Raw genomic sequence first — 50976 nt, forward strand, 5'->3', positions numbered from 1 at the left:
GCTAGGTGCTAGGTGCTAGGAAAGTATAACGGGTTAAGCTGTTTTTAATCAAGCTGTTAAATAACGTAAACCGATTAATTCAAGCGTGCGCTGCGTAAGTTAACCTGAATTCTGGATAATAAATCTATCTCCAGCGGCTACTTTCAACGCTAACTGCGTTGAATTTACTTGCAATAGACTAGCTATTGACGCGTAAATTCGCCTTGTTATCGCTAAAAGTCTCCGGCTGGAGACTAATAAATATATTTATGATTTAATATCAATACTTTAGTACATCTCTTAACCAGAGTTCAGGTTAAGTTAATATCGTCGTTTTTTAATACGTAATAAGGTAATAGCTTTTGGCTACTTGCCACTACCCGCTTACTTTGCACATCAATAATCCGCGTATTAACTTCTACGCCACTGCTGCGGTAGATTAAAGTGCCAGATAGCACATGGCTTGCAACACGCTTGTTTGCTAAGTTATCTACTTCCCGTGAGAACACAAAGTCTCCGCGTTGGTTCACTAAAATTTGATCGGTTGTTTTAAAATCAACAATGCCATAACCAAATTGTTGTAGCTGGTGAATAAAGCTTTCTGAGAGCTGGTTACCAAGCTGGCTGCTTTTAGTCAGACTGTTATCTAAATCAACAAAAGAAGTCACTGCAATCGAGATATCTTGCTCTAATTGCATGGTATCGACTAAGTCTAACGCCATTTGTTCAACATAATTAACCAGCGTTTTATTATGTTTACTCGGTGCGAACTGCGTTGAGCTTTGATAGCGTTGCTCTTGTTGCATGTGTGCTTGATGTATCAATTGACTTAAATCATAACTCGGGGTGGGCTCTGGCGCACTATCGACCGATTGCGTTTCTACCATGCTGCACCCTGCAACAAACGAGACAGCTAAGCTAACACTTAATATGGCTGCACACTTAGTTATATAAGTCATAGTTACTCTCACTCATTCGCTTGTTTTAGCATAATACCGTCAGTGCGATAACTGCTATCTAATGCATCCACCACAGATTGAGGTATAAACCCCTGCGCAGAGCCAACAACAGCTTTGCTGGTTAACCCAACTATACGTGCATTTATTAATACGCCGCCTTGGTGATTCACCATGGTGCCTGCTAATACATAGTTAAAGTTTTGATCTGGGCTGAGTTCTAAATAATCTCGGCTGAATACAAAATCGCCGTTTGGTGTAACGCGCATGAAATCGGTGGTTTTAAAATCGATAACGGGTACGCCAAAACTGTGCAGTTCGTGCATAAAGCTTTCGGCTATTTGATTGCCAAGTAACGTTCCATCATTGTATTCATCGTCTAAATAAATAAAGCTCGATACAGCTAATGGCGTTCGTGTATTCACATATTGCAGGTTTTCAGCCATGTCTTGCATGATACCGCGAACATAATGGTTAATATTTTTGCGTGTAGCGACGCCCAGTTGACTGCTGTCATTCATTACAGCTTTATTTTGGAACACGCCACTATTCTGACCAGGCTCAGCAACACTTCGCTCCATAGCAAGCTGTGGTGTGGTGTTATTTTCTGCGCTGCTGGTGTCATTCATCATTTGCGAACAACCGAAGCCCAGCGGTAAACATAGGGTTAGTAATAAGCGTTTCATAAGGGCTCCTAATTAATATTCACTGCGGTAAATAAAACCACCGCGTTGCTGAATTTTTTCATCGCTCCACATCACATTTATGGGGATTTCAGTACTTGCTGCTGAGGTGATGACATTGCTTTGTGCGTTCACCATGCGTGCATTGATGATGTAGGCATGTTGTTGCCGCGTTAATGTACCAGTGATGACATAGTCAATATTCTGGCGTTGATTTAATTTTGCAATGTCTCTGCTGAGCATGCTATCTGCCGATGCTGACAAATTTAAATTATTTTCTAAACGGTACTCAATTATATTATAGCCAAGCTGCGTTAGTTGCGTGATTAGGCTTTCTTGAATTTGCTGGCTCAGACCATGACCTTGTCCTTGCGCAAGGCCTGTTTCTAGGGCGTCAGCTAAAAAAAAGCTTGTTATAGCAATACGTGACGAGCTTTTAAATGAACCATTTTTATGACTAAGCTGCGTGCTTAAATCGCGAACGTATTGATCCACAGTAAAAGACGCCATAGTCGCTTTTTCAACTTGAGTATTCGTCTTTTTTACGGGCTCACTGGTCAAACTACAAGCGGTTAGACTCAGTGACAATAAAAGTATTAACAGGCGCATATTTGCCATCCTCTATGAGCATAGCAGTATCAAAGCAATAATTATGCCTACTTAAAAGGCTGCGCTGTATAATGGCTTACTAAACAGTTTATTTTATGTTGTTTAAGTTTTTCACACTCTAAACTGGCGTTTTTTTGATACTGATATGCACCAAGTTTCAATCGGTAATAGGTCGTGCCGTTTACCTTAACCGGTTCTACATTTGCGATAAGTTCCCCGGCAAATAACTCAGGGGCTTTTAATTTTAGTTCTTCGACCGTTTTACTCAGCCTCATTCGCTCAGTAACTGATGCCACTTGAAGTGCAAATAATGGCTGTGGTGTTGGCTGATACTCAACAGCTGGTTTTGGCTTTTTAACAGGTGTAGCCTGTATATTTGGCTGAGTCGTTTTTTGTTCCACCACCGCGTTAAGCTGTGAGATTAAAAGTTTTAAATCTTGCTCAATTAGCAGTAACCGTTCTATTCCTGGTTTTGCTTGTTGCCATTGTGATGCTGAAGCCTTTAATTGCGCTAACTCTGCTGCGGAAATAGAGACCTGTTCGTCATTTGTAGCTTGGCTGTTGTTACTAGAATGTGTAGTACTGCAACCAAAAGCGGTTAAACATACCAGCAATATAATAAGTGTGTTTTTTACTGTGCCATGTGGCGCCATTGATAAATCCTTTTTTACTAATAGGTTATATTTTTTGAGCTTGAACAGTGCATTTTAAACCTTTACTTTTTAATGCTACACACGTGTTTTGCAAATCATTATTTTCAATTATTGAGAAACCAAAGGCTAAAATATAGCGCTCATTGTCTTTTAGATAAAATGCCTCTCTGAGCGCTTTTGGCTCTAAGTGCTGCTTAATTAATTGAAAATACGTTTTCAACATCGCCAAAGATGAAAAACTGCCAGCATGCGAAATATACCCTGAATGCTTCACTTTTTCGGTCAAAACAAAATCAACACCCATAACGACATCACCTTGCGGTGATAAATTTACAGCAATGTTTTGCGTTTCTTTCAGCGACTTTTTATTTTTATAATTTTGACTTATCACTGCTTTATACTCACCGGGCCTTAAATCTGTAAATAAATAATACCCATCGTAGGCCGCTTGTGTTTGTGCTACTTGCTTGCCTTGTTTGTCCAATAACACTATATCTGCATAGGGTTTAACCTCACTGTGCTGGCCTTTTTGCTGATAAACCACTCCCTCAATTTCACTCGCATTATTTAATGGGTAATCCATATATTCAATAAAGCCTGCTCGTGGAGTGATTGAAAAGCCATCGTGGGCTGGTACTAAAAATGGATCTGGGAAGCTGTCTTTATCAAGCACAATATCTGTTGTACGGTTTGCCGGCATTGAGGTAAGTAAGGCTATTCCCTGCTCATCTGTAATCGCTTGGCGATAGTTTTGTAGCCCTTTTACTTTTACACCAACAACCCCTTGTTCGTTCTCATCCATTACACCGTTGTTATTATCGTCAATAAAAACGCGTAACATTAATGTACCTGTAGTCGTTAGGCTCTGTTTTGAAACAAAATAGTTATTGTTTTGCGCATCCATCCCTAAACTAAAGCGACTATAAACACCAAACTGCCAATTTTCTTCACTGTCGTAATTAAAGTTACTCGTCACACTAAACTTATCGCTTTGCCATGTTAAGCCTAAATCTGCTGATTGCAGGTCATTGATTCGCGAATCTCGTAGTGTTAATTCGGCTTGTAACTGACTGCTAATGCTACGGTTAAACTCGGCTTCATAGCTGGTAATTTCGCTTACAGGCGATAAGGTGTAATCAATGCCAAAACGGCTATAAATACGGCCAAAGCGACCTTGTAAGCGCGATGTGCCATCAACAAATTCATGGTTATTAGTGTCTTGCCATTGCAGCTGATTGCTTAGTGAAAGGCCTGAGAAGGCATAATTTAAACGGTTTTGTACTTGTTTATATATTCCCTGACTATCCGATTGCTGATAAAGAAGATTGTTCTGATAATTTAATCGGCCAAAATCGCTCTGCATTAATTCGCCAGCCATATTTATTTGGTAGCTATCATATTCCTGATTTGTTTCGTCAGTTCGGTTAGTAGCGCTAAAAAGTAAAGATTGTTCTGCAACTTGGCTTCGTGCTGTTAACTCAAGATCTTTTTCATTTTGGTTGTTTTGCTCGTAATCTAGGTTCAATAAGAGCCGATTAAACACGCTTAGGTTTGTACCAATGGCAACGTGTTGCAAGTCGTCATCTGCTCTTTTTTGCCCCAATGCAGCTGTATAAATAGAGACGTTATCAGTAATTCCTTGCTCAAACCGCCCAGCAACTTGCCAACCTGTATTATTAAAGTTGCTGTTACCGAGTAACTGTTTTCCTTGCTCTGACACAGACAGCTCGTAAAACCCTTCACCTTTATCTAGTTGATTACCATCAACAAAATAGTATTCAGTTTTACGCTCAACTTGTCCTTGAGGGCCATAAAATATCAACTCAAAATTATTTTCGCCATAATATAAATCTACATTTTCAAAAACATAACGCCCATCGGCTAAACTTAGTTGCTGCGCAATTAATACTCCGTTGCGATAAAGCTCAGCATCCCACCCTAACTGAATGGCGCCACTTAAATTAATACGATTGTTATCAAATTGCTGGTTAAGATCACGATTAGAAAACTTAACCCCACGTCCATACTGGCTGTTATAACGACTCCCTACTTGAGTTGCGATAACGTCGCCAAATTCAACTTCACTAGCGCCTAAAACACCGAGTAAGTTACTTTGTGAATCTTGCCTAGTAAAAGTTAAACGTGAGTCTGTTAATAAATCACCTTCGCGACCAGATAAAAAGTACTCTGCTGATAAATAGGCAAAATCTTGTGCGCCTAATAATGAATATCGGGTTCTATTTTGGTTTTTATCGGCACTGTAATTTAATTGCAAGTCAGCCACGGGCGCTGAAATAGCTTGATAAGGACTGGCTTTCCAAGGCAGTGTCGGTTGTGACTTTTGCTTTGTTGGATTAAGAGTTCTCCCCTTGCGCTGACGCTGAAGCTCGATCGGGAGTGGTTCATCTGTGCTTAGGTATACTTCCAAATCAGCATAATCGACATTAAAGGCAATACCAAATGCATAGTTTAAAACGTCAATTTCAATGTAAATATCATCATCAATACTGATATCGGTATCAGCTAGCTGCAAAACACCATGATCTGTAATTAATGTGTTATCAGACAATTCAAATGTTCGTTGATTGGCGTACCAGCCTTTTGCTGAGCTTGTTGGTAAATCTATTTCTATTGCAAATTGAAGGATATCTGCAAACCCTGATAAACCCAACTGCACGTTTTTTTCACTTTTGAGCGCAAAAACCTCACCCAAGTAATGGCCATTTAAATAAAGTGAAAACAGTAAAAACTCACCGGTTGCAATTCGCTGCTGCGGCTCAACTAAAACCGGTGTTTGAGGTGTGACTTGAAGGTTAGCTGTTGCAAGTTTGCTTTGAATTAGTTGCAGCGTATCGAGCGCATCATTCGCTGTTGACGCCGTTTTACTCGATACGCTAATACTTAGGCATAGAGATAGCCAAAGTAATGATCTACTTACCTTATTATGTGCTTTCATTCACGCTTATAATAGCAACATGTTAGTTGTTATAGGCAATGTATGCTCAGCAAAGGTCACATCTGCGTATTCATCTGCCCCTGTGTATTTAAATTCTACAACACCTGGTTGTGTAATGGCTTTATCGCTAAACAAACTTAGGGTGACATCGGCACTGTCTACATCTGAATAAATACTTAAATTACCAATCTCAGCTACTTTCTCTGCAGAACTATTTGTATCGCTTTTAAAGTATGCGCTTAACTTTCCATAACTACTAAACCCAGTATTGCGGTTAACTTTTAATTTAAACTGCATGCGCTGATTATCTGGGTTTTTAATAACTTTTGCATGCTCAATAGTTACCTCGGGTACTTCTGCACTTTCACGCAGAACCACAGGAATACTGTAACTCATGATCATATTAATTTTTATCGAGCTATTAATTTTGGTGTTTTCGTTAGGTAACGCTTGAAACAGTAAGTGAGAACGGTACTCGCCAGGAGCCAAACCTTTAGGCTTTCTAAGTGCAACTTTAACAGTTTGCTTTTCACCGGGGGCTAACCTCATTTGCTTTGGCGATAGCCTTGTCATTGGGCTTAAACTTGTGTCAGTCGCTTCAGGCAGAGTTACATAGCCGCCAGTTGGTGTAGATTGCTTTTCACTCCAAATTACTCGGTATGTTTTATATTCTTTACTTGTATTAATTACGCTTACTTTAGCGGTACGCTGGCGTTCATCAAAACTAATACGGGTTGGAGAAATTAGCAGGTCTGCAATTGCGCTTTGACTTAAAAATAAAAAACTGAAAACCAACATAAACGTTAACTTGTTGAACATTTTAATCCTTAGTAGTCCACGGAAATTTCAAGATTTGTAGAAGATGAATAGTTACCATCTGAAAATTGTTTAGTGCTTGTGTTTATTTCAAGCTTGCCACCAATCAGTACACGAACTTCGCCGAATTCATCGCCAAATCCGTACTTTGGAAAGCCATTTAAACTCACTTTAAAATCGGCGCTACTGCTGCCTTGCGTATCGTGTTGAAGGGTAACAGGCGCGACTAAATTCATTGTTACACGGGTGCCTGTTGGAATACCCGTTAATATAAGCTCTGCTGGATGACCCTCTCTAATAATATAAATATCACCGGAGGTATTTATAGTGCCGTCATCTTTAATTATTACAGAGCCGAACTGTTCACTTTGTAAAACAACTAAAGTGCCAAAATCAAGCGCTTGCTGCTCTATACTGGCCGATTTAACTAATAGCGGGCATAACGCTAAATACAAGCTCAATATAGTGCAAAAGCGCATAATAAACTCAGCGGCCTAAATTAATAAGCAACTTCAATCTGGAAGTTACCAGTGTAATCAGTATCGCGGTATGCTTCACTAGAAGCAATCCCAGCGGTAGAGAGAGTTGCACCAATATTAAACTCAACACTCCCATCTGCATCAGCTGTTAAGTTTGGGTTTCCTGATGTATAAGGTGTGTTAGCATTTGGACCACTGGTAATAAAATATGTCCAACTGCCAACAGTGAAGTTTGGCTCATTTAAACCCTGACCATCAGAATCGAGTACTGTCGCTGTTGGATCTGTGATTGTTAGGCGAGCATTAGGTACGACATCTGATACAGTAAAAGAAGCGGGTGAACCTTGCCCTATGATAGAAATAATAGCGGGTGAGTTATCAGTTCTTGACGATACAGGACTTGCATCTGGATCTGGATCAATAACTAAGGTTGCTTGGTTAGCGCCTGTTGGATCTGCAACCGCACGAATAATACCAAAATCTAAATCATTACCTTTGGTCAAAACAACTGTATTTTGTACTTTAACCGTTGCACTAAAACTCTCGCTTGTAGCATAAACACCAAAAGAACTTGCAGCGACGGCTACTGCTAGTAAAGTAGAAGATAATTTCATACTAAATCCTTATAAAAGACGGGACATTACCCTATGTTGTCCCTATCATAATTATTATCGACAGTTAGGACAAATACTTTACGCTTAATTACTGAAACAAAAGATAAAGCGTACTTTATTCATATAGGTTGGCCGACAAATGGCGCACTTAAACACTTTTGTCCCATATTTTTTGCAATTAAGCAAAAAGTATTAGCTTCTGTATAATCTTGAAAAGGGCCTACGCGTAAGCCATAAAGCGTAACGCCTTTGTTCTCTCGCTGAGTCATTAAAAAGTCGAGCTGCTTAAACGCATGAGGGTATTCTCGGTGTAATCTCACTATTTGCAACTTAACCAGCTCTGGTCTCAAATAAAGTCCTAGCTGTGCACCTGCAAGGGAATCCGACTTTGTTTGGTATATAGATTCACCAACCACATTACTTTTATCCGTTTGAGTGGCCTGATTACCATGGAGCACATCCACCCGCTCTGAACGAAGTTCTGACGGACCTTGTGCTAATTGAGAGTTTGACGACAACGCCATAATCAGAAGTTTTAGATCATTTTCCATACTTGCAAGTCGATTAATACTGCCTTGTTGTTGCTGCCACTGTGCAACATATTCTTTAACTTGCTGATCAGAGATAAGTGATGATGAATCATCAACCTCGTGACTTTCATTCATGGCGCAACCAGCCATCATCACTGCTAACATCAAAGTAAGCCAAATTCGAAGTGTAATATGCATTTTTTGCGCTTTAGTTAAAAAGTAATACGGTAATTAAGCAAAGTAAATGCCAGCTTATGTTTAATCGTTATGTTTATAAAATAAAAAAGTGCCATTTAGGCACTTTTTTATAATTCACTGGTTTATTGCCTATTTTACTAAGCCTTTAATAAACTGTGATAAATCAGTTTTAAACTCATCTCTGCGTAGGGCAAATTCGATAGTTGCTTTTAAGTAGCCTAATTTACTGCCACAATCATGACTGCGCCCTTTGATGGCGTAAGCTGCCACAGGCTCTTTTTCCATTAACATGGCAATGGCGTCGGTTAATTGGATTTCATCACCTGCACCAGCAGGCGTTTTTGCGAGTAATGGCCAAATATTTTTACTTAAAACATAGCGTCCAACCACCGCAAGGTTTGATGGTGCAGTTTCAACCGGTGGCTTTTCAACCATGTTAGCAATAGCAGCGCTTTGGCCTTGTGTTATATTTTCGTCACCAATATCAACAACACCAAACTTATCAACATCTTGCATAGGCACTGGCTCAACCATAATTTGGCTTTCACCCGTTTGCTCAAAATGAGTGATCATTTCAGCTAAATTGTCTTTTTTGAGATTGCTTTCATGATCGTCAATAATCACATCTGGCAAAATAACCACAAATGGCTCGTCACCAATAATCGGTGCTGCGCAGTTAATCGCATGGCCTAAGCCTTTTGCTTCACCTTGGCGAACATGAATGATGGTTACGTCTTTCGGGCAAATCGATTGCACCTCGGCCAATAATTGCCGCTTTACCCGCTTTTCAAGCGTGGCTTCTAATTCAAAACTGGTATCAAAGTGGTTTTCTATTGAGTTCTTACTAGAGTGAGTAACTAATACGATTTCTTTGATACCTGCAGCAATGGCTTCGCTAACCACATACTGAATTAATGGTCGATCTACAACTGGCAGCATTTCTTTCGGTATTGCTTTGGTTGCGGGTAACATTCTCGTTCCTAGGCCCGCAACTGGTATAACAGCTTTCATTTGATTCTCCTTAAATGGGTATTATTTGTCCTACACTGAAAAAGGGTATTTAATCGCGTCATGGCATTGGTAGCCTATGACTTCAAAGTCATCTCTTGTGACCCATGTTTCAATGTCTTCTAATGTTTTAATTGCAGGATTGATACGCAACTGAGGTGACTCAAATGGCTCACGCTTTAATTGAACATCACGCATTAATTCTAGTTGGTTTTCATAAATATGCGCATTTACAATTTTATGGTATGCCTTACCCGGTTTGTGGCCGGTAATTTGCGCCACTAAAGCAAGCAATACAAAACACTGTATTTGATTGAAATTCAAACCAAGCGGTACGTCACAACTGCGTTGGTATGATGTTAAAGATAACGTATCGCCTAACAGTGAGAATGTATGAGTGTGCATACATGGGCGTAAGCAACCTAGGTCAAACTCACCAGGGTTGTAAAACGTGATAATTTCACCTCTGTCATCGACCCCATTTGTTAGGTTATCAATTACTTTTTTAAGCTGATCTAACGGTGTACCATCGGGGCGTTGCCAGTGTCGACCTTGAACGCCGTATACCCGCCCCATGTCGTCTTCACCTTGTCGATTAGGGTTATTAAGCCATGCTTGATTTTCATTGGCATTGGCATCCCACGTCATACAACCAATTTCACGAAACTGTGCTGCACTGCTGTAACCGCGAAGGTAACCTAGCAGCTCAGCAATTGCCGCTTTATAGTAGCTTTTGCGGGTTGTGATCATTGGGAACTTATTGTTAGCTACATCGTACTCAAGATCTGCATTTATTACGGTTAAACAACGTGTTCCTGTACGTTTATTTTCAACCCAAACTCCTTCATCAACAATGCGCTGACATAACTCTAAATATTGTTTCATTATTCGCTCTTTTTAAGCTTTACTAGCAGCTGACGGTTGCGGCTTTTTGTACGCCCATATTATCAAACCTAAGCCACCAATAACCATCGGTAACGATAAAATTTGTCCCATTGAGATAAAACCGCCAAACAAGCCTAAATGTGCATCTGGCTCTCTAAAGTATTCGATGGCAAAACGGAATACACCGTAACCTAATAAAAATAAGCCGCCCACACTGCCCGCTGGACGCGGCTTTTTAGTGAATACATATAAAATAATAAACAGCACTAAGCCTTCAAAAAATGCCTCATAAAGTTGCGAGGGGTGACGGGCAAGTGGTCCACCTGACGGGAATACAACAGCCCAAGGTACGTCAGTGGTTCGCCCCCACAGTTCACCGTTTATAAAGTTACCAATACGCCCAGCTAATAAGCCTACCGGTACAAGCGGTGCCACAAAATCACCTACAGCGAGAAGTTGCTTTTTACGAGTCCATGCGAAAATACAAATTGCGGTGATAACACCTAATGTACCGCCATGAAATGACATGCCGCCTTGATCTATTCTAAATAAATAAAATGGGTTTTCTAAAAAGTAGCTAAACTGATAAAACAGCACATACCCTACGCGCCCACCTAATATCACCCCCAGCATGCCATAAAAAAGTAAGTCGCTGACTTCGTCTTTTGACCAACCTGAGTTGGGTTTAGCTGCTTGGCGATTTGCCCACCACATGGCAAAAGCAAACCCTATTAAATACATTAACCCGTACCAACGTACGCTTAGTGGACCGACCGAAAATATAACCGGATCTATTTGTGGAAATTCTAGAGCCATAAAAATTAAACCTTAACTAAACACCATTTGAAGTGCGATGATAACCAATAATACTGCAAACGCTTTCTTTATCGTTGCAACGGGTAAATAATGAGTCGCTTTTGCACCAATAGGCGCCATAAACCAAGAGGTTATAACAATCCCTAACAATGCGGGTAAATATACAAATCCAACAAAGCCATGTGCTAAGTCAGTCACCTTCCAGCCAGCCGATATATAGCCAACCGAACCAAACAAAGCAATAACAATACCACACGCGGCAGCACAGCCGATTGCTTTTTTAATATCAACTGAAAAATAATTCAGCAAGGGTACAATTAACGCGCCACCACCAATACCAATTAAGCCTGACAAACCGCCCATTATCGCGCTAAAAGCACCAATAACGGGACCTTTAGGCATCGCTTTAACACTGGGTGCTTGCTTACGTGTTGATAGCACCATACGAGCAGCAATAAATACGACACTCGTTGCAAATACTGCCCGTAATAATTGTTCTGGAATAAAACTCGCTGCAAAGCCACTTAACAAAGCGCCTACCCCAACACCGCTCATAACCCAAGGTGCTATTTCCCACGGTACATTATTATTTTTATGGTGTGCTAAAGCTGAGGATGTCGACGTAAATAAGATTGAGGCCAAAGAAGTGGCAATTGCAATAACAAGCACGTGATCTGCATCTGCTACATCAAACTTTACCAGTAAACTACTGAGCACGGGCACGATGATCAAGCCACCGCCTATGCCAAGTAAACCTGCTAAAAACCCGACAATACTACCTAGTACTGCACAGCTTGCGATCAATATAACTAAATCATGCATAGCACGCTCTTATAAATAAATTGTTATATGCATATACTAATCCATTATATCTTAGGATCACAGCTTAAATTAACCGTTTTATCAACCATGGCTTGGGGTATAAAAAAGCTTACCTAGTTTGTGTTCAATCATAAAATTGCGTGTTAAACGCAATACTTGTTTTGCAGTAGATTGGGCTAAACACTCGGCCAATAATACTTCCATATCACTCATTTTTAAGCGTCTGAGTACCCACTTTACTTTACTGATAGAAAAGTGATTCATACTAAGTTGTCTATATCCCATCGCAATTAGTAAAATTGCGCCTTCTGGGTCGCCGCCAAGCTCGCCACATAAACTTAAAGATAAGTCGTAGTGTTGGCACTCTTGGGCTACTTTTTGTAGCACACGTAAAACGCCAGGGTGATATGGGTTGAATAAATCTGCGACCCGCGCATTTGAACGATCAACTGCCAGTAAGTATTGCGTTAAGTCGTTACTGCCCACCGAGCAAAAATCAACTTTTTTAGACCATTCAGGTAGCATGAACACACTTGAGGGTACTTCTAGCATTACGCCTACTTCAGGGCGCTCAATTACTTTATCTGGGTGCAGCTCTTCTAACTCAAAATATGCTTGCGATAATAAAGCCAGTGATTCATCCACTTCTTCTGTGCCGCTAATCATTGGTAGCATAATTTTTAGATTGCCCAGGCCCATATTTGCTTTAATCATCGCTTTTAATTGATCTAAAAATAATTCTGGATGATCTAGCGTGACGCGAATCCCTCGCCAACCTAAAAATGGGTTGTCTTCTGTAATATCAAAGTAATCTAAAACCTTATCACCACCAATGTCCAACGTGCGCATTACAACTGGCGAAGGATGATAACTTTCCAATACCTGTCGATACCAGTTTTCTTGATCTACCTGTGAAGGAAATTGACCTTTTTGCATAAACCATGCTTCTGTACGGTATAAACCTACGCCATCGCAAAGCACTGTGCTGACACTTTCGGTATTAAGGTCCAAACCTGCATTAAGTAACAAACTAATTTGCTGCCCATCTAAGGTAACAGCTTCGCAAGCTTGCTCAGCAATAAACTTATCATTGAGGATTGTTTCTTGGTATTTCAGTTGTAGATATTCATCTTGCAAGATTTGCGAAGGGGAAATATATAAACGCCCTGAGTAAGCGTCTAATATCATTTTTTTACCATCGAATTGCAGTAAAGGAACGTCTTCTATACCCCAAATTGCTGGGATCCCCATAGCCCGAGTCAAAATTGAGGCATGGCTGTTTGCTGAGCCATTCACACTAACTACACCCACTAAGTGCCCCTTTGGCACTTCCGCTAACATGGCGGGTGTTACGGTATTTGCAATGAGAACGGTGTCTTTTGGATAAGGCTTGACCGCATGTTCGGTCTTGACCAAGTGGTGAAGCACTCGTAAACCAATATCTTTTACATCAACAGCACGCTCTTTAATGTAGGGGTCTTGCATTGCATTGAACTGTGCAATTAATTTTTCAATTACAATTTTAAGTGAGCTTTTAGCGCACCAACCTTGTTGCAATTGCGTTTCAACATTTTGCCCTAAACTCTTTGCATCAAGCAGCTGCTGGTATACATCAAATACAGCCAAAGCCTCTTTGGGTATCGAGTCACTAAGTGTCATTGATAGAGTATTAAATTCGTGTCGAGTTGCTGAAACGGCTTGGCTAAACAAGCGTTGTTGCAGTGCCTGATTAGCATCCTTTTTCAGCTCAATAGATGTAAAATCAAGTTTGGGGATGACAACAAACGCTTGGCCTATCGCAATCCCAGGGGCGCTCGACACACCTTTTAGTACTGAGGTTTGATGAGATGACTCATCTTGACGCAACACTTCTTTTATTTCTGCATGTGCAAGCTGAGACGCTAGCTGAGCAGATAATGTGATTAAAAATGACTCTTCATCTTGGCTAAATACACGCGCAACTTTTTGCTGAACAACGATTACACCCAACACTTTTTTTTGATGAACAACAGGAACCGATAAAAAAGCATTATAGCTTTCTTCGTTTACTTCTGGGGAGGATTTAAAGCGCGGGTGTGATTTTGCATAGGCAATGTTTATGGGTTCTTCTCGCTGTGCAACTAAACCAACAAGGCCTTCAGTAAAACCAATCCTAAACGTACCAACAGCTGTGGGATTTAATCCCTGTGTTGCCATTAATACAAAATTGTCTTGGCTGTAATCTGCAAAGTAAATTGAGCAACACTCAGTTTGCATGGCGTCTTTGACCATGTTTACAAAACACGCTAATGCACTGTCTAAACACGCCTGTTGCGAAACAGACTCTGCAATAGCCCTAAGTGTTGCCAGCATAGCTTTCCTTATCTACCTTTGTGTCGCCATGAATCTTTTGATTGTTCACGCTTATTAAAAGGCATCGCAAATGGTGCAAACTCTTTCATGACGCGACGATATACATCGCGTTTAAACGATACAACTTGCCTAACCGGATACCAATAACTTACCCAGCGCCAATCGTCGAACTCCGGGTGATGTGTTTTAAGTAAGTCTACTTCTTCATCTTTACAACGAAGTTTCAGTAAAAACCATTTTTGTTTTTGCCCAATACACACCGGACTTGAATCGCGGCGGATTAAACGTTTGGGTAATTTATAGCGTAACCAATGTTTAGAACTTGCAACAATTTCTACATCTTCTGGGCGCAAGCCTACTTCTTCGTGTAATTCACGGTACATTGTTTGTTCTGCGCTTTCGCCACTGTCAACACCACCTTGCGGAAACTGCCACGAATGCTGACCATAGCGTCGAGCCCAAAAAACTTGTCCCTGATTATTGCAAATTACAATTCCGACATTGGCACGAAAACCTTCGGCATCAATCACCTTAGTGCCTCATTTGTAAGTCGATTTTTAATGATTGTTCCACATTAGCTGCAATACGGCAAACACTATTATAACCAAGCACACTACAGGTATAGATTTAAGGGCCAATGAAGTGCAATTATTAACCGAACATCCAAGTGCTACGTTATTTCTAATAAATATGGGTAATACTTCAGCTATTTTGCTCACCTTACTCACAGCTTGTGCATAACTTTAGTTTATACAGGTTGTTTTGCAAACAAATCCACAATAGGCGATCTAATAAAATGCTTTTTCCACAGATTCTGTGGATAACATTGTTCATATATCTGTATTTATCCTCGTTAGCTTTTGATACGCACTGCATTTGAATCTAATAAATTATACAAAAAACATAATAATCATAAACTTAAGAAGAAAACATCTAGCGTCGAAACTGTAAAAAAGTTACCCACCAAGGCTTGGGTAAAAAACACCCAAACACATAGATATCCACTCACAATCAATTTTGCTATCATGTTATGTGAATTGAAACAATAGAATATTTCTCTTATGCGAGCTGTAAAACCTCAATCAATCAATGAATTAATGCAACGTGTAAATAACATCGCAGGCATGACATTAGGCCAATTAGCACAACAGTATCAATTTAAAACTCCAGATGATTTATTACGAGAAAAGGGCTGGACAGGTCAACTGATTGAATATGTTTTGGGTGCAACGGCCGGTTCGAAGCCGACACCTGATTTTGAAGAGTTAGGGGTAGAACTAAAAACACTGCCGATTTCTTTTAAAGGTAAACCCCTTGAAACCACGTTTGTATCCGTCACTCCTTTACTCAATGTTACAGGAATGACTTGGCAACAAAGTCATGTGCGCCAAAAACTAAACCATGTTTTATGGCTGCCTATCTTAGGTGAACGCGATGTTATTCCATTTGATAGAGTAATAGGTAGCGGTTTTCTGTGGCAACCAAGTGCCCAGCAAGATGCACAATTACAACGAGATTGGGAAGAACAGATGGAGCTTATCGCATTAGGTCGCGTCGATGAAATATCAGGGCATTTAGGCGATGTAATGCAAATAAGGCCCAAAGCAGCCAATAGTCGGATCGTGACCGACGCAATTGGCCCTAATGGTAAATTGATAAAAACCCTGCCCCGTGGCTTTTATTTAAAAACCAACTTTACTGGCGAGATACTAAGGCGGCAGTTTCAGCTATAAAAATAAAAAGTGCGATGCACAATCAGAGCTAAAAACAAAAAATCCCCGCATGCGCGAGGATTTTTTAAAAGTTTAAATCAGATGCTAAAGCATTACTGACCTTTAACTTCTTTAAGGCCGTTGTACGGTGCTTTAGCGCCTAATTGCTCTTCAATGCGAAGCAATTGGTTGTACTTAGCAACACGGTCAGAACGGCTCAGTGAACCCGTTTTAATTTGACCCGCTGCGGTACCTACTGCTAAATCAGCGATAGTGGCGTCTTCTGTTTCACCAGAACGATGAGAGATAACCACTGTAAAGCCAGCATCTTTAGCCATTTTGATTGCTGCTAACGTTTCAGTTAGTGAACCAATTTGGTTAAATTTGATTAAGATAGAGTTAGCAATACCGTTATCAATACCACGCTTTAAGATTTTAGTGTTTGTAACGAACAAGTCATCACCAACTAACTGAACTTTGTCACCAATTAATTGTGTTTGGTGTGCAAAGCCGTCCCAATCAGACTCATCTAGACCATCTTCAATTGATACAATTGGGTATTGCTCAGTAAGATCTTTTAAGAAGTGGTTAAATTCTTCTGATGTGAATTTTTTACCTTCGCCTTTCAGGTCATAGATATTTGCTTCTTTGTCGTAGAACTCAGAGGCAGCACAGTCTAAGGCTAATGTAATGTCTTTACCTAGCTCGTAACCTGCGTTTGCTACAGCGACTTTTATCGCAGCAAGGGCGGCTTCATTTGAAGCAAGGTTAGGTGCAAAACCACCTTCGTCACCTACAGAAGTTGAGTGACCTTCTGATTTAAGTACTTTTGCAAGGCTGTGGAATACTTCAGCACCCATGCGTAGTGCTTCACGGAAGTTAGCCGCGCCAACAGGTTGAACCATAAACTCTTGAATATCTACTGAGTTGTCAGCATGCTCACCACCATTGATGATGTTCATCATTGGTAATGGCATAGAGTACACACCAGGCGTGCCGTTTAGATCAGCAATGTGCTCATAAAGCTCTACTTTTTTAGATTGAGCAGCAGCTTTTGCTGTAGCAAGTGATACTGCTAGAATTGCATTAGCACCTAATTTTTCTTTATTCTCAGTGCCGTCTAAATCTAGCATTACTTGGTCAACAGTCTGTTGTTCTAATGCGTTTTGACCTTCTAAAGCAGCAGAGATTTCATTATTGATAAAACCAACCGCTTTTAAAACACCTTTACCTAAGTAACGTGCTTTATCACCATCACGTAATTCAAGTGCTTCGCGAGTACCTGTTGATGCACCTGAAGGTGCTGCAGCGCGTCCCCAAGAACCGTCAGCTAAATGAACATCAGCTTCTACAGTTGGGTTACCACGCGAATCCATAATTTCGCGACCAATCACTTTTACGATATTTGACATCTCGATTCCTCTTTTCCCAAAATGGTGAGTTTGCCGGCTTTATTAATTTTCCTTAATACCGCCGCTTTAAAAACAAATAAGCCGTGCATAGAGCACGGCTTATTCACATTACGATGACGCTTTTTGATGAGTGTGTGCAGCTGCAACAAACCCTTCAAATAGCGGGTGACCATCACGTGGTGTTGACGTGAATTCCGGGTGGAATTGCGCGGCAATAAACCAAGGGTGATCTTTGTTTTCGATAATTTCAACTAACTTCTTATCTTCAGATAAGCCAGTGAAGCTCAAGCCAGCTTGCTCAAGCTTTTCTACAAAGTTGTTATTTACTTCGTAACGGTGACGATGACGTTCAACAATCTCATCACTGCCGTATACTTCACGTACCTTTGAACCCGGCGTTAAGTGGCATTTTTGAGCGCCTAAACGCATTGTGCCACCTAAATCAGATGCTTCATCGCGTACTTCTACGTTACCATCTGCATCTAACCACTCAGTAATTAGGCCTACTACAGGCGCTGAAGACTTCGCATTAAATTCTGTTGAATTAGCATCTAAAAGACCTGCAACATTACGTGCATATTCAATCAATGCTACTTGCATGCCCAAACAGATACCTAAGTAAGGCACTTTATTTTCACGGGCATATTTTGCCGCTAAAATTTTACCTTCAACACCTCGGCCACCAAATCCGCCCGGTACTAAAATCGCGTCTAAGTGAGCAAGTCGTTCTGTACCTTTGCTTTCAAGGTCTTGTGAATCAACGTATTCAATATTAACGGTTAAACGGTTTTTTAGGCCTGCATGTTTAAGTGCTTCGTTAACTGATTTGTATGCATCTGGTAATTCAATGTATTTACCTACCATACCAATTGTTACTTCGCCCGTTGGGTTAGACTCTTGGTATAATACTTGTTCCCATTCAACCAAGTCAGCTTCAGGCGCTTCTAGGTGGAAACGACGACATACAAAGTGATCAAGCTCTTGAGACTTTAATAGTGCTGGAATTTTATAAATGCTGTCTACATCTGGTAACGAGATAACTGCTTTCTCTTCAACATTAGTGAAAAGTGCAATTTTTGCACGCTCATTATTTGGTAACTTACGATCAGAACGACAGATAAGGATATCTGGCTGAATACCAATTGAGCGTAGCTCTTTAACAGAGTGTTGCGTTGGTTTGGTTTTCACTTCACCTGCAGGGCCTAAGAATGGCACTAGCGTTAAGTGAATAAACAATGCGCGCTCACGGCCAATTTCTGTGCCTAACTGACGAATTGCTTCTAAAAATGGTTGTGACTCAATATCACCTACCGTGCCACCAATTTCAACGATTGCCACATCGTGGCCTTCAGCACCGTCATAAACACGTTGCTTAATATCGTTAGTAATGTGTGGAATTACCTGAATAGTTGCACCAAGGTATTCACCACGACGCTCACGACGCAGTACATCTTCATATACACGGCCTTGTGTGAAGTTGTTACGGCTTGTCATTTTGGTGCGGATAAAACGCTCATAGTGACCTAAATCAAGGTCTGTTTCTGCACCGTCTTCGGTGACAAATACTTCACCGTGTTGAATTGGGCTCATTGTGCCTGGGTCAACGTTGATGTAAGGATCCAGCTTTAGAATGGTAACATTAAGACCACGGGCCTCTAAAATAGCTGCCAATGATGCTGCTGCAATACCTTTACCCAACGAAGAAACAACCCCGCCGGTAACGAAGATAAATTTTGTACTCATGCGAACCCTAGAATATCAGGAATTAAAAGGAATATAATACCCAAACAAGTGATTTTGGAATATGTTCAAGACGGGGCGAAATTATAGCAAAAGCCTCTCTATCAATCCAGTGAAAGTTAGCAATTCTCTGCACAAAAAACACACTCCAAAGCGCTCACTATCTAAGGCTGCTTTTTAATCGCCTCCCACGCAGCATCCATTTCTTCAAGGCTTGCGGTGTCAAGCGACTGTCCTTTAGCCTGTAAATAAGCCTGCACCTTTTGAAATCTTGATGAAAATTTATCATTTGCGCTGCGTAATAACTGTTCAGGATCACGTTTTATATGACGTGCAACATTAACGGTCGCAAATAACAAATCGCCCACCTCTTCAGCAGTATGCTCTGAGTAAGGGTCAACCGCGAGTGCTTCTTTTACTTCATCAACTTCTTCAGCCACTTTATCAAGCGCACCATGATACGTGGGCCAGTCAAAACCTAGCCCTGCGACACGTTGCTGAATCTTTTTTGCTTTACTTAATGCTGGTAAGTTAACTGGTATATCTTGCCACAGCGAAGTGGCTTCACTGGTGTTTTTATCTTTGCGTTCTTGCGCTTTAATTTGCTGCCACTGCTGCGCAACTTGGGTGTCAGTTAAGGCATGCTGATCTGCAAATACATGAGGGTGGCGTCTGATAAGTTTGTTATTTAAAACACTAACAACATCATCAAAATCAAACAGGGCTTGTTCCTTTGCCAATTGCGCATAGAAAACAACCTGAAAAAGTAAATCGCCTAGCTCTGCTTTTAGCTCAGTGTAATCACCACGCTCAATACAATCGGCCACTTCATACGCTTCTTCTAACGTATGCGGCACGATCGAGTTAAAATCTTGCTTTAAGTCCCAAGGACATCCGCTTTGTGGATCGCGCAGCTTTGCCATAATTGCTAATAATTCAGATAATGAGTTTTGCTTTTCCATAAACCCCTCTAGTGGCTTCGCTTGGCTTGGTGAACGCCTTCAATCTGATCAAGCTTTGAAAGCAAACGATTGGTACTAGACAAGTCGTGTACCTCAACTTGCATTGTAAATTTAGCCAGTTGCCTGTCTTCGAGCGTTTCCATATTCATGTTCAACACGTTTACTTTTTCATTAGCAAGCACTGAACTAATATCACGAATTAACCCTGCGCGATCTGTAGCTTCAATTTTAATACTTAACGCGTATGAACCATTAATTTCATCTGACCAGCTAACTGCTATTACGCGTTCTGGGTGCTTATTTTTTAAATTAGTAAATGAGTCACAATCGTCTCGATGTACGGCAATACCCCGGCCTTGTGTGATATAGCCAATAATTTGCTCACCAGGAACTGGGCGGCAACATTTAGCTACATGGCTCATTAAGCTGCCCACACCATCAACCACAATACCGTTTTTATCCCCACTCATTTTTGTTGGGTTTTTAAAACGGATAACAGGTTCATCATCTGTTCGGTCAGTAATAGAATTAAGCAGTTGATTTAAACGTACATCACCTGCTCCTATAGCAACTAACAGATCATCAAGCTCTTTAAAGTTATAACGAGAAATTGCAGGTTCAAGCTCCTTATAGGTAAGCTCTAACTTTTGCAGTGCTGTGTCTATGATCTCTTTACCTGCGCTTAGATTTTTATCGCGGTCGAGTTGCTTAAACCAATGATGAATCTTTGCGCGCGCGCGTGATGACTTTATATAACCCAATGAGGGGTTTAACCAATCGCGACTCGGGTTGGGTTGCTTTTGGGTGAGAATTTCAACCTGATCGCCGGTACTTAGTTGATGAGTAAACGGCACTATTTTGCCAAATACTTTAGCACCAATGCAGCGGTGACCTACATTTGAATGAATGTAGTAAGCAAAATCCAGTGGTGTTGCTCCCAGTGGTAAGTCAAAAATATCACCGCGCGGGGTAAAGATATAAACGCGGTCTTCTACCACTTGGTTTTTCAGTTCATCCGCTAAATCACTGCCATCAACCACTTCTTCTTGCCATTGCAGTAGTTTACGCAACCAACTAATTTTTTGCTCATAACCTGAACCACGGCTAGGGAGCGCACCTTCTTTATACATCCAGTGAGCGGCAACACCCAGCTCTGCATCTTGATGCATTGCATGAGTACGAATTTGGATTTCAACGGTTTTCCCCTCAGGGCCAAACACCACCGTATGAATAGACTGATAGCCATTTTGTTTTGGTGTGGCTACGTAATCGTCAAACTCTTTGTTTAGATGCCGCCAATTAGTATGAACAATCCCGAGTGCGCCATAGCAATCTTGTAGCTCATCAACTACAATCCGCATGGCACGAATATCAAAAAGTTGATCGAATTCGTAATTTTTTTGCGCCATTTTTTTGTAGATACTAAAAATGTGTTTTGGTCGACCATAAACTTCAGCTTTAATACCAACTTCGGCAAGCTTTGTTTTTACTTGCTCAACCATATCAGCCATATAAGCCTCACGGCCAAGGCGCTTATCGTCTAATTGCTTAGCAATACTTTTATACAAGTCGGGGTGCAGGTAACGAAAAGAAAGGTCTTCTAGCTCCCACTTTAATTGACCTATCCCTAAACGATTCGCTAGAGGGGCAAAGATATCGGCAGTTTCTTTAGCTGCTATTACACGCTCTTCTTCATTGGCATTTTTCAGCTCGCGTAGATGACATACCTGTTCAGCAAGCTTAATCACTACTGCACGCACATCCTCAACCATGGCTAATAACATGCGGCGAATATTATCGACTTGCACGGTGCCATTGCCTTGGTGAGCTAAGGTACTAATCGTCGCCATTTGCGAAACACCCGTAAGCAACACGCCAACATGACTACCCATTACCTCTGTTACTTTTTCAATGCATACTAAATCGTCTAGAAAATAGGGAGTAATGTAAGCCGTTGCTAACGTTTCAGAGTCCAGATTCATTTCCACCAATATTTCAACCATTTCCATGGCCATCATCTGTTGGTGTTGATCAGGAAGAGCCGCGCATAAAGAGTTGGCTTTGATCAGTAACTCGCGCTTATCTTTGGTTAACGCGAGTAATTCAAGTCGCGTTTTAAAATCTGCTGACTTATCCTGCTGATGTGATTGCCGTGTAGCTACCATGTTGCGCTCTATCTCCTTTGAAATAATGCCATTGTTTCAATATGCCCTGTGTGGGGAAACATATTCATTAGCCCTATTTTTTCAAGTGAAAACCCCGCTTGCGAGATAATTGCACTGTCACGGGCTAAAGTAACAGGGTCGCAAGAGACGTATAAAATCGTTTTAAATTGCTTGAGCGGCAGTTGTTCCAAAATAGCCATAGCACCAGTTCGAGAAGGATCTAACAATAAAACATCTAATGCTTTACTAAACCACGGTGCTTGCTCTATTGATTTAGTTAAATCAAAGCAATGAAATTGCGCATTCGCTATTTGGTTAGTTTGCGCATTTTGACGAGCCATTGCAACCGCCGATGACACTCCTTCAACACCAATTACATTTTTTGCACATTTAGCCACCACTAAGGAGAAGTTACCAATCCCGCAGAACAGGTCAAGTATTTGTTCGTCCCCATTTAAATCAAGCCAGTCAACAGCTTGAGTTAACATAGCTTGGTTAACTTTAGCATTAACTTGAATAAAATTACCTAAGCCAAATTCAAATTTTAAATGCTGTTCAGGTAGTTGATAAAATGGCATTGCTAGATGGTCATGCTCAATTACATCACTTTGGTCTTGAAAAATAATTTGCCACTGCAAGGTCGCACCAAGTTCAATAATTGTCTGTTTAAGAGCTTCACTAACCGCTTTAGTATGGCGCAAAATAACAAAGTTTTGCTCATCTGCTTGGCATAATTGAATGTGACTAACGCTACGAAGCTCATTATATTTATTTAGCAAGGAGTCAAAATGGTTGAAGACATCATCATAAACGTGGCTTAGAACGGGGCATTTATTGACACTAATAATTTGTTTAGAGCCCTTTGCTCTATAACCTACACGCATTTTTTTTGCGTTTTTGTCGTACATTACGGCTAAGCGCGCACTACGGCGGTAATGCTTTGGCTCACTTAATAATGGCGGCTGCCATGCCATATTTTCTAGTTTTGCAAACTTAGCGAACAGCTGACTTACTGCAACCTGTTTCTCAACCAGTTGCTGATCCAACCGTAAATGTTGTAATTGACACCCTCCACATTGCTCGTAATGCTCACAAAAAGGGGCAACTCTGGCATCACTTTGATGCTCTACTTTGATTGTTTTTGCTGCGCAGTGGCGAGATTTATCCTCTGTCAATTTTGCCTTTACGACTTCGTTGCTCAAAGCGCCACTAACAAAGCATACTTTATTATTATACTTAGCAATGCCTCGCCCTTGATGGTCCATGCCAGTGATGGTTAATGAAACAGGCTGCCCTGAGAGGGTCTTTTTTTTTACTTGGAAAAACTGTGCCATCGGGCAACACCTTAAATATTGATTGTATCGGCAAGATTGATTACTCGCCTATAAGTATATACTCTTAGTTAACTAATAATGATAACTACATTAACTTATGACTAAACTTGGTTTGCGCGACTCAGTTTTAGCGCTGACATTAATTCCCACAGTTCTAATTGGACTACTACTTGGTGGCTATTTTACAATAAATCGTTACTTTGAGCTTGATAAAATATTATATCAGCAAGGCTCAATGATTTCGGAGCCATTATCGATTGCAATAGAGCAGCCTTTATTAGCAAAAAATAAACAGCAACTTAATCGGCTAATTAGTCATGCTCACAATAAACACTCGCCAGCGATAAAAACCATTGCAATTTTTGACGCAAACAAACAACTCATTCTGACCAGCAATTACCACAGCGACTTTGATGAGCAAATAGATGAGTCTCAATTACGAGCTGATAATAAAACGAAACAGCAAGAAAGCGATGGATTCATCCTATTTTACACGCCCATTGTCAACCTCTCAACGCCCGAGGCTCGCTGGAGTGATTCAGCGTTTCAAACTACTTTAGGCACAATTGTTGTTCAACTTAATAAAGACCCGGCAATTATCGGACAACAAAGAGCACTGTTAATCAGCGGGATTGTAATTATATTTGCACTCTTGCTTGCCGCTATTTTGGCGATTCGTTTAAGTAGGATGTTCATAACACCACTTAATAAGCTAGTTATTGCCAGTGACAGGTTGATCGAAGGAAAACGAGATACTGGCCTAAACACACCAATGATGGGTGAATTTGAGCAACTTCGCCTAGGCTTAAACACAATTTCTGATACCATGGTGGTGCAAAGAGACGAAATGCAAAAGCACATTGACCAAGCCACCAGTGATTTGCGCGAATCGTTAGAAATGTATGAAACACAAAATATTCAACTTAATATTGCGAAAACAGATGCTCAGGACGCTAACCGTGTAAAGTCAGACTTTTTAGCAAAAATGAGCCATGAATTACGCACTCCACTCAATGGTGTTATTGGATTTACAAGGCAACTACATAAAACGCCTTTAAATAAACACCAAAAAGACTACCTCGATACTATTGAACTCTCCGCCAATAGTTTGATGACAATCATTAGTGATATTTTAGACTTTTCTAAGCTTGAAGCGGGTGCTATGGAGCTGGAGTCAATCCAATTTCAGTTACGCGACAACATCAATGAAGTACTTACATTACTTGCACCAAGTGCCGACGAGAAACAACTAGAACTTTCCATTTATATAAATTCACAAGTCCCTGACAATATTACCGGCGATCCAACTCGCTTTAAGCAAGTACTTATTAACCTCATAAGCAACGCAATTAAGTTTACTGAAAAAGGTGCCATCAAAATTGATGTTGGCCATCGCCTTTTAGACGAAGAGCGCACGTCAATTCTCGTGTCGGTGACTGATACTGGTGTTGGTATCCCAATGGACAAACAAGATGCACTGTTCACACCATTTGGGCAGGCAGATTCAAGTATTACCCGTAAATTTGGAGGGACAGGACTTGGCCTGATTATTACAAAACACATCGTTGAAGCCATGGGTGGACGTATTACTCTTAACTCAGCACCCGGGCACGGTACGTGTTTCACGTTTAATGGTGTATTTAGCCTTCCTAGCCATAATGTTACAAATGACTTACCAAGTAAATCGCTTGCCAATAAGCGCATATTGTATCTAGAGCCACATGAACACACCCATTATGCAGTCTCATCTTTATTAAAAGATTGGCAAACTCAAGTAACCGGCTGCTTTGATGAAGAAAGCTTTTTCGACGAAATCAAAAAAGATTTTAATTACGATATTTGTATCATTGGCCATGTTGCCACAGTCGATGAAATGCAGCGTTTAAAAAGCTATATAAAAGCAGCGCGTGAATCCACCGATTACTTATACCTGATGTTAAATACTGTATCGCATAGCATGCGTGAATCTTACATAGGTAGCGGTGCAGATGCGTGTTTAAGTAAACCTCTTAACCATCGCAAACTATGTGAAGTGCTAGCGGCTCCTTATCGCCTTGATCACCCCGTACACAATATTGAACAAAGTGACGACAAGCTTTTACCATTAAAGGTGCTGGTTGTAGATGATAACGACGCCAACTTAAAGTTAATTTACACGTTACTAGAAGAAAAAATAGAGCTCATCGATACTGCTCACAATGGCTCACAGGCATACAGCCTGAGCAAAAGTCATAAATACGATATTATATTTATGGATATTCAAATGCCGATTATGGATGGCATTACGGCCTGTAAACTTATTCGCGAATCATCTCTTAATGAAGATACGCCAATCATTGCCGTAACGGCACATGCCCTTGCTGGCGAGAAAGAGCAACTAATAAAGGATGGCTTTAAAGGGTATTTAACCAAACCTATCGATGAAGATATGCTAAAACAAAGCATTAGTGAATATAGCCCTAAATCACCAATTATGCGGGATAAAAACCGCCAAGAGCATATTGTGTCAGAGCCTCCTTTCACCAGCAATTCACTTGATTGGACTCTCGCGCTGCAACGAGCCGGAGGAAAGCACGAGCTCGCATTAGAAATGTTAAACATGCTCTTACTTAGTGTTCCAGAGACATTACGCTTACTCGATGAAGCTATTCATAATCAAGACTGTGAGCACGTACTCAGTATCATTCACAAATTCCACGGCGCATGTTGCTATACTGGTGTTCCAAAGCTTAAGAAGCTTGCAGAAGGACTTGAAACAGCTTTAAAAGGTGATTGTGATTTAAGTTATATTAAACCCGAACTCTTTGAGCTAAATGATGAGCTTGAAAACTTAATGACTGATGCAGGTATGGCTCAACATTAGAGCCATACCAAACACGCTTAATGACATACCTGCGTTAATGCTTTTGCTAATTTTAGACTGCTTATTTTCCAAGGCTGTTTTTGTGCGGTTAAATCAATTGAAACCCTTGCGATATCATTAAACAAGTAGTCTCCTGGCGCATTCAATCTCGTTAAGTGTTCACTTAACTGCTGCTGGCAAAAGGGCCCTGTGTCACCATGTATTACCAAAACAGGCTTGGCAACAGACTGTGCAAACTCAGCAAGTGCTTCTCGGTATACTTTAAATCCATCACACTGTTTCACCACCGTTTTGCTGCAGGCCGGCTGTATTGTACCGTGAGTATATATATCGGCTTGGAACCCTATAACGTAAGCTTTCGCTAATGGGTCTGCACGTGACAACCACTCGAGGTTTAACTTATCACGTTGCTGCGCAGCCTGATTCGCCAACGCTTTATCTGTTTTTAATACTTGCCGACGGCCGTTATGAGTCCCTGCAATATGTAAGGTCATAAATTCAACCCCCGCAAGTTGCCAACGTGCATTCTCGACCATGGTGTGCTGTGTTTTATATTTCGCTAACCGACTTGCTTGATTTAGGTAGCCTGGCGTGTACATCAAGCGCTTCACAAATGCTAAACGTTCAAGTTCATCAAAACGAGGTTTTAAACTATTACGGTCACAGTCAGTCCACTCATTATCGCCTGGGGTATATATAAATGGCCTACTTGTCAGCCCTCTTAATAGCTTTTTATTACTCATTAGAAGCTCATTTGTACAGGGCTCTGAACCGGCTTTTATATCGCCTAGATGCATCAGAAATGAATGGGGTGTCTGCTGTATTTTTTTGGCTAAAATACCATTTTTATTCAGGCTCACCTTATCCACAGAAGTGTATGGCATATCAGCAATAACTAAAAAGTCAGTATCGGTTGCAGAGTTTAGCGGCTCGCTCACCAAGGCTGGGCTGTTAGATAAAACCTGCAATACAGTTAACATTAGAAGCATATTCATTCCAAAAGGCTAAAACTATGTTTCAGTTAACCACTTTATAAACATAATTAAAAGAAACGGCTTTTTCAATTATACCCAAACCACCTCAAGATGCAGAATTCAGCGTTTCACAGGGGCTTAATATCAAGGCGTTACTTTGCAATAATGGCCATCCCTTTTCAGAAGGAACAACGATGAGAGTAAGTGCCTGTGAAGCGCCCAGCGGGTTGGTTTAAAAGCGATTTATACTGCGTTATCGATTTTAACAATAGAACCACTATTACTTGCAATCAATGCCTTGCCTAAATCGCTTTTAATTCCAACTGAAAACTCGCATCTTGAGGTGGCTTGGGTATATGAAAACACTTTTTCTTTTCGATATCCCGCGCAAAACTACCCCCTTAGCATATAATTGAGGTAAGATAAAAATTATTAGCTTTGAAACCAGAGACCTGAACCATGATCGTTTCTATTATTATTGTGTTGATAGTTGCACTAATCGTCATTGCCCTATGGGTGAGTGCCGTACAACAACATAAAGAGAAACAAGAAACAGAGCGTCGCAAAGAGCTCACAAAACAAAAAAAGATCATAGAAGAATCTGAAGACGTACTTCTCAACAGTGCTAACATTCCTATGTCTGAAGGGGTGCTGCGTGTAATTCAACGTCGTATTTATGATGCGCTTACTGAGATGGTTCAGTTATCCCCCTCTTCAAAAGAACTTAAAAACCGTTTGAATGAATCCAAAACGCGATTATCCAATCAAGTGGATTCAAATGAATCTGAAAATCTGGCATTACCTGATAACGACAAACAACTCATTGCACTTATTCAAGGTATAAAGAAGTTAAGAGCCCTTTTACGCTCTGAGCACGGGAAAGGTAAAGTGGATAGCCAAACATTTGTTGCTGAAGACAAACGAATGGAGAAGCTACAATTAAAAATAAACATAGAGAGTCAGATTAAACGCGGTTTATCTGCTCGTTCAGCTAATATGGTTGGTTCAGCTCGGCAATATTTTGAAAAAGCATACGCAACTATCTCCGCAGTTCCTTACACTGATGATTATGTTAATAACAAAAGGCAAGAACTTGAGGGGTATTTAGAAGCCATAAGTACGGAACTAAAAGCTTCTAATGCAACAGCACTGAAAAAGAAAACTGAGGAAGAGCAAGACGATTTAGATGTCTTATTTGCACCAAAGAAAAAGTGGTAACCCACTTTTTCTTTGTTTACAGGCTACGATAAAAACGCAAACTTAATTACAAACATCACCGTTAAAATCCACACACTGACACTAACTTCATCACGTTTACCGCAAAGCACTTTCACCGCAGTATAAGAAATAAAGCCCAAAGCAATACCATGAGCAATTGAAAAAGTAAGCGGCGTCATCAGTAAAACAACACTGACAGGTATAGCATCTGTCATATCATCCCAGTTCACAAGCTTAAGGTTTTGTAACATCAACACTGCTACATATAAAATAGCGCCTGCAGTAGCATATGCGGGGACCATTTGTGCAAGTGGTGCAAAAAACATCATCAATAAAAAACAGATACCAACTACAACTGCCGTAAGACCTGTGCGCCCTCCTACAGACACACCTGCCACAGATTCAATATAAGACGTTGTTGTTGATGTGCCTAACATAGAGCCAGCTATCGTTGCCGTACTATCAGCACTCAATGCACGACCAAGGCGGGGCATATTACCTTTCTCATCTGCAAGCCCTGCTTTTTGAGTCACCGCAACTAACGTGCCCGAGGTATCGAATAAATCAACAAACAAAAATGCAAATATCACGCTCAACATCGATAGCTCAAGTGCAGCTGCGAAGTCTAATTGCATAAAGGTAGGAACAATCGAAGGCGGCATTGACACAACACCTTGATACTCAACTAAGCCAAAGCCAAGCGCGATTAAAGTCACTGCTAATATGCTAATCAGCACACCACTTTTAAAGTCTCTATAAAGCAACGCTGCTATGATGAAAAAACTAAAAATTGCGAGTAAAGGTCCTGCTTCGGTGATATCACCTAATTGAACAAATGTCGCCGGGCTTGCAACAATAATTCCTGCATTTTTTAGTGCAATAAGCGCTAAAAATGCACCAATTCCCGTCGCAATAGCTTGTTTGAGCACCAACGGAATCGCATTAATAATCCACTCTCTGACCTTAAACAAACTCAATAGTAAAAAGATACACCCCGACATAAACACCGCACCAAGCGCAGCTTGCCATGTATACCCCATACCTAAAACGACTCCGTAGGTAAAAAATGCATTTAATCCCATTCCTGGTGCTAATGCTAATGGGTAATTTGCCCAAAACCCCATAATAAAACACCCTATCGCTGCTGCGATACAGGTCGCAACAAACGCCGCGCCTTGATCCATTCCAGCTTCAGCAAGCATAGCGGGGTTCACAAAAACAATATACACCATGGTGATAAAGGTAGTTACACCGGCAATACATTCGCGCCGAATGGATGAATTTTGCGCTCTTATTTTAAAAATGGCTTCAAGCATAAGTATTTTTTCATTAAACGAGTGAATAATTGCGTAATTTTACCATAGATTTATGGAATAACAGGACAAATTACCTTTGATTAGACTAAACTTAGGCTGTGAATGAAAACAATAATATGCGTGGTATTATGACAGATACATCTCCAAGTGGACTTGACCTTGAGCAGCAATTAGATAATGTATTGGCGTTTATTACTCAACCGAGTAAAACAGAGCACAATGAAGGCAATACTGAAACGCCTGACAATGTAGTTACAAAAGCACTGTATTATTTAAAAAACGATCAACCTCCGCTTGCAGCAAAATGGATGAGACTGGCCGCTATGGCAGGTAACCAACGTGCGCAGTTTTATTTAGGCTTGTTCTTCATAAAAGGCCAAGGCGTACCGCAAAGCGTATTCCATGGCGCTGTATGGCTCAGTCTCGCAAGTAGCCAAGGTTATGAACCAGCCACTACCGCATTAGCTGATTTAAGAAAGCATTTATCAACTAAACGCTATCAAGATGCTAAATGTTACGCCGCAACACTGTATGAGCAAATACATCAACAGCAGTTTAATCATTTGATCCCCTCTACTCCCTAATCGGCTCCAGTGAACAGGCTAATTTCAATATAAACATAAGCCACTGTTTTTAAAGCATTTAAAATTTTAGTTTTAGAAAATAGGTAATTTAAAATCAACAATCGTTCAAAAAATAACAAATAATGCTTGCACACAACAACTGTATAAACTACTGTATACACATACTGTATAAACAACCAGTGAGTGACCGTTATGTTACAGCCAATTACCTTAAGAACTGTTAAAAGCTACCAACAAGATAACCTCAGTTCATCTGTCAATGTAATCCAGATTGAAGACGAAATTTCAGCAACCTTCGAATTATTGAAAGTGCTTCATCATTACAATAGTCAAAATGCATGGACACTATTAATTGCACCCGACCACGTGCCGAGTAAAGCATTATTAGATTCATGCTCAATCGACACATCTAAGCTGCTTGTGATCAGGCAAAAACACTTGGTGAATTTGGAGTATGTGCTTAACTCTGCTCTTCATAACGGTAACTTTGCAGCTGTGATAACTTGGACAGATATCGTAAAAGGCAATCAGTTGGCTGATTTATCACTTAACTTAGAACATGCTTCAGCCAAGCTATATTGCTTTACAAACAATGAGTCATCAGAAGAGTTAGCGTTGGCGCAATAAACTGTTATGCTACCCATTTTAGACTGGGTAAATAACATGGCCTCACTCTCAGACCTTCCGTGTTTATGTAATAGTAAAAAGAGTTATGCCCAATGCTGTGAAAAATTGCACTTGGGTACAGCTTATGCAACAACGCCTGAACAACTTATGCGATCTCGCTATACTGCTTATGCCATTAAAAATGCTGAGTACATATACCAAACCTATGCAAATGAAAAGCAACAAGAAAATCCACTTAATGACATTGCTGAATTTGCAATTAGTTCTCGGTTTATTAATCTTGAGATCGTGATGTCTGATCACAATGAATATAACGGCATAGTAGAGTTTTGTGCGAGCTATTTTTATAAAGACCTATTTTGCAAGCTACATGAAAAATCGCGATTTATAAAAGAAGAAAATGTCTGGAAATATTTGGATGGAGAAATATTTCCAACCACTGAAACGCATATTGGCCGGAACGATACTTGCCCATGTGGCAGCGGCAAAAAATATAAAAAATGCCACATGAATGCTTAAAAAGTACCTTAACGGTTTGAGCAATACAAAGCGCCTGGAGCAATCATCTGCTCCTCTATACCCAAGTCACCTCAAAATAAAAATTCAGTGTCGCACAAAGGTTCAATATCAAGGCGTTACTTTGCAACAAGGGCAGTCCCTTTTGAGATGTAACAACACTCATAGTAAGTGCCTGTAAACGCCCTACGGGTTAGTTTAAAAGCGGATTATACTGCGTATTGATTCTAACAATAAAACCACTATTATTTGCAATCTATGCCTTGCCTAAATCACTTTTAATTCCAACGACGCTCTTACCTTGAAGTGACTTGGCTGTATTCTCTATGTAATTTCGATTATAGTCGCTGGATCATCATATCTTTAATTTTCTGCGCTTTAACGAAGTGATCTAATTGATGCGTTTCAATCCACCAAGTAGCAACTTGCATTAATAACTCTGGTTCATTGTTTTTATTGGCAAAGAAGGCATAAAAAGACAAGCCAACATTGTGCCCTTTTGCATCTATTTTTTTATCACAAACGCGAATTATACGTTCCCTAATTGCATCATCCATGTTTAAAACTCCTCTCGCGCATTTAAAAGCTCCCTTAACAAAAGTTAAACTATTACTGTTAAAATATTTATAAATATTGACCCATTTGAGCTATCAGTTTTGGTAATTGCTCTTCAATAAGTTCCAACTGCTTATCAACGTTCAATTGCTTATCTTTAGCTTGTACTTCTATTTCTGCAAAATGTTGTCTTAAGCTTTTCGCCCCTACTTCACCAGATAGCCCCTTGAGGGAATGAGCACACAGGCGAACCTCTTCATAGTTTTTATCACTGATAAACTTCTTGAGGTCTACGAACTTTTCAGGCGCTGTCACTATAAACATATTGCAAATTTTATTCAGCAACACTTCTTTATTTAAAAGCCTTGCAAGGGTCGCTTCTCTATCCCATAACTCACTAGCCTCAGACTCTGTTTGAACACTTAATTGTGCATCGTTTTCATAATTAGATAGAATCCATTTTATAAGTGTATCTTGTAGCACTTGCGTTTTAAAAGGCTTACTTACATAGTCATTCATACCCACAGATAAGCACTTTCCCTTTTCATCAATCGAAGCATTAGCTGTCATTGCTATAATAGGTATTTCCTTAAATAATGTACCTGCTTGACCAGAGCGAATCTTAAGGCATGTTTGGTAGCCATCAAGTATTGGCATTTCACAATCTATCAAAATACAACTAATTGGGTGTTCTGTTGATTCGCTTGCTTTAAGCGCTTCAAGAGCCTCCACACCATTTTCTGCTATTTTTATAATTAGCGGCAACCCTTCAAGTACTCCACAAGCAACATCTATATTTATAGCATTATCGTCAACAATTAAAATGCTACAACCATCTATTTGTTGGATCACATTCTGTGATATCTCATTAGGCCCACTTGCCGCATCGTGAGGTTCTTTGTCCATTGGTTGCGAATAACCAATCGCTTTAAGTAAGTTTCTGTAGGTTAAAGGTTTGCTTATTGCGATAACTTTGGCTTTAATCGCTTTAGGTATTGGTTCACTTGGTTTATACAATAATGCAATTTTTATATCAGGGATCTTCAGCGTTAGTTGTTCTATAATTGAGCTTAATTGATTTGTGCTATCATCTCTCATATCCAAAAACACGAGATCATAGTGATTACGTTTAGCCCGATCCAGTTCGTTACATTGCAAAAGCTCTGCATGGCCACCTTCACTTTCAATTAGTTCACCAATAAACTCTCTTGAATGTTTATTATTATTCACCACCAGCGTATTTGTCGATTCGTAGGCCTTTTTGTCTTGCGAGGAGTGCTGACTTTGCCCCTCAATATAGACATGGAAACTAAATACACTGCCTTTATTCAAGGTTGAACTAACCTCTATGTCTCCTCCCATCATTTGGCAGAGCTGTTTGCAAATCGACAAACCGACCCCAGTACCTATGCTGGCTGCTTCTATTGAGTTATCAGCTTGATTAAAAAGCTTTGAAAGGCTATTGAGGCTGTGTCTGTCAAGGCCAACTCCTGAGTCTTCAATGCACACCGTTAGTTTTATTTGTTTGCCATTAACATCTTCTGAACTAGCGCTTACTTTTACAAAACCTTGGTCTGTAAATTTTATTGCATTACTTATTAAGTTATTTACGATTTGTGCAAGCCTCAATGTATCCGCACTTGCACTTTTACACCTTAAGTTTCTGGTATCTAAATAAACATCAAGACCTTTATCAAAGGCACTAACAGCAGATGTTTCAACAAGTCGCTCTATCAATGTTTGTGGGTTAAACGCAATTAAATTAAATTCTAACTGCCCTGATTCAATCTTTGATAAGTCTAAAATATCGTGAATTAAAAGGTTTAGGTTTGCAATACTCTGATCCGTTGTGGTTAACAAGTTTTGCGATTTCTCCGGTAACTCTTCTTGCTGCAATATACTTAAAGTTCTAGTTACATAATTTAGTGATGTTTTCAATTCATGGCTTATATTAGATATAAATGCACTTTTAACATCACTATTTTTAACAGCTTGGTCTTTAGCGTGAGCCAGTGCATGTGTTCTTTTTCTAACTTTTGCTTCTAATTCAGAATTTAACCGCTTAACTTTAATGTCCGCTTCTTTCTCTTTACTGATATCTCTCACTATTAATGCAAGGCCACTTAGCTGGTGCTCTTCAGTAAAAACCGGGCTCACTGCAATAGCAAAATGGTACGCTTTAGCAAAAATTTCGACCGCTCGCTCATCTTTAATTTGTGGCTTATTATCTTTTAAATCATTAATATAGCTATCAATCGGCAACTTATCTAATAGTGCTATCTCAGAACTATCTCGGCCTATTGATGTTCCTCTAGAAATAGATAACAACCGCTCTGCGGTAAAATTCAGGCTAGTTAATTGCCCTGATAAATTTAAACCAATAATGGCATCAATTGAACCATCCACAATTGCAGATGACTCTTTCCTTGCATCAGCTAACATTTGGCTTCTTATCGCATTGCGATAAAAAATATAAAGTAAGATTGACATGAAAATAACAATAATTAGCAGGAAGCTGTATGTTGAAAGTCGTTTTTGATTTATTAAGCTATCAACATGTTTCTTCGAAGTCAGTAAACTAATGTCTATATAATTGTGCTTTGTACTTGTTCTAGTTTGCACTTTTTTTGACTTTACATAGTAGTGCTCACCCTTGTCGTCTTTTTCACTTAAAGGATACAAATTCAAATATTCTGGCGGTTGAGAGTAAACATTTTGCCAGGTTATATTGGGCGCCAAATCCCTCGAAAAACGATAGCTTTCAATAGGATGGTATATAAAGCTCCCTTTTGAATCACTTATAATTAATTGTGAGTTATTAAAAAGCGCTTGCTTTAAGCTTTCGATAAGTGCATTGGCATTTAAATTCATAATTAAGAAGGCAAAACGCTTACCTTGCTCACTATAGATTGGCAGTACAAAACGTAACTGTGGCCTATATGGAAATGTTAGCTCGCCAAACTCTCGGTTTAACGACAGTGGAGCTAGATATATTTGACCATTAGCCAGCTGCGAACTTGGCAAAAAATAAGCCGCGTCACCTTTTGGTTGCAAAGAAAAGTCAGGTACGGCTTCAACTGCGGCCCCTCTTCGCTGAACACGAACTAATTCATTTCCTTGAGCTGTTACCTCAATAATTCTGAGCTGCTCTATTGCTAAATTGTTTTCTATAAAACCGATAAAAATTGTTTCTATGCGCTCTTTCCATTGTTTATATGTTGTTCCATCATATGGGTCAACGCCTTCATTATAAAAAGCCCGAGGCATGCCCGATATTGGGGGAGTCGTGTGCAGAAAACGAATATCCGCTTTTGCGCCCGAAATTGTTGAGTTAACGATTTGCTCTAAACGTTGACTCGTTTCTGTAAATTCATAATCCACCTGAGAAATCACGTCTTTTTCTATTTGTGACTCAAACAACAACACTGCAACTAAAAGTAAAGCCACAACAAAACCGGTTCCCCAGCGAAAAAAACGCTTTGACTTTATTGAACTCCTTTCTCTGTTTGCTAGAAAAACCATCTTTGTTCCTTCTTTACGTTTTGTTGTTAAAACGAGCACACCATCTCAATAACATGGCTTTTAAGCATTCGTAGTCGATTGGCTTAGCTAAAAAGTCGTTCATTCCAGCATCAAAACACTGTTGTTTGTCTTTTGCTAAAACATTCGCCGTCAAAGCTATAATGGGTGTGTCATAATAATTTGGTATTTTTCTTATTTCCTTGGTAGCCTGAGGCCCGTCGAGAACAGGCATTTGCATGTCCATTAAAATAAGATCATAGTCATATAATTCACACTGCTCAATTGCTTGCTTGCCGTCTCCTGCGAGAGTAATGGCAGTGATAGTAAGCTCATTCAACAATGCCTCAATAACAATTTGATTAATTTTGTTATCTTCAACAACTAAAACATGTAAGTGAGAAAAGTCTATTTCTTGCTCAAGGCTTTTGTCTTTAAATGTATTTACTGGTGCAGCTAACTCCTCACCCAAATATGTATTTAATTCAAAATAAAACCGAGAGCCTTTACCCAGTTCACTCTCAACTTGTAAAGGCGCTTGCATGATTCCTAGCAATTTACTGGTAATGGCAAGCCCTAGACCCGTGCCGCCAAACCTGCGTGTAATAGATGTATCTGCTTGGGAAAATGCCTCAAACAAGGTGTCTATATTTTCTTTATCTATCCCGATACCCGTATCTGAAACATCAAAAAGCAATTTAACTCTGCCTTCATTGCCTAACTGAACACTAACATTTAGAGCAACGCTCCCTCTTTCAGTAAACTTAACTGCATTGCCTGTTAAATTAATCAGTACCTGTTTAAGCCGGGTTTCATCCCCTAAAAAAATGGTATTTTCTTCTTCAGTGTTAGATGACACAAATAAACTTACATTTTTGGTCATGACTTGATCACTAAATAAATGCCTCATTTCATCTAACAATTTATTCAAGTTGATAGGTTTACTTTCTAGCACTATTTTTTCTGCATCAATTTTACTTAAATCTAAAATATCATTAATAATGACAAGTAAGCTGCTACCAGATGATTGAATGATTTCGAGCATTCTGGCCTGTTTATCCGTCAAAGTTGTATTACTTAATTGCCTAGCCATCCCCAGAATACCGTTCATTGGGGTTCTGATTTCATGGCTCATATTTGCCAAAAATTCTGATTTGACTTTAGAAGTATGCTCTGCAGCTTGTTTGGCACTTGCTAAGTCTTTGCTTAGTACTCTGAAACGATTAGCCGCTTGGGCTAATACACCTAGCTCATCACGACGTGATAGATCATTAATCGGTTCAGATAAATCGCCATTAAGAAAACATTGGAAACTTTTTGTAAGCCGTTTAATTGCATGAGCAATATGGAAATGAAAAAACATGGTCAAAATAATCACATAAAAAATAATGCCAATACCAAGCAGCTGCAAAATACGCTCAGACCTAACGATCGTTGTTTCACCAAGGTCTTTGATTTGACTTAGACGTTGCAATAATTGCTCTCTGAGTGCATCTGCTAACGTGCTAAATTCTATCGCATCCCCTGCCATTACCACATTTACTAAGCTTAAGTAGTTGCGATTTGCCTGAACACTTTTATTAAATGTCTTTTGATAACTTTTTGCTAATTGTATATTTGATTCCAGCTGGGTACTTAGAGCTGACATAGAAGAAATCTTAAAAGTAGATAGTTGCTTAAGAGAGCGCATTACACTTTGGCGTTTTGAGTAATCCTTTTTAGTTAAAAAAAGCTGTGCGTCATGGTGTAAAGCATGCCAAGTGTTTATCCTATTCAATATAACGAGCTTAGCATTTGTATTTGTAGTCTGCGCCTCTAGTTTTTTTAAATCAGCAATCGCATTAAGATAAATACGTGGTAACTCCACAGACATTAACAACGTTTTTTGATTATACCGTTTCACTAAAACATTTAAATTATCACCGTACCTCAGTACCAGCTCAGACAAGCTATCAATATACAGCTGCTCGTTCGGGCCATAGTCATTCTTCTCTATCTTTTTTAAGCCTTGTTGAATACTTTGAAAGTTACCTTCTATTTTAGTAAATACAGCGCTACTGCCAGATGAACCATATACAGAAATATCTCGCTGCATTTCGACAATATCTTTATTAATTCGTAATATACTAATGGCGTGATTACTTATATTAGTAACCCCATCCATTGAGCTTTGAATTGTATTTAAGCGCCTATCCATTACAACATAGCTTATGCTCAACACAATAAAAACCAGTGCAAACGCAAACGCCATTTTGGCAGCAATAGAGCGTGAAACTAATTGCAACACGAGCTCTCCTTAAGCGTTCAACAGTTCATACCATTTGTCTAAACTGTAATCGTAGTTTTGCATCACAGTATTCCACACTGCAACATTAGAAAAACGCTTTTGATAACTGCCTCCATCGCGAAAATTCCCAGCTAAAACAGAGACCCTATCATCGGTTCCTTTAAGATCGATGGTAGCTTCTTTGCCTTCATACCAAAAATCCCACTCCGGTTTCGACATTAATGGCTGACTCCGTTCAGGGTTTGATATGTAATAGCCTTGGCGTGCAATAAATGCCCCTGGGTAACCTGACAGCCACCAGTTCATATATTTATATGCCGCTTCTTTCACTTCCTCTGTAACACTGGACGATAAACACATGACACCATGCCATGCTCTATATCCTTCTTTAGGCGAGGCAAACACAACAGGGATCCCTTGCCCCCTGCAAGCACTGACGCCTGGCGAAAACATGCTCTGAATGTTAACTCGACCTGTTTTCATAAAATCGACTGATTGCGGTACTGATGTCCAAAAGCCTGAAAAGTGGCCTTGTCTTTTTTTAGACAAAAGAATTTCAAACAGCTTATCTAATTCTGTAATGGTCATATTACCGATGTCTTTAAACGTCATCAGTCCCTTTGCTTGCACAGCCAGTGCAGCATCAAATATGCCGATTGTTGGTGCATTGATCAATCCAACTTTGCCTTTGTTTGCATCATCTAATAACCATGCCCATGACTCTGAACCGTATGGCGTTCCCTGCTCAATAAAGCGTGTGTTGTAGCCAAACGAATCCACATTATGGACATAAGGCATAAAACTTATTTGCTTAGAAGGCGTACTTCCTAAAGAGTCATCACTTTGCACATAAAGAATTTTATTGGGGGCATCTCCTGCACCTAACTTAGCGGTAGGGTTAATTTTTCCTGTTTTTGTTAAATCATTCACCTCATCCCAATAAACAAGCCGCTCTGTTTCTATTGGCTGAATGGCCCCCGCTTGCCATAAAATATTAATTGAGTCAGACCATTGCTCATAAAGATCGAACGAATCAGGATCAGCTGCCGCTTTTTGCAAAACAGCCGCACTGCCCATAGGAATAAACTCGATATTAATGCCCAACTCGCGCATTGCTCGCTGGCGAAGCTCTTCTTGCAACGTAACGTGGGTACCCATAACCCTAAGGGTGACCATTTTTTTTGCAAATACGAATGGCGCTTTAAAAGCAAGGGTCGACACCGCAGCTCCGGCACCGATAGTACGAAGAAAGTGTCTTCGGTTAAAAGTGTAACTCATAATCGTTCGTCCATAAATTTTCCTATGAGGTTAAGTGTAGCCTAAATAAACAAAAGTCTAGTAAATATAACTACATATCTGACACTTTTTTATAAAGTATAGACCGATTACGACCGGACCTCTTTGCCTCATACAAATGCTCATCTGCTGCTGATATCAATGCCCGTAAGTTCATTGCTGATGGTGGATAACGAGTTATTCCTCCTATGCTTAATGTAACATGCTCATACACTGATTCACTGTGCGCTATATTCAAATCACAAAGTTGCGACATTATGTGATCACTAATATGTTTCATTCCTGCGTATTCAGTGTCGGGCAAAACCACTAGAAACTCTTCTCCACCAAAGCGCACGGCCATATCTTGCGGCCGTTTTATTACGTTCAATAATACTGTTGCAATTTCCTTAATACATTTGTCACCTTGGAGGTGCCCATATTTATCGTTGTAGAGCTTGAAAAAGTCAATATCTATCATCAATATGCTAAAAGGCGTTTTGTCGCGATCAGACAACCTTAGTGAATTCGCTACTTCTTGTTCTAGGTAATGGCGATTGTAGAGCCCGGTAAGAGAGTCTTTGTATGTTAACTCGGTCAGTTTTTCTAAGCGAAGCTTATTTTCTATATGATTTCTAGTACGGTGAATGAGTGTTGATGCTATGACGGGTTTGCTAATAAAGTCAGTCCCCCCCGCTTCCCAGCATGCATTTTGCGAATCAACATCACTGCTGGATGTTATGAATATAATTGGGATATTCGCATAATCTGCACTTTGTCTTAATTTTTTACATATTTCTAAGCCATTTATTTGCGGCAAATTTACATCAAGAATAATAAGATCAGGTTTACTTAATCGACAAAAGTCATCTATTTCTAGCCCATTAGTTAACGTATCTACTTTAAAGTGTTCCTCTAAAACAGCCTCAAGCGTGACACGAATAATTTCATCATCATCGACGATTAGTACCCTACATTGAGAAAGTGGCTTTAAATTCAAAGGCATTACTTTTTACCACTATATAAAGACGATAGTTGTTGAGTGATTTTATCAAAGGGCATTGGTTTCCCCATTAAAAAGCCTTGCCCTATCGCACATCCAAGCTCTTCCAGTTTACTTTTTTGCTCTGGAGTCTCAATACCCTCAGCCACAATATCGAGCTTGAGTGAATTCGCTAAATCTACAATCGCGGTAACTATATCCAGTGACTGAGAATCACTGAGCATATCGCGCACAAATGATTGATCTATTTTAAGCACATCAAGTGGAAATAATCGTAAATATGAAAGACTCGAATAACCAGTTCCAAAATCGTCCAAAGCGAGTGAAACGCCCATATCAGCAATTAACTTTAATTGGGTAATAGTTTGGTCATAGCTGTCAATCAGGGCAGACTCCGTGACTTCTAGTTCTAGGTACCGACTCGGTAGGCTAGTTTTTTCTAATATTGATGCCACTGTATCCACTAACGTAGTGCTCATAAACTGCTTAGCAGAAACATTAACTGCTACTTTTTTGGGGTAACCGCTGTCTAACCATTTTTTTGCAGCGATACAGCTTTTTTCAAGTACTTGCTCACCTAAAAGATATATAAGCCCAGACTCTTCAGCATACTCAATAAAATGAACCGGAGAAATAAACTCATCATCAGCTCCTTTTAACCTCACTAACGCTTCAGCACCAATAATATCATCGGTTTTCAGGTCATATTTGGGTTGGTAGTGAACTTGCAAATCATTTGTTTCAAGTGCCTTGCGTAAATAATTCCCCACTTCTAAGCGTTTATTCATTTCTTCTTGCAAATCATGGCTGAAGTAACAATAACTATTTGCTGCAATTTGCTTTGCTTTATACATAGCTGAATCAGCGTGGCGAAGAATCTCTTCTACGCTATTAGCATCATCTGGAAAAACACTGATCCCTAAGCTAGCTGAGAGAACGTGTTCTTCCCCTGCAACTCTAAAGGGCTTACCTATTACCTCTAATACTTGGCTTATTAATGCTTCTATACTCGTAATATGTATACCGTGCGGAACAACTAATGCAAACTCATCTCCACCGACTCTGGCTACGGTAATGTCGTTGCAGGTAAATTTATCTAAGCTGTGCCCAATGTGGGCAATAATTTCATCACCTACATGGTGTCCCATCGCATCATTAATGTATTTAAACTTATCGAGATCCAATAATAATAAACTAACTTTACTTTTATTAAAGTTTGCCCTTGCCATGCTCTGTGTTAAACGATCATGAAGTAACACACGATTAGGCAAAGCGGTTAGCTGATCATGGTGTGATAAATATGTCATTTGTACCGACATTGCTAATGTTTCGCTGACATCCTGAAACACCATTACTGCACCACACTGTTTATTATTTTTATCCAGTATTGGGGCTGCACTATCCTCAACACGGTGCTCAATTCCTTGCTTGCTCACAAGTTGGGTATTTATTGCCATCGCCACAGCTCTATTTTCTCTAAGGGCTACTGTGAGAGGGTTTATGGATTTATTCTTTGTGGTTGCATCTTGAAGTACCATCACATCTTCAATATGACGACCTTTAGCTGATATTTGAGACCAACCCGTTAAACGTTGTGCAACAGGGTTCAAATAGGTAATACAGGCGTTCTCATCCGTTGAAATTACACCATCAGCAATCGAGTCAATCGTAATCCTTAATTGTTCTTTTTCTGCTGCGAGTGCAGCTTTTGTAGCGCGAATAGCTTTATTTTGAACTAACAGATTAATGTGATTTTCAACCCTCATTCGACATAATGTTAAATTTAAAGGTTTAGAAATAAAGTCTATTGCGCCTAGTGACAATGCTTCTTCTTCAATTGCAGGGTCGCTATGCGATGTAATAACAATAGTACGTATATCACAAAATTTGGGCAACTCTTTGATCAGCCGTAATATATCGAAGCCACTTACCATCGGCATCTCTAAATCAAGTAAAAGTATATCAGGCTCAATATCTTTAATTAGTTCGAGTGCCTTTTCGCTGTTATTGCAAGCATGTATTACACCCGCTAAAGCTAATGCCTCTTCTAACAATACAGTGTTGATAGGTTCATCATCTATTATTAGTATTTTACATTGCTGTTCCATTTATAGCTCCATCTACTATTATCAAAACAATAGGTTACTGTGCAAGTAAAACGAATAAACAAACCTATTTTTTAAACACGTTACCCATTTAAATTTAGGTCATTTTTACAGAAGGTCAATGTAAATGTCCACGTTTCTTAAACATGAAGAGACTATTAAATATGCGAAGTTATAAGCTAGAGTCTGTTTACCTTTTAAGGTTAAGTTTGCAGCAGTCTATTTGGTATTTAGGCAAGGCGGCGCTTATATGGCGTGGTTATTCCCATTAATAGGCAATAAAGCGGCATCAACGCTAAACAGGTAGATTTATTTTTTTGGCTAGCAAATTTACGGAGGTTTTAACACGGGAGTGTTTGAGTTTTCTTCTGTACATGTGAGTCAACTATCTGACCACTTGGTTTAAAACCAGACTATGCCACTTTATACTTCAATTTTAAGCAGTCTTTAAGTACAAATATGTCAACTTGGCTTTATTGACCCGCGGCGGCGCAAGTGAAATTTAAGTTGGCATAAGATTGAAGTTTACTATGGCATAAAGTAAACAAATGTAAGCTCTATAAAGCCATTTAATAAATCGATAAAATGACTCCTACCAGATCAGAAAATGTATTTCTATTCGTTTTAGTATTGCTTTGCATGATCCACTAATATTGACGGTGTTAGGACTTGCGGCAATACAACGGGAGTATCTTCGCCCTTCTTATACCATAAATAAAGTGGTACACCTGAGCGCCTTTGTTGCGATAGAAATTCCGTTATCTGACTATCTCCATTAGTCCAATCACCGACCATAACTGCAACATTATTTTGTTTAAATGCATGTTGCACTTCATCACGATCAATCGACGTTTTCTCGTTAACTTTGCAAGTTAAACACCAATCAGCTGTGAAATATACAAACATATCCTGCTTAGCGCGTAACTCAGCTAATTTATTCTGATCAAAGCTCAAAACTTGCGTACCTTCTTTTTGCACTGAGCTAACATTCAATTCATCCGAATTAGGTATTGTATAAATTGAGAGCAATAAAGGAATGAAGGTAAATAGAAGCGCAGGCCACCATTTTCTTTTATGTTGAGATTTTTGCCATGCACCAGTTAACCATAATCCAAATGTTGATAACATTGTCGTAGTTAAAATCATCATCACATACGTATCAGTTGATTGACGTAATAAGATCCAAACCAATCCTAGAGTTGTGATAAACATCGGTATAGAAAGTATTTTACGAGCGGTTATCATCCAACCACCAGGCTTAGGTAAACACGTTCTTAGTTTCGGTATAAAACTCACCAAAAGAAACGGCAATGCCATACCAAAACCTAAGCCAGCGAAGATCATTAATGCAATACTCATCGGCAATACTAAGGCAGCACCTAGTGCGGTTGCCATAAATGGACCAGTACAAGGTGTTGCAATAAGGGCCGCTAGACCCCCTGTCCAGAAGTCCCCCATAGGACCTTTTTGATCTTGCAGTTTTGAGCCAGAAGTTAAAGTACCAATTTCAAATAAACCAGCTAGATTGAACCCTATTGCGCTCATTAATACGATTAAGACCGAAATCATTACTGGGCTTTGTAACTGAAAAGCCCAACCAATCTGATGCCCTAAAGCCCGTAAGCTCAAAATAGCAGCGCCAAGAACAAGGCACACTAATACTGCACCTAAAGTGTAAGCTATTGCGCCTATTTTGGCTCTTTCTTCTGAACTTTGGTGAGAAAGACTCAGTATTTTCAGACTAAGAATAGGAAACACACACGGCATAATATTAAGCAGTAGACCACCTAAGATTGCTCCTAACAAAGCAGTAATGGCTAACCACCATGAATTGGGCCCGTTAGTATCTTTAGCGTTATCAACGGTCGGGGTAAAAGCGATAGCCTCGGTTTTATTTGCACTAAAACTGAGCCCGATACCATTTTTTAATACCAAGACCCCTTTAAAAACAGGTTCTAGATTGTCTCCAACTTGAGTTTGCATCAAAAGCTCATCACCCTTATGCTGCAAAGCTTGTTTCGCATTATTAACAATCATGCCATTGATAACGGGGTAAATATGCGCACCTTCAATGTCCACGCTACTTGGTAAGGGTAATGCGAGTGTTAATTTACTTTTATCGACCGAAAAACGCCCCACAGCTGCCATTGGTTGTGGCAGTTTTTGACGCCATTGATCAAACAGTTCTTTATTTGAGTCATTACTCGATTTTTTATCCAATAACAATTGGGAGTCTTCACCAACAGTAAATGTATGCTCTACCGTTTGTTGTTCTGGCAAGCAAGATGTAGGATTACAAACCAAATAACTCATATCGACTTTGATAGGTACTGAAGTTCCCACCGCAATAGCTTTACTAACTGTTATTGGAGCAAGTAATATATACTGATCATGATAGATATAATTCATAATATCACTGGTCACAAGTTGGCTTGGCGCAGGGTATTTTACTTCACCCGCTTCAATCCCTTTTGGCAAATGCCAATCAAAGCGGGTCGGAAATCCGGCATCACCCGGGTTAGTCCAATATCCATGCCAACCCTCTTTAGGTGTCATTATCAGAGCTAGATCTTGCGTCATGTCAGATGCTATGTGTCCGGATTCTGTCATCATAGAAACTGATAATAGGCGCTGAGTATCACCTTGACCCGTAGCTATCACATGTGATGAGCATGCTAAGAGGACGAACAAAAGTGTTTGTTTTAAAAAAGTACTCGGTTTAAATGAATAGACAGAGTTAAAACAAGCTGTCCATTTTTTCAATGATCGTAATAAAGATGATTTCATTGTGCGCCTATTTTTAAATAGCATTATATGGTTAAAAGCTACCAATTATTTAAATGAAGAAATGGTTTCTAATGCCTGACTAAAGTCACCATCTTGAATTGAGGACTTCATAGTCACTTTACCTTCAGAATCTATTAGTGTGATGGTTGGCAGCTGGTTAACACCAAACAACTTGAATAGTGAGCTATCTTTATCAAATACGATAGGTAACGTTGTACCATAGCTTTTACGATAATCGTTTAGATCATTTATTGAAGACCATAGGTTCGTCGATACCGTGACCCATTGTACTTCTGATGATTTTGATTTTTGCTCTAATAGTTCACGCACTTCAGTGCACGCTTTAGACGTGGTTGGCTCGGTTTCTTCTAAGTACCATTCACACCAAGGACCAAAAAAAAACATACCAACTTTTTTACTGGTTGGCGTATTAAACTTTACATCGAGATTTGTGTTATCAATAGTGGATAAAGTCATGTCTGATACTTTATCACCTACTTGATAACCTGAATTGTTATCTACAAAAGTTGGGTTTATCACCGCTTGTTGGCTTGGTTTTTCAGCTACTACTTCATCTAAAGCTCGGTGGAATTCTTTGTCATCAACATGACCAAAATAAGCGAACTTGCCACTTTTATCGATCAACAAATGTTGAGGCGTAACACGTAACTGGAAAGCACGTGCTAATTCACCATTATCAATTGTAATTGGCATAGTTAACCCCATTTTTTTACGAAACGCGGTTACCGATTTTACATTGTCGCTAATACCAGTATTAATCGCGATAACTTGAACTTGCTCGCCATATTTCTCGTAAATTTCTTCAAAGCCCGGCATTTGCTCGCGACAAGGGACACACCATGTAGCCCAGAACTTAATGTAGACCGGCTTTTTTCCATACACTTCAGCCAAATCAATCTCTTTGCCATCAATTGTTTTTACAGTCATTTGAGGGGCAGGTGTACCAACTAAGTTTTCACCCGCTGATTTTGCTCTTCGCTCACCATCAGCAGAGTAATCATCGGTTGCATGCGCCATCTGCATGAGAGCAATTGAGCATAATAGTGTTAGTAAAGATGTTTTCATCCAACGAACCAATCGTATTGACATAACATTGTCCTATTTATATTGAAAATTTATAACTTCTGTTTTTTGTGAATACAGCCATAAAGACTAGAGAAATTAGAAGAACATCAAATACTCGCACGTAAGTGATCACATACTTGTTGCTGAATTTTATATATTTGTTGCTCTACAACTTCTGGATCACCCGCAGTTCCCTCAATAGAGAAGAAATGCAATTTAGTTAACCCTATCGTCGCGAGAATCGCTTTCATATAGGGCGTGAAAAAGTCTGGTTGATATGCCAATTCACCAGAAAAGCTCCCCCCTGAAGAAATCAAAATATACACCGGTTTATCTTTTAATAATGGTAGCTTTCCGGTGTTAGTTATCTCAAAAGTTTTTCCTGCTCGGACTACATAATCTAGCCAACACTTTAAGCTAGAAGGTAATGTATAATTATGCATCGGAGAGGTAATGATCAGTAGGTCAGCTTTTTCAAGAGAAGCAACAAGCCCATCGGATAAATTGAGGCTGGCAGAATCAGTATGTGGGCTTGCTGAACCACATAAAACTTCAGCATAATGCCGATCTATATGAGGCAGCATTGTCACATCGAGAGTGTCTAGCTTAACCTCTGCGTTATCCAATAAGGTGTTCACCATAACTTGGGCAATGAGGTGCGTAGATGCTTGATCTTTCTTTGGGCTAGCGTTAATCAATAATACGTTCATATTTCCCCAAATAGTTATTTTTGAATTACCAATTATCATAAGGTGGTTATAATATCGTGCTATATGGATTATAATAAGTGCCATAAATTAACTATTATTATAGGCCATATTTAGAGTCCATAATAAGTGGGTATGTTGATGCCTAAAATATTAGCTTACAAACAAGTTTACCAACGAATTCATAGCGCTATTTTAAAAGGCACATTAAAGCCTGGCGAACGAATTCCTTCTACACGAACATTAGCAAAAGAAATGGGCGTCTCAAGAGGGACGGTTGAAGAAGGCTACGCGCTACTAAAAGCCGAAGGCTACCTCGAATCAAAAGGCCAAGCTGGAACACTTGTCAGTGAAAAACTTCATTCACAGCCTCGAGTATTACAAAGCAAAACGACAGCTCGTCAACCTGGGCTTCAATCTGAGGTAGAAATACCTCAAGTTCTGCCATTTCAACTAGGTATTCCAGCACTCGATAAGTTTCCAAAAGAAGTTTGGGCTCGTATGACTGCTAGGTGTGCAAGGAATATACATAAAGATGATCTTGCCTACCCATCAGTTTATGGTAACCCGCAATTAAGAGAAGCAATTGCTCAATATTTGCAGTTATCACGTGGTATTCAATGTGAGCCCTCTCAAGTGTTTATTACTTCAGGATATGTAAATTCCATAAATTGGATTTTCCATGTTTTATTAAAAAAACATGCTTCAGTTGTAATGGAAGATCCCGGTTACCCTCTAACGCGTCAACTATTGATCAACAACGGTTTAACCCCGGTCCCAACGCCGGTTGATAAAAATGGTATTCTTTTTAACTTCGAATCTAAACCTGATGCAGTTGTTGTAACACCAGCCCATCAAAGCCCGACCTGTGTATACCTTTCTTTAGAGCGAAGGCAAGCTTTACTCAATTGGGCGGAAACTAATAAACGGTGGATTATTGAAGATGACTATGACGGCGAATATCGACATACAGGGCTTCCTTTACCAGCTTTAAAAAGCATAGATACACAAAATAGAGTGATTTACTCAGGAACGTTCAGTAAGGTCATGTTTCCAAGTCTACGCTTAGCATATATTGTCGTACCACCAAGCCAACTGACCGCCTTTGAGCAAGTATCAGAGCTCTTTGCTGGCAATGTGTCGGCGTTGACTCAAGCCTCGGTTCTTTCTTTCATAAAAGAAGGTCACCTCTCTCGTCATATTCAACGCATGAGAAAGCTATATAGGGAACGCCGCAACATAATGGCAACTGTATTTCAAAAAGTTTTAGGCTCTGCAATCAATATCGACCCACAGCCCGGTGGCATGAATATGATTGTGATGTTCACAGATAAAAGCATTAACGACAATACGCTAGCTAAAAAGATGATAGAGGCGGGTTTATTTGCCCAAGGGTTATCTCAATGGGCTAATTCACAACAGGAACCAGGGGTCATTTTAAGCTTCACTAATATAAAAGATGAAGCTCAATGCTATGAATTAGCCTCTCGTTTTAAAGCCGTGCTATTTAGCTCTATTAATGACCATAGACAACCTATCTTTTAGATTACTTCTGGATATTTATATTCAGTGTGCATCAACCCATATGTATCCCCATAAATATGAATTATATATGGGGGTTTTAATTTACACAAAAGGAGCAAGTGGGTCAGCTAGTTTAAGAATAATATCAATATCAGCTTTAGGTGGATAAATTAATTCGTTGGTAATTGATATTTTGACGGCTTTTGCTTCTTCCTTGACCATCTTAACTTGTTGGTCCCAACCTTCTGTAAAAACAGCCCCCCACGCTCCAAGATCTAAACAAGTTACATAGTTTTCTTGCCTGTAATCAATTGTTTCACAACCAATCAAGCTCGCAGCAACATTGTGACCTGCAAACTTACCCATTTGTATTGCATGCTGGCAAGTCATCAGTGCGTGATTACCTTTATTATCGGTTAATGCATAAGCAACATCCCCTGTTGCAAAGACGTGATCTTCATTTATAACTTGCAACGATGGTTCAACTTTTAATCGTCCTTGTGGGCCTTTTTGCTCAGGAAATACATTTGTGAGGTCATTGGCTTTGACGCCAGCAGTCCAAATAACTGTATCTGATTCAATTACTTCACCAGACGCCAAAGTTACTCCATGAGCTGAAATCTCAGCGACTTGTGCATCAAGCATCCAATCAATTGCTAAGTCATCTGTAGCTTGCTTAATGACATCTTGTAGTTCTTTACTGTAGTTTGAACCTATTTGATTACTACGCTCAACAATAATGACCTTTATTGGGGTGTTGTCATTAAGTTTTGCTTTGAGCCTTGCTGGCAATTCAGTTGCCATTTCGATACCAGTAAAGCCACCACCACAAACTACGACAGTATTACGGGCATTTGATGATGGTTGACTTGCTAAATTGTTGATGTGTTGATCAAGTACAATAGCTGACTCTATTTGATCGAGGTCAAAAGCATGCTCTGCTGTACCTTTGACAAGATCTGTTCGTAGATTCGAACCAGCAGCTAGCACTAGTCTGTCATATTGTTTACTCTTAGTGTTATTGCCATCCACAAAATGAACGATTTTATTTTTTAAATCGATATCACTAACCTTACCTGTTACAAAGCTCACGCCCATAACATCAAACACTGACATTAGTGGCGATACCATCGACCCAGCGTCGGCTTCATAAAAGCGAGGGCGGACACGCAGCTCTGCAACAGGAGCAATAACTGTAACCTGAATATTTTCTGCCCCTTGCAGCTTAGCTAAACGAGCTGCACTTAACGCAGCCCACATGCCAGCAAAACCAGCACCAATAATTACGATTTCTTTGTTCATTAGTTATTCCTATTTTTTTGCCAATTAAGATTTAAATGAATCATACAAGATGAAATTAAATCCGACAATATTAATCGGAGTTTATTTTTTTAGTTGTTTCGACTAAGATAGGAAACAAGTTGCAACTACTACTTCAAATAAAAGTTTTAAAGGAAAAGCATGGCGTTTTATAGTTCAGGTGTGGAATATGGTATTCACTGTTTAGTAAATATGCTCGATGAACACGACCAGCCTATTGTCATGTCGGTTAGAGAAGCGGCTAAATTGCAAGGCGTTCCTTATGAATATTTAGGCAAAATATTTACTAAGCTCTCAAAGGCAGGGCTAGTCGAAAGCACAGAAGGCCGTAAAGGAGGCTTTAAGTTAGCAAAGCCTCCTGTAGACATAAATGTGCTTGATATTGTGCGGGCAATTGATGGTGGAAAATCCATTTTTGACTGCAAAGAAATTCGCCAACGAATGGATATTTTTTCAGATGATGTGCCAAGTTGGGCATGTAAAGGGATGTGTGGGATTCAAGCCGTTATGCGAAAAGCACAAGTTGAAATGGAGAAAGAGCTGGCTAGACACAATATCTCAATGTTGTCTCAACAGGTTTACACAAAATCACATCGAACATATGCTGTAGAGTTAAAAGAATGGTTTGGTACTCAACGAAAAAATGTAGAGTAAATAAACTGTATTAGTATGTTTACCAAGGGATTATAAAGGTCAAATCACCGAGTAACTTTAACATAAATAGTATGCCAGCCAGTGATTTAACTGGCTAGAGTTCGTGCGGTTCCTTATGACACTTGCGATCTTTCAACTCTCAATACGGTGGTATTCACGTTATTTCTAAGCCACATGCTAGTAATATTAACACCAAGTGCCTTAGTCAGCTTAATTGAGACTCTCTGTTAGCCAGGATGCGGATTGAATAGTCTGCAGAAATAAACTAGACTGCAGAAATAAACTAGACAGCCACTATAATTGAGCAAATAAAATAGTGCTATTATGTTTACTCTTTTGGGCTAAAACTCATCTTTTTTTCTATTATCACTCGCT

General features: G+C 39.7%; 40 protein-coding genes. 8 read left to right on the plus strand and 32 right to left on the minus strand.

The annotated features are described in order from the left end of the window. Window positions 1-290: 290 nt before the first annotated feature. The 15 genes from CSC79_RS18105 to rppH all read right to left on the minus strand — a co-directional run bounded on the left by CSC79_RS18105 (window position 291) and on the right by rppH (window position 14886). Complete coding sequence (locus CSC79_RS18105) at window positions 291-938, minus strand: FlgO family outer membrane protein (protein WP_099297228.1); 648 nt, start codon at window positions 936-938, stop codon at window positions 291-293. 8 nt (window positions 939-946) lie between these two features. Then, window positions 947-1621, minus strand: a complete 675-nt coding sequence (locus tag CSC79_RS18110) for a FlgO family outer membrane protein (RefSeq protein WP_099297232.1) — start codon at window positions 1619-1621, stop codon at window positions 947-949. A 12-nt stretch (window positions 1622-1633) separates the two neighbouring features. Beyond that, window positions 1634-2227 carry a FlgO family outer membrane protein gene (locus CSC79_RS18115; RefSeq protein WP_099297235.1) on the minus strand — a complete coding sequence of 198 codons (594 nt, stop codon included), beginning with the start codon at window positions 2225-2227 and terminating at the stop codon, window positions 1634-1636. A gap of 47 nt (window positions 2228-2274) precedes the next feature. Next, window positions 2275-2880, minus strand: coding sequence for an SPOR domain-containing protein (locus CSC79_RS18120; protein WP_099297239.1), 606 nt, complete (start codon window positions 2878-2880; stop codon window positions 2275-2277). Window positions 2881-2905: 25 nt separating this feature from the next. Continuing rightward, complete coding sequence (locus tag CSC79_RS18125; RefSeq protein WP_237114059.1) at window positions 2906-5836, minus strand: MSCRAMM family adhesin SdrC; 2931 nt, start codon at window positions 5834-5836, stop codon at window positions 2906-2908. 6 nt (window positions 5837-5842) lie between these two features. After that, entirely contained in the window at window positions 5843-6655 is an 813-nt protein-coding gene (locus tag CSC79_RS18130) for a fimbria/pilus periplasmic chaperone (RefSeq protein ID WP_099297244.1), read from the minus strand. A gap of 8 nt (window positions 6656-6663) precedes the next feature. After that, complete coding sequence (locus tag CSC79_RS18135; protein WP_099297248.1) at window positions 6664-7131, minus strand: DUF4402 domain-containing protein; 468 nt, start codon at window positions 7129-7131, stop codon at window positions 6664-6666. A 20-nt stretch (window positions 7132-7151) separates the two neighbouring features. Next, window positions 7152-7745: a DUF4402 domain-containing protein gene (locus CSC79_RS18140; protein ID WP_099297252.1), complete on the minus strand. Its 594-nt coding sequence runs from the start codon at window positions 7743-7745 to the stop codon at window positions 7152-7154. Between the two features lie 119 nt (window positions 7746-7864). Beyond that, window positions 7865-8473 (minus strand): SPOR domain-containing protein, encoded by a 609-nt coding sequence (locus tag CSC79_RS18145; protein WP_099297256.1) that lies wholly within the window; start codon window positions 8471-8473, stop codon window positions 7865-7867. Window positions 8474-8602: 129 nt separating this feature from the next. After that, window positions 8603-9484 carry a UTP--glucose-1-phosphate uridylyltransferase GalU gene (gene galU, locus CSC79_RS18150; RefSeq protein ID WP_099297260.1) on the minus strand — a complete coding sequence of 294 codons (882 nt, stop codon included), beginning with the start codon at window positions 9482-9484 and terminating at the stop codon, window positions 8603-8605. Window positions 9485-9514: 30 nt separating this feature from the next. After that, window positions 9515-10366 carry a thymidylate synthase gene (locus CSC79_RS18155; RefSeq protein ID WP_099297264.1) on the minus strand — a complete coding sequence of 284 codons (852 nt, stop codon included), beginning with the start codon at window positions 10364-10366 and terminating at the stop codon, window positions 9515-9517. A 12-nt stretch (window positions 10367-10378) separates the two neighbouring features. Then, a complete protein-coding gene (gene lgt, locus CSC79_RS18160; protein WP_099297268.1) occupies window positions 10379-11182 on the minus strand; it encodes a prolipoprotein diacylglyceryl transferase in 804 nt (267 codons plus the stop codon). A gap of 12 nt (window positions 11183-11194) precedes the next feature. Further along, window positions 11195-12004, minus strand: a complete 810-nt coding sequence (locus CSC79_RS18165; RefSeq protein ID WP_099297270.1) for a sulfite exporter TauE/SafE family protein — start codon at window positions 12002-12004, stop codon at window positions 11195-11197. Window positions 12005-12085: 81 nt separating this feature from the next. Next, a complete protein-coding gene (ptsP, locus tag CSC79_RS18170; protein ID WP_099297271.1) occupies window positions 12086-14356 on the minus strand; it encodes a phosphoenolpyruvate--protein phosphotransferase in 2271 nt (756 codons plus the stop codon). Window positions 14357-14364: 8 nt separating this feature from the next. Continuing rightward, window positions 14365-14886, minus strand: a complete 522-nt coding sequence (gene rppH, locus CSC79_RS18175; protein WP_099297272.1) for an RNA pyrophosphohydrolase — start codon at window positions 14884-14886, stop codon at window positions 14365-14367. A gap of 531 nt (window positions 14887-15417) precedes the next feature. Here rppH and mutH point away from each other — a divergent pair. Beyond that, window positions 15418-16089: a DNA mismatch repair endonuclease MutH gene (mutH, locus tag CSC79_RS18180; protein ID WP_099297273.1), complete on the plus strand. Its 672-nt coding sequence runs from the start codon at window positions 15418-15420 to the stop codon at window positions 16087-16089. A gap of 92 nt (window positions 16090-16181) precedes the next feature. Here the strand turns inward: mutH and eno are convergent, their stop codons facing one another. The 5 genes from eno to rlmD all read right to left on the minus strand — a co-directional run bounded on the left by eno (window position 16182) and on the right by rlmD (window position 23681). Next, on the minus strand, window positions 16182-17480 hold the full coding sequence (eno, locus tag CSC79_RS18185) for a phosphopyruvate hydratase (protein WP_099297274.1): 1299 nt from the start codon (window positions 17478-17480) through the stop codon (window positions 16182-16184). Between the two features lie 108 nt (window positions 17481-17588). Then, on the minus strand, window positions 17589-19223 hold the full coding sequence (locus CSC79_RS18190) for a CTP synthase (protein WP_099297276.1): 1635 nt from the start codon (window positions 19221-19223) through the stop codon (window positions 17589-17591). Window positions 19224-19384: 161 nt separating this feature from the next. Continuing rightward, window positions 19385-20182 carry a nucleoside triphosphate pyrophosphohydrolase gene (gene mazG, locus CSC79_RS18195; protein ID WP_099297279.1) on the minus strand — a complete coding sequence of 266 codons (798 nt, stop codon included), beginning with the start codon at window positions 20180-20182 and terminating at the stop codon, window positions 19385-19387. A gap of 8 nt (window positions 20183-20190) precedes the next feature. Further along, window positions 20191-22347, minus strand: a complete 2157-nt coding sequence (gene relA / locus CSC79_RS18200; protein ID WP_099297281.1) for a GTP diphosphokinase — start codon at window positions 22345-22347, stop codon at window positions 20191-20193. An 8-nt stretch (window positions 22348-22355) separates the two neighbouring features. Then, window positions 22356-23681 (minus strand): 23S rRNA (uracil(1939)-C(5))-methyltransferase RlmD, encoded by a 1326-nt coding sequence (gene rlmD, locus CSC79_RS18205; protein WP_099297284.1) that lies wholly within the window; start codon window positions 23679-23681, stop codon window positions 22356-22358. A gap of 97 nt (window positions 23682-23778) precedes the next feature. On the opposite strand from rlmD, the gene barA reads away from it, so the two are divergent. Then, window positions 23779-26544 carry a two-component sensor histidine kinase BarA gene (gene barA, locus CSC79_RS18210; protein WP_099297286.1) on the plus strand — a complete coding sequence of 922 codons (2766 nt, stop codon included), beginning with the start codon at window positions 23779-23781 and terminating at the stop codon, window positions 26542-26544. A gap of 17 nt (window positions 26545-26561) precedes the next feature. On the opposite strand, the gene CSC79_RS18215 is transcribed toward barA, so the two are convergent. Continuing rightward, window positions 26562-27533 (minus strand): hypothetical protein, encoded by a 972-nt coding sequence (locus tag CSC79_RS18215; protein WP_099297288.1) that lies wholly within the window; start codon window positions 27531-27533, stop codon window positions 26562-26564. Between the two features lie 444 nt (window positions 27534-27977). Here CSC79_RS18215 and CSC79_RS18220 point away from each other — a divergent pair, with 444 nt between their 5' ends. Next, the gene (locus CSC79_RS18220) at window positions 27978-28736 is read left to right on the plus strand and encodes a hypothetical protein (protein ID WP_099297290.1); all 759 of its coding nucleotides are present in this window, start codon (window positions 27978-27980) and stop codon (window positions 28734-28736) included. 23 nt (window positions 28737-28759) lie between these two features. Here CSC79_RS18220 and CSC79_RS18225 read toward each other — a convergent pair whose 3' ends face one another. Next, complete coding sequence (locus tag CSC79_RS18225; RefSeq protein ID WP_099297292.1) at window positions 28760-30052, minus strand: NCS2 family permease; 1293 nt, start codon at window positions 30050-30052, stop codon at window positions 28760-28762. Window positions 30053-30180: 128 nt separating this feature from the next. Between CSC79_RS18225 and CSC79_RS18230 the strand changes: the two genes are divergently transcribed. The 3 genes from CSC79_RS18230 to CSC79_RS18245 all read left to right on the plus strand — a co-directional run bounded on the left by CSC79_RS18230 (window position 30181) and on the right by CSC79_RS18245 (window position 31782). After that, window positions 30181-30636, plus strand: a complete 456-nt coding sequence (locus tag CSC79_RS18230) for an SEL1-like repeat protein (protein WP_099297321.1) — start codon at window positions 30181-30183, stop codon at window positions 30634-30636. A gap of 192 nt (window positions 30637-30828) precedes the next feature. Continuing rightward, window positions 30829-31263: a SulA-like leucine-rich domain-containing protein gene (locus CSC79_RS18240; protein WP_099297323.1), complete on the plus strand. Its 435-nt coding sequence runs from the start codon at window positions 30829-30831 to the stop codon at window positions 31261-31263. A gap of 36 nt (window positions 31264-31299) precedes the next feature. Then, complete coding sequence (locus CSC79_RS18245; protein ID WP_099297325.1) at window positions 31300-31782, plus strand: YchJ family protein; 483 nt, start codon at window positions 31300-31302, stop codon at window positions 31780-31782. Between the two features lie 335 nt (window positions 31783-32117). On the opposite strand, the gene CSC79_RS18250 is transcribed toward CSC79_RS18245, so the two are convergent. From CSC79_RS18250 to CSC79_RS18290, 9 genes are all read right to left on the minus strand, one after another. Continuing rightward, window positions 32118-32336: a DUF6500 family protein gene (locus CSC79_RS18250; RefSeq protein ID WP_099297296.1), complete on the minus strand. Its 219-nt coding sequence runs from the start codon at window positions 32334-32336 to the stop codon at window positions 32118-32120. A gap of 67 nt (window positions 32337-32403) precedes the next feature. After that, on the minus strand, window positions 32404-35781 hold the full coding sequence (locus CSC79_RS18255; RefSeq protein ID WP_180270455.1) for a response regulator: 3378 nt from the start codon (window positions 35779-35781) through the stop codon (window positions 32404-32406). Window positions 35782-35869: 88 nt separating this feature from the next. Further along, the gene (locus CSC79_RS18260) at window positions 35870-38140 is read right to left on the minus strand and encodes a response regulator (RefSeq protein ID WP_099297300.1); all 2271 of its coding nucleotides are present in this window, start codon (window positions 38138-38140) and stop codon (window positions 35870-35872) included. Window positions 38141-38149: 9 nt separating this feature from the next. After that, on the minus strand, window positions 38150-39418 hold the full coding sequence (locus CSC79_RS18265) for an extracellular solute-binding protein (RefSeq protein ID WP_099297302.1): 1269 nt from the start codon (window positions 39416-39418) through the stop codon (window positions 38150-38152). Window positions 39419-39488: 70 nt separating this feature from the next. Next, on the minus strand, window positions 39489-40421 hold the full coding sequence (locus CSC79_RS18270) for a diguanylate cyclase (RefSeq protein WP_099297304.1): 933 nt from the start codon (window positions 40419-40421) through the stop codon (window positions 39489-39491). Continuing rightward, entirely contained in the window at window positions 40421-42526 is a 2106-nt protein-coding gene (locus CSC79_RS18275; RefSeq protein WP_099297306.1) for an EAL domain-containing protein, read from the minus strand. Before CSC79_RS18275 ends, CSC79_RS18270 begins: the two co-directional genes overlap by 1 nt. A 621-nt stretch (window positions 42527-43147) precedes the next feature. Further along, the gene (locus tag CSC79_RS18280; protein ID WP_099297308.1) at window positions 43148-45310 is read right to left on the minus strand and encodes a protein-disulfide reductase DsbD domain-containing protein; all 2163 of its coding nucleotides are present in this window, start codon (window positions 45308-45310) and stop codon (window positions 43148-43150) included. A 45-nt stretch (window positions 45311-45355) separates the two neighbouring features. Beyond that, entirely contained in the window at window positions 45356-46420 is a 1065-nt protein-coding gene (locus CSC79_RS18285) for a redoxin domain-containing protein (protein ID WP_099297310.1), read from the minus strand. An 83-nt stretch (window positions 46421-46503) separates the two neighbouring features. Then, window positions 46504-47106, minus strand: a complete 603-nt coding sequence (locus CSC79_RS18290) for an NAD(P)H-dependent oxidoreductase (RefSeq protein WP_099297312.1) — start codon at window positions 47104-47106, stop codon at window positions 46504-46506. 138 nt (window positions 47107-47244) lie between these two features. Between CSC79_RS18290 and CSC79_RS18295 the strand changes: the two genes are divergently transcribed. Then, a complete protein-coding gene (locus tag CSC79_RS18295) occupies window positions 47245-48648 on the plus strand; it encodes a PLP-dependent aminotransferase family protein (protein ID WP_099297314.1) in 1404 nt (467 codons plus the stop codon). An 81-nt stretch (window positions 48649-48729) separates the two neighbouring features. Here the strand turns inward: CSC79_RS18295 and CSC79_RS18300 are convergent, their stop codons facing one another. Beyond that, complete coding sequence (locus tag CSC79_RS18300; RefSeq protein WP_099297315.1) at window positions 48730-49929, minus strand: NAD(P)/FAD-dependent oxidoreductase; 1200 nt, start codon at window positions 49927-49929, stop codon at window positions 48730-48732. A gap of 159 nt (window positions 49930-50088) precedes the next feature. Here CSC79_RS18300 and CSC79_RS18305 point away from each other — a divergent pair, with 159 nt between their 5' ends. Continuing rightward, window positions 50089-50601 carry an Rrf2 family transcriptional regulator gene (locus CSC79_RS18305; protein WP_099297317.1) on the plus strand — a complete coding sequence of 171 codons (513 nt, stop codon included), beginning with the start codon at window positions 50089-50091 and terminating at the stop codon, window positions 50599-50601. The last annotated feature ends 375 nt before the right edge of the window (window positions 50602-50976 follow it).

Origin of the sequence: Pseudoalteromonas sp. 3D05, assembly GCF_002723455.1 — a bacterium.
GTDB lineage: Bacteria > Pseudomonadota > Gammaproteobacteria > Enterobacterales > Alteromonadaceae > Pseudoalteromonas.

What these genes read in the sequence shown, in the direction of transcription:
- CSC79_RS18105 (WP_099297228.1), bottom strand. Translation starts at nt 938, where the DNA reads ATGACTTATATAACTAAGTGTGCAGCCATATTAAGTGTTAGCTTAGCT.
- CSC79_RS18110 (WP_099297232.1), bottom strand. Translation starts at nt 1,621, where the DNA reads ATGAAACGCTTATTACTAACCCTATGTTTACCGCTGGGCTTCGGTTGT.
- CSC79_RS18115 (WP_099297235.1), bottom strand. Translation starts at nt 2,227, where the DNA reads ATGCGCCTGTTAATACTTTTATTGTCACTGAGTCTAACCGCTTGTAGT.
- CSC79_RS18120 (WP_099297239.1), bottom strand. Translation starts at nt 2,880, where the DNA reads ATGGCGCCACATGGCACAGTAAAAAACACACTTATTATATTGCTGGTA.
- CSC79_RS18125 (WP_237114059.1), bottom strand. Translation starts at nt 5,836, where the DNA reads ATGAAAGCACATAATAAGGTAAGTAGATCATTACTTTGGCTATCTCTA.
- CSC79_RS18130 (WP_099297244.1), bottom strand. Translation starts at nt 6,655, where the DNA reads ATGTTCAACAAGTTAACGTTTATGTTGGTTTTCAGTTTTTTATTTTTA.
- CSC79_RS18135 (WP_099297248.1), bottom strand. Translation starts at nt 7,131, where the DNA reads ATGCGCTTTTGCACTATATTGAGCTTGTATTTAGCGTTATGCCCGCTA.
- CSC79_RS18140 (WP_099297252.1), bottom strand. Translation starts at nt 7,745, where the DNA reads ATGAAATTATCTTCTACTTTACTAGCAGTAGCCGTCGCTGCAAGTTCT.
- CSC79_RS18145 (WP_099297256.1), bottom strand. Translation starts at nt 8,473, where the DNA reads ATGCATATTACACTTCGAATTTGGCTTACTTTGATGTTAGCAGTGATG.
- galU (WP_099297260.1), bottom strand. Translation starts at nt 9,484, where the DNA reads ATGAAAGCTGTTATACCAGTTGCGGGCCTAGGAACGAGAATGTTACCC.
- CSC79_RS18155 (WP_099297264.1), bottom strand. Translation starts at nt 10,366, where the DNA reads ATGAAACAATATTTAGAGTTATGTCAGCGCATTGTTGATGAAGGAGTT.
- lgt (WP_099297268.1), bottom strand. Translation starts at nt 11,182, where the DNA reads ATGGCTCTAGAATTTCCACAAATAGATCCGGTTATATTTTCGGTCGGT.
- CSC79_RS18165 (WP_099297270.1), bottom strand. Translation starts at nt 12,004, where the DNA reads ATGCATGATTTAGTTATATTGATCGCAAGCTGTGCAGTACTAGGTAGT.
- ptsP (WP_099297271.1), bottom strand. Translation starts at nt 14,356, where the DNA reads ATGCTGGCAACACTTAGGGCTATTGCAGAGTCTGTTTCGCAACAGGCG.
- mutH (WP_099297273.1), top strand. Translation starts at nt 15,418, where the DNA reads ATGCGAGCTGTAAAACCTCAATCAATCAATGAATTAATGCAACGTGTA.
- eno (WP_099297274.1), bottom strand. Translation starts at nt 17,480, where the DNA reads ATGTCAAATATCGTAAAAGTGATTGGTCGCGAAATTATGGATTCGCGT.
- CSC79_RS18190 (WP_099297276.1), bottom strand. Translation starts at nt 19,223, where the DNA reads ATGAGTACAAAATTTATCTTCGTTACCGGCGGGGTTGTTTCTTCGTTG.
- mazG (WP_099297279.1), bottom strand. Translation starts at nt 20,182, where the DNA reads ATGGAAAAGCAAAACTCATTATCTGAATTATTAGCAATTATGGCAAAG.
- relA (WP_099297281.1), bottom strand. Translation starts at nt 22,347, where the DNA reads ATGGTAGCTACACGGCAATCACATCAGCAGGATAAGTCAGCAGATTTT.
- rlmD (WP_099297284.1), bottom strand. Translation starts at nt 23,681, where the DNA reads ATGGCACAGTTTTTCCAAGTAAAAAAAAAGACCCTCTCAGGGCAGCCT.
- barA (WP_099297286.1), top strand. Translation starts at nt 23,779, where the DNA reads ATGACTAAACTTGGTTTGCGCGACTCAGTTTTAGCGCTGACATTAATT.
- CSC79_RS18215 (WP_099297288.1), bottom strand. Translation starts at nt 27,533, where the DNA reads ATGCTTCTAATGTTAACTGTATTGCAGGTTTTATCTAACAGCCCAGCC.
- CSC79_RS18220 (WP_099297290.1), top strand. Translation starts at nt 27,978, where the DNA reads ATGATCGTTTCTATTATTATTGTGTTGATAGTTGCACTAATCGTCATT.
- CSC79_RS18225 (WP_099297292.1), bottom strand. Translation starts at nt 30,052, where the DNA reads ATGCTTGAAGCCATTTTTAAAATAAGAGCGCAAAATTCATCCATTCGG.
- CSC79_RS18230 (WP_099297321.1), top strand. Translation starts at nt 30,181, where the DNA reads ATGACAGATACATCTCCAAGTGGACTTGACCTTGAGCAGCAATTAGAT.
- CSC79_RS18240 (WP_099297323.1), top strand. Translation starts at nt 30,829, where the DNA reads ATGTTACAGCCAATTACCTTAAGAACTGTTAAAAGCTACCAACAAGAT.
- CSC79_RS18245 (WP_099297325.1), top strand. Translation starts at nt 31,300, where the DNA reads ATGGCCTCACTCTCAGACCTTCCGTGTTTATGTAATAGTAAAAAGAGT.
- CSC79_RS18250 (WP_099297296.1), bottom strand. Translation starts at nt 32,336, where the DNA reads ATGGATGATGCAATTAGGGAACGTATAATTCGCGTTTGTGATAAAAAA.
- CSC79_RS18265 (WP_099297302.1), bottom strand. Translation starts at nt 39,418, where the DNA reads ATGAGTTACACTTTTAACCGAAGACACTTTCTTCGTACTATCGGTGCC.
- CSC79_RS18270 (WP_099297304.1), bottom strand. Translation starts at nt 40,421, where the DNA reads ATGCCTTTGAATTTAAAGCCACTTTCTCAATGTAGGGTACTAATCGTC.
- CSC79_RS18275 (WP_099297306.1), bottom strand. Translation starts at nt 42,526, where the DNA reads ATGGAACAGCAATGTAAAATACTAATAATAGATGATGAACCTATCAAC.
- CSC79_RS18280 (WP_099297308.1), bottom strand. Translation starts at nt 45,310, where the DNA reads ATGAAATCATCTTTATTACGATCATTGAAAAAATGGACAGCTTGTTTT.
- CSC79_RS18285 (WP_099297310.1), bottom strand. Translation starts at nt 46,420, where the DNA reads ATGTCAATACGATTGGTTCGTTGGATGAAAACATCTTTACTAACACTA.
- CSC79_RS18290 (WP_099297312.1), bottom strand. Translation starts at nt 47,106, where the DNA reads ATGAACGTATTATTGATTAACGCTAGCCCAAAGAAAGATCAAGCATCT.
- CSC79_RS18295 (WP_099297314.1), top strand. Translation starts at nt 47,245, where the DNA reads ATGCCTAAAATATTAGCTTACAAACAAGTTTACCAACGAATTCATAGC.
- CSC79_RS18300 (WP_099297315.1), bottom strand. Translation starts at nt 49,929, where the DNA reads ATGAACAAAGAAATCGTAATTATTGGTGCTGGTTTTGCTGGCATGTGG.
- CSC79_RS18305 (WP_099297317.1), top strand. Translation starts at nt 50,089, where the DNA reads ATGGCGTTTTATAGTTCAGGTGTGGAATATGGTATTCACTGTTTAGTA.